At 31.9% G+C, this 57,671-nt stretch carries 54 protein-coding genes and 1 other RNA gene (1 of these 55 running past the window's edge); 4 read left to right on the top strand and 51 right to left on the bottom strand.

Annotation, left to right across the window (positions count from 1 at the left end):
* The 6 genes from FYJ33_RS00275 to helD all read right to left on the bottom strand — a co-directional run.
* Nucleotides 1-27: the 5' end (the start) of a DUF896 domain-containing protein gene (locus FYJ33_RS00275; RefSeq protein WP_235900733.1), read on the bottom strand. The gene continues 162 nt to the left of window position 1, outside the view; the window shows 27 of its 189 coding nt (coding positions 1-27); the start codon lies at nucleotides 25-27; the stop codon falls past the left edge of the window.
* A gap of 563 nt (nucleotides 28-590) precedes the next feature.
* Nucleotides 591-851 (bottom strand): hypothetical protein, encoded by a 261-nt coding sequence (locus tag FYJ33_RS00270; protein WP_154529771.1) that lies wholly within the window; start codon nucleotides 849-851, stop codon nucleotides 591-593.
* 184 nt (nucleotides 852-1,035) lie between these two features.
* Nucleotides 1,036-1,227: non-coding RNA, 6S RNA (gene ssrS / locus FYJ33_RS00265), on the bottom strand.
* Between the two features lie 56 nt (nucleotides 1,228-1,283).
* Complete coding sequence (locus FYJ33_RS00260) at nucleotides 1,284-1,667, bottom strand: hypothetical protein (RefSeq protein WP_154529770.1); 384 nt, start codon at nucleotides 1,665-1,667, stop codon at nucleotides 1,284-1,286.
* A 14-nt stretch (nucleotides 1,668-1,681) separates the two neighbouring features.
* On the bottom strand, nucleotides 1,682-1,936 hold the full coding sequence (locus FYJ33_RS00255) for a DUF1292 domain-containing protein (RefSeq protein WP_154529769.1): 255 nt from the start codon (nucleotides 1,934-1,936) through the stop codon (nucleotides 1,682-1,684).
* Between the two features lie 142 nt (nucleotides 1,937-2,078).
* Nucleotides 2,079-4,367 carry an RNA polymerase recycling motor HelD gene (helD, locus tag FYJ33_RS00250; RefSeq protein WP_154529768.1) on the bottom strand — a complete coding sequence of 763 codons (2,289 nt, stop codon included), beginning with the start codon at nucleotides 4,365-4,367 and terminating at the stop codon, nucleotides 2,079-2,081.
* A gap of 465 nt (nucleotides 4,368-4,832) precedes the next feature.
* Between helD and FYJ33_RS00245 the strand changes: the two genes are divergently transcribed.
* Both FYJ33_RS00245 and FYJ33_RS00240 read left to right on the top strand, forming a co-directional pair.
* Nucleotides 4,833-5,675 carry an SDR family oxidoreductase gene (locus FYJ33_RS00245; RefSeq protein WP_154529767.1) on the top strand — a complete coding sequence of 281 codons (843 nt, stop codon included), beginning with the start codon at nucleotides 4,833-4,835 and terminating at the stop codon, nucleotides 5,673-5,675.
* A gap of 374 nt (nucleotides 5,676-6,049) precedes the next feature.
* Entirely contained in the window at nucleotides 6,050-6,499 is a 450-nt protein-coding gene (locus FYJ33_RS00240; protein WP_206046570.1) for a DUF2383 domain-containing protein, read from the top strand.
* An 85-nt stretch (nucleotides 6,500-6,584) separates the two neighbouring features.
* On the opposite strand, the gene def is transcribed toward FYJ33_RS00240, so the two are convergent.
* The 18 genes from def to FYJ33_RS00150 all read right to left on the bottom strand — a co-directional run bounded on the left by def (nucleotide 6,585) and on the right by FYJ33_RS00150 (nucleotide 26,621).
* A complete protein-coding gene (def, locus tag FYJ33_RS00235; protein WP_154529765.1) occupies nucleotides 6,585-7,064 on the bottom strand; it encodes a peptide deformylase in 480 nt (159 codons plus the stop codon).
* A gap of 374 nt (nucleotides 7,065-7,438) precedes the next feature.
* Complete coding sequence (locus FYJ33_RS00230; protein WP_154529764.1) at nucleotides 7,439-8,275, bottom strand: hypothetical protein; 837 nt, start codon at nucleotides 8,273-8,275, stop codon at nucleotides 7,439-7,441.
* Between the two features lie 75 nt (nucleotides 8,276-8,350).
* A complete protein-coding gene (locus FYJ33_RS00225) occupies nucleotides 8,351-10,732 on the bottom strand; it encodes a homocysteine S-methyltransferase family protein (RefSeq protein WP_277643402.1) in 2,382 nt (793 codons plus the stop codon).
* Nucleotides 10,719-11,405, bottom strand: a complete 687-nt coding sequence (locus FYJ33_RS00220) for a methionine synthase (RefSeq protein ID WP_206046569.1) — start codon at nucleotides 11,403-11,405, stop codon at nucleotides 10,719-10,721. Before FYJ33_RS00220 ends, FYJ33_RS00225 begins: the two co-directional genes overlap by 14 nt.
* A gap of 7 nt (nucleotides 11,406-11,412) precedes the next feature.
* Nucleotides 11,413-12,297, bottom strand: coding sequence for a methylenetetrahydrofolate reductase [NAD(P)H] (gene metF / locus FYJ33_RS00215; protein WP_154529763.1), 885 nt, complete (start codon nucleotides 12,295-12,297; stop codon nucleotides 11,413-11,415).
* A 419-nt stretch (nucleotides 12,298-12,716) separates the two neighbouring features.
* A complete protein-coding gene (locus FYJ33_RS00210; protein ID WP_154529762.1) occupies nucleotides 12,717-13,676 on the bottom strand; it encodes an MraY family glycosyltransferase in 960 nt (319 codons plus the stop codon).
* 442 nt (nucleotides 13,677-14,118) lie between these two features.
* Nucleotides 14,119-14,760, bottom strand: coding sequence for a V-type ATP synthase subunit D (locus tag FYJ33_RS00205; RefSeq protein ID WP_154529761.1), 642 nt, complete (start codon nucleotides 14,758-14,760; stop codon nucleotides 14,119-14,121).
* A gap of 3 nt (nucleotides 14,761-14,763) precedes the next feature.
* Nucleotides 14,764-16,146, bottom strand: a complete 1,383-nt coding sequence (locus FYJ33_RS00200; protein WP_154529760.1) for a V-type ATP synthase subunit B — start codon at nucleotides 16,144-16,146, stop codon at nucleotides 14,764-14,766.
* Nucleotides 16,139-17,914 carry a V-type ATP synthase subunit A gene (locus tag FYJ33_RS00195; RefSeq protein WP_154529759.1) on the bottom strand — a complete coding sequence of 592 codons (1,776 nt, stop codon included), beginning with the start codon at nucleotides 17,912-17,914 and terminating at the stop codon, nucleotides 16,139-16,141. The genes FYJ33_RS00200 and FYJ33_RS00195 overlap by 8 nt, the downstream gene beginning before the upstream one ends.
* A gap of 19 nt (nucleotides 17,915-17,933) precedes the next feature.
* On the bottom strand, nucleotides 17,934-18,245 hold the full coding sequence (locus FYJ33_RS00190) for a V-type ATP synthase subunit F (RefSeq protein WP_154529758.1): 312 nt from the start codon (nucleotides 18,243-18,245) through the stop codon (nucleotides 17,934-17,936).
* Entirely contained in the window at nucleotides 18,238-19,239 is a 1,002-nt protein-coding gene (locus FYJ33_RS00185) for a V-type ATP synthase subunit C (RefSeq protein WP_154529757.1), read from the bottom strand. The genes FYJ33_RS00190 and FYJ33_RS00185 overlap by 8 nt, the downstream gene beginning before the upstream one ends.
* 12 nt (nucleotides 19,240-19,251) lie before the next feature.
* On the bottom strand, nucleotides 19,252-19,851 hold the full coding sequence (locus tag FYJ33_RS00180; RefSeq protein WP_154529756.1) for a V-type ATP synthase subunit E: 600 nt from the start codon (nucleotides 19,849-19,851) through the stop codon (nucleotides 19,252-19,254).
* Nucleotides 19,852-19,867: 16 nt separating this feature from the next.
* Complete coding sequence (locus tag FYJ33_RS00175) at nucleotides 19,868-20,359, bottom strand: V-type ATP synthase subunit K (RefSeq protein ID WP_154529755.1); 492 nt, start codon at nucleotides 20,357-20,359, stop codon at nucleotides 19,868-19,870.
* Between the two features lie 56 nt (nucleotides 20,360-20,415).
* Nucleotides 20,416-22,416, bottom strand: a complete 2,001-nt coding sequence (locus tag FYJ33_RS00170; protein WP_154529754.1) for a V-type ATP synthase subunit I — start codon at nucleotides 22,414-22,416, stop codon at nucleotides 20,416-20,418.
* Nucleotides 22,403-22,729 carry an ATPase gene (locus FYJ33_RS00165; RefSeq protein WP_154529753.1) on the bottom strand — a complete coding sequence of 109 codons (327 nt, stop codon included), beginning with the start codon at nucleotides 22,727-22,729 and terminating at the stop codon, nucleotides 22,403-22,405. Before FYJ33_RS00165 ends, FYJ33_RS00170 begins: the two co-directional genes overlap by 14 nt.
* 171 nt (nucleotides 22,730-22,900) lie before the next feature.
* On the bottom strand, nucleotides 22,901-24,577 hold the full coding sequence (locus tag FYJ33_RS00160) for a B12-binding domain-containing radical SAM protein (RefSeq protein ID WP_154529752.1): 1,677 nt from the start codon (nucleotides 24,575-24,577) through the stop codon (nucleotides 22,901-22,903).
* Entirely contained in the window at nucleotides 24,577-25,074 is a 498-nt protein-coding gene (locus FYJ33_RS00155) for a hypothetical protein (protein WP_154529751.1), read from the bottom strand. The genes FYJ33_RS00160 and FYJ33_RS00155 overlap by 1 nt, the downstream gene beginning before the upstream one ends.
* A gap of 257 nt (nucleotides 25,075-25,331) precedes the next feature.
* Complete coding sequence (locus tag FYJ33_RS00150) at nucleotides 25,332-26,621, bottom strand: hypothetical protein (protein WP_154529750.1); 1,290 nt, start codon at nucleotides 26,619-26,621, stop codon at nucleotides 25,332-25,334.
* A 151-nt stretch (nucleotides 26,622-26,772) separates the two neighbouring features.
* On the opposite strand from FYJ33_RS00150, the gene spoVB reads away from it, so the two are divergent.
* On the top strand, nucleotides 26,773-28,281 hold the full coding sequence (gene spoVB, locus FYJ33_RS00145; RefSeq protein ID WP_154529749.1) for a stage V sporulation protein B: 1,509 nt from the start codon (nucleotides 26,773-26,775) through the stop codon (nucleotides 28,279-28,281).
* Nucleotides 28,282-28,402: 121 nt separating this feature from the next.
* Here the strand turns inward: spoVB and FYJ33_RS00140 are convergent, their stop codons facing one another.
* The 4 genes from FYJ33_RS00140 to FYJ33_RS00125 all read right to left on the bottom strand — a co-directional run bounded on the left by FYJ33_RS00140 (nucleotide 28,403) and on the right by FYJ33_RS00125 (nucleotide 34,300).
* Complete coding sequence (locus FYJ33_RS00140) at nucleotides 28,403-30,010, bottom strand: putative polysaccharide biosynthesis protein (protein WP_154529748.1); 1,608 nt, start codon at nucleotides 30,008-30,010, stop codon at nucleotides 28,403-28,405.
* A gap of 17 nt (nucleotides 30,011-30,027) precedes the next feature.
* Nucleotides 30,028-30,999, bottom strand: coding sequence for an RluA family pseudouridine synthase (locus tag FYJ33_RS00135; RefSeq protein ID WP_154529747.1), 972 nt, complete (start codon nucleotides 30,997-30,999; stop codon nucleotides 30,028-30,030).
* Between the two features lie 87 nt (nucleotides 31,000-31,086).
* On the bottom strand, nucleotides 31,087-32,268 hold the full coding sequence (locus FYJ33_RS00130) for a M20 metallopeptidase family protein (RefSeq protein WP_154529746.1): 1,182 nt from the start codon (nucleotides 32,266-32,268) through the stop codon (nucleotides 31,087-31,089).
* Nucleotides 32,269-32,278: 10 nt separating this feature from the next.
* A complete protein-coding gene (locus tag FYJ33_RS00125) occupies nucleotides 32,279-34,300 on the bottom strand; it encodes a cell division protein FtsA (protein WP_154529745.1) in 2,022 nt (673 codons plus the stop codon).
* A 223-nt stretch (nucleotides 34,301-34,523) separates the two neighbouring features.
* On the opposite strand from FYJ33_RS00125, the gene FYJ33_RS00120 reads away from it, so the two are divergent.
* Nucleotides 34,524-34,835, top strand: coding sequence for a hypothetical protein (locus FYJ33_RS00120; RefSeq protein WP_154529744.1), 312 nt, complete (start codon nucleotides 34,524-34,526; stop codon nucleotides 34,833-34,835).
* Nucleotides 34,836-34,945: 110 nt separating this feature from the next.
* Here FYJ33_RS00120 and FYJ33_RS00115 read toward each other — a convergent pair whose 3' ends face one another.
* The 23 genes from FYJ33_RS00115 to FYJ33_RS00005 all read right to left on the bottom strand — a co-directional run.
* Nucleotides 34,946-35,212 carry a metal-sensitive transcriptional regulator gene (locus FYJ33_RS00115; protein ID WP_154529743.1) on the bottom strand — a complete coding sequence of 89 codons (267 nt, stop codon included), beginning with the start codon at nucleotides 35,210-35,212 and terminating at the stop codon, nucleotides 34,946-34,948.
* A gap of 2 nt (nucleotides 35,213-35,214) precedes the next feature.
* Nucleotides 35,215-37,002, bottom strand: coding sequence for an aspartate--tRNA ligase (gene aspS / locus FYJ33_RS00110; RefSeq protein ID WP_154529742.1), 1,788 nt, complete (start codon nucleotides 37,000-37,002; stop codon nucleotides 35,215-35,217).
* 13 nt (nucleotides 37,003-37,015) lie between these two features.
* The gene (gene hisS, locus FYJ33_RS00105; RefSeq protein ID WP_154529741.1) at nucleotides 37,016-38,275 is read right to left on the bottom strand and encodes a histidine--tRNA ligase; all 1,260 of its coding nucleotides are present in this window, start codon (nucleotides 38,273-38,275) and stop codon (nucleotides 37,016-37,018) included.
* A gap of 15 nt (nucleotides 38,276-38,290) precedes the next feature.
* Nucleotides 38,291-39,712, bottom strand: a complete 1,422-nt coding sequence (locus tag FYJ33_RS00100; RefSeq protein ID WP_154529740.1) for a coproporphyrinogen III oxidase — start codon at nucleotides 39,710-39,712, stop codon at nucleotides 38,291-38,293.
* Between the two features lie 387 nt (nucleotides 39,713-40,099).
* The gene (locus tag FYJ33_RS00095) at nucleotides 40,100-40,702 is read right to left on the bottom strand and encodes an MBL fold metallo-hydrolase (RefSeq protein ID WP_154529739.1); all 603 of its coding nucleotides are present in this window, start codon (nucleotides 40,700-40,702) and stop codon (nucleotides 40,100-40,102) included.
* Nucleotides 40,703-40,715: 13 nt separating this feature from the next.
* Nucleotides 40,716-41,165, bottom strand: a complete 450-nt coding sequence (gene dtd / locus FYJ33_RS00090) for a D-aminoacyl-tRNA deacylase (RefSeq protein WP_154529738.1) — start codon at nucleotides 41,163-41,165, stop codon at nucleotides 40,716-40,718.
* A 9-nt stretch (nucleotides 41,166-41,174) separates the two neighbouring features.
* Nucleotides 41,175-43,358, bottom strand: a complete 2,184-nt coding sequence (locus FYJ33_RS00085) for a RelA/SpoT family protein (protein WP_154529737.1) — start codon at nucleotides 43,356-43,358, stop codon at nucleotides 41,175-41,177.
* A 111-nt stretch (nucleotides 43,359-43,469) separates the two neighbouring features.
* Complete coding sequence (locus FYJ33_RS00080) at nucleotides 43,470-43,988, bottom strand: adenine phosphoribosyltransferase (RefSeq protein WP_154529736.1); 519 nt, start codon at nucleotides 43,986-43,988, stop codon at nucleotides 43,470-43,472.
* Between the two features lie 154 nt (nucleotides 43,989-44,142).
* Nucleotides 44,143-45,000, bottom strand: coding sequence for a DHH family phosphoesterase (locus FYJ33_RS00075; RefSeq protein WP_154529735.1), 858 nt, complete (start codon nucleotides 44,998-45,000; stop codon nucleotides 44,143-44,145).
* A 244-nt stretch (nucleotides 45,001-45,244) separates the two neighbouring features.
* Nucleotides 45,245-46,114: a protein translocase subunit SecF gene (gene secF, locus FYJ33_RS00070; protein WP_154529734.1), complete on the bottom strand. Its 870-nt coding sequence runs from the start codon at nucleotides 46,112-46,114 to the stop codon at nucleotides 45,245-45,247.
* Between the two features lie 9 nt (nucleotides 46,115-46,123).
* The gene (gene secD / locus FYJ33_RS00065; RefSeq protein WP_154529733.1) at nucleotides 46,124-47,377 is read right to left on the bottom strand and encodes a protein translocase subunit SecD; all 1,254 of its coding nucleotides are present in this window, start codon (nucleotides 47,375-47,377) and stop codon (nucleotides 46,124-46,126) included.
* 132 nt (nucleotides 47,378-47,509) lie between these two features.
* Complete coding sequence (scfB, locus tag FYJ33_RS00060) at nucleotides 47,510-48,883, bottom strand: thioether cross-link-forming SCIFF peptide maturase (RefSeq protein ID WP_154529732.1); 1,374 nt, start codon at nucleotides 48,881-48,883, stop codon at nucleotides 47,510-47,512.
* 81 nt (nucleotides 48,884-48,964) lie between these two features.
* Nucleotides 48,965-49,102, bottom strand: a complete 138-nt coding sequence (gene scfA / locus FYJ33_RS00055; RefSeq protein WP_021801337.1) for a six-cysteine ranthipeptide SCIFF — start codon at nucleotides 49,100-49,102, stop codon at nucleotides 48,965-48,967.
* Between the two features lie 70 nt (nucleotides 49,103-49,172).
* The gene (locus FYJ33_RS00050) at nucleotides 49,173-49,541 is read right to left on the bottom strand and encodes a TIGR04086 family membrane protein (protein ID WP_206046568.1); all 369 of its coding nucleotides are present in this window, start codon (nucleotides 49,539-49,541) and stop codon (nucleotides 49,173-49,175) included.
* Between the two features lie 78 nt (nucleotides 49,542-49,619).
* Nucleotides 49,620-49,916, bottom strand: a complete 297-nt coding sequence (gene yajC, locus FYJ33_RS00045; protein WP_154529730.1) for a preprotein translocase subunit YajC — start codon at nucleotides 49,914-49,916, stop codon at nucleotides 49,620-49,622.
* A gap of 31 nt (nucleotides 49,917-49,947) precedes the next feature.
* The gene (gene tgt / locus FYJ33_RS00040) at nucleotides 49,948-51,135 is read right to left on the bottom strand and encodes a tRNA guanosine(34) transglycosylase Tgt (protein ID WP_154529729.1); all 1,188 of its coding nucleotides are present in this window, start codon (nucleotides 51,133-51,135) and stop codon (nucleotides 49,948-49,950) included.
* Entirely contained in the window at nucleotides 51,113-52,141 is a 1,029-nt protein-coding gene (gene queA / locus FYJ33_RS00035) for a tRNA preQ1(34) S-adenosylmethionine ribosyltransferase-isomerase QueA (protein ID WP_154529728.1), read from the bottom strand. Before queA ends, tgt begins: the two co-directional genes overlap by 23 nt.
* Before the next feature lie 13 nt (nucleotides 52,142-52,154).
* Nucleotides 52,155-53,192 carry a Holliday junction branch migration DNA helicase RuvB gene (ruvB, locus tag FYJ33_RS00030; protein WP_154529727.1) on the bottom strand — a complete coding sequence of 346 codons (1,038 nt, stop codon included), beginning with the start codon at nucleotides 53,190-53,192 and terminating at the stop codon, nucleotides 52,155-52,157.
* 15 nt (nucleotides 53,193-53,207) lie between these two features.
* Nucleotides 53,208-53,813 (bottom strand): Holliday junction branch migration protein RuvA, encoded by a 606-nt coding sequence (gene ruvA / locus FYJ33_RS00025; RefSeq protein ID WP_154529726.1) that lies wholly within the window; start codon nucleotides 53,811-53,813, stop codon nucleotides 53,208-53,210.
* A 395-nt stretch (nucleotides 53,814-54,208) separates the two neighbouring features.
* The gene (locus FYJ33_RS00020) at nucleotides 54,209-55,426 is read right to left on the bottom strand and encodes a hypothetical protein (protein ID WP_154529725.1); all 1,218 of its coding nucleotides are present in this window, start codon (nucleotides 55,424-55,426) and stop codon (nucleotides 54,209-54,211) included.
* Nucleotides 55,427-55,561: 135 nt separating this feature from the next.
* Nucleotides 55,562-56,143: a hypothetical protein gene (locus FYJ33_RS00015; protein ID WP_154529724.1), complete on the bottom strand. Its 582-nt coding sequence runs from the start codon at nucleotides 56,141-56,143 to the stop codon at nucleotides 55,562-55,564.
* A 331-nt stretch (nucleotides 56,144-56,474) separates the two neighbouring features.
* The gene (locus tag FYJ33_RS00010; RefSeq protein WP_154529723.1) at nucleotides 56,475-57,452 is read right to left on the bottom strand and encodes a hypothetical protein; all 978 of its coding nucleotides are present in this window, start codon (nucleotides 57,450-57,452) and stop codon (nucleotides 56,475-56,477) included.
* A partial coding sequence (locus FYJ33_RS00005) for a transposase domain-containing protein (protein WP_206046567.1) occupies nucleotides 57,394-57,671 on the bottom strand: 278 nt, incomplete at its 5' end. The genes FYJ33_RS00010 and FYJ33_RS00005, both read right to left, overlap by 59 nt.

Raw genomic sequence — 57,671 nt, 5'->3', positions numbered from 1 at the left:
TATTAATTCCATTTCGCTTAAACTCATCGTATATCTCCTTATCTTATGCATTAAATTCACTTTAATTTTACATTCAATTCCAATATTAATCAACTATTATTATTCATATTTGTCTCAATATTTATTCCTTTTCGACTTTTCCATTTTTTACAAAATGAGGTCTTTCTACATTTCGGTGTTATTTACATTATATGTAAATAAACTCACCATAGCTTATACTAGCTCTTTTTACCATTATTTAGACATTTTTGTCATATATTGTAGATGAAAAAAATTTCCTTTTTATCTTCATTCTGCTATAATGAAAGAGTAATAACTTAATAAATATCGGAGGTGTTTTTATGAGCAAAAAAATATTGTTCCTAAAAATTTGTTACACAAAGTGGCTGCTAAATTCGCTTTTAAAATTTTTATCTCCACGCAATAGACTTGTCATATATGTGAGCCAGTACCTTGATAAGTCCATTGTTATTTATCAATCATTACTATATAAAAAATATAAAATAAAAAGAAGTAGTAATAAAATATCCCTAAGAAAATTAATAGCAGCCTAGCAAAAAGGTGTCCAAGCTTTTGGACACCTTTTTAATTCATATTTTGAAACTCGCGTAAGCGTGAGTTTCTTCATCTTTGATCTTTTCTTCTATCCTCTTTTTCATTTCTTCCTCAAGCTTTTTAAGTTTTTCATTTTTCTGTTTATCAGCTTTTTTCTGTGCAGCAATTCTTATATTTTCTGCCGCAATCCTTTTTTGTTTTTCGTTCTGCTCATATACACCCAGTGATACAATAGTAATTAACACAACTGATAATCCTGAAATAAAAGCCACCTTGTAGCACCTAAATTTATCCATAATCACCTTCACACATCCCCTCACTATAATTTAGCATTATTTATAAAATATGTGCATATACCAAAATACGCCAAAATGAATATAGGATTCTATCTGGGGAATGCTCAAGAATAATAATTACTTTTCTTATCTATAAAACAAAATGGACTTTACAATACAATTGTAAAGTCCATATTAACTCAAACTATGTCCCAACATGCCGTCACACCTATAAATTCATACCTGCCTCTCGCAGGTGGGTTTCCCTCATTCTACTTTTGACATCTCCCGCCACATAAAGTGAATTACTGGAGTCCGTCATCCATAGAAGTATTGCGAATCCCGAAAATCTAATGTAGGTTGAATACTATAAGCTTCGCGCACATCTCAGGATTTATAATTTAATTATAGCATATTTTATTATAAAATCAATGTATATTAATGGTGCAATTATTAAAAATAATCCTGCGAATCTGTATCAAGTTCTTCATCGCTCAATGCCACATAGAATTTCATAGAATCATAACCTGATGCATCTAAGCTTTCCTGTTTCATATCAAATTCACAAGAAAATTCATCAGCTAAATCTCCTAATATATCAGAAACATTATCTGTTGCTATATCAGTAAGATATGGCAGAAAGAATTCACTATACCACTCAATGCTGCTCTCATCATAATCGCCTTCTTCAGTAGCATAAGAACGTGCTGCATCTATCTCATCCTTATCAAAATCGTAAAAGAATGACATAGTAACATAGTTTTCTCCTTCTTTTACAATATCAACATCAGATAACCCATTTTCCAATAAAAATTCAGTAATCGCATCTTTATCCATAATACACTATCCTCCTATTTATTATAAAGTAGCTTCTTATATTCTTTCTTTACAGTATCAAACTCCTTATCTTCTTCTACAAGGTTAAGTTCTTCGCTTCCATCTACATTATCAACTCTGAATATGCATGCATCATCTTCATTAGTATTCTCTCCAACTTGAGAAAGAATAAGATATTCTTTCTCTTCAACATAAATCTTAGCTACAGCTTCCATTTCAATTTTATTTCCATCTTCATCTCTAAAACACATTATTTCTTTTTCTTCCATCTTCGAGTCTCACCTTTCTTCTCTTGCTATTATAATATATACCAAATGTATATCAACTTATAACCTTTTCATTAATTTTTCTTTATAATTTATTGCAATAATAATATATGTGTACCCTTCATATATTATCTTATTTTATTTATTATTCAAGAAGTTTTGTAAATTTATCTTTATAAAAAACAAATTCATAATGAAGTGCTCTTGTAAGCACTACATATAACAGCTTCTTATCAAATTCACTTTCAGTATAATTTACATTACTGCAATCATAAACAATAACACAGTCAAACTCAAGTCCCTTTGTAAGATGTGAAGGTATTATGATAAAATCATCCTTGATAGATTTATCATTTTCTTTTATTAACTTCCACTTAAATTTACTGTTTTTCTTTTTCAGAACAGAAGCAGCTTTTTTACATTCATCATAAGTTCTGCATACAATGGCAATACTCTTTTTACCATCACCTAATACCTTATCTGCTGCACTGTTAACTTTTTCTATAAGTTCATCATCTGAAATATAGCTTTCTACCTGTGGCTTCATGCCATGTCTGATTACTGGTTTTGTAGGCTTCATATCTGCTTTCTGTTTTAAAAGCACCTTGTTTGCAAACTCAATAATCTCTATAGTACTTCTATAACTCTGAGTAAGCATTTTATAACTACACTTGCCTTCGAATACACCATTTATTACATCATTCCAGTCATTAATACCTCTATAGTAATATATACCCTGTCCAATATCACCAACAATTGTCATGGACTTTCCTGAAGCTATAAGTGATGCTGTATATAACTGAAATGGAGAATAATCCTGAGACTCATCAATAACTATATGCTTAATTTCTGCCATCTTAGGAAGACCATGAACCTTCATCTTAAGATATGCCATAGCAGCACAATCATCAGCATCTATAAGACCTTCATCAAGTGTTTTTAATGTATTTTCTCTTATATTATTCCACAATGATTCTTCTACTATTCCATCTGTAAGCTCGCCAAAACGCTCTTCATAACTTAAAAACTTCCTGTATAAATCTCTGCTGTCTTTATTAAGCCATTTATTAAAATAATCATCAAGTACAACCTTGCTGTGTTTAACTATATCTTTTTTAATTCCATCTCTCTCATCATAAATAGCTATAAGTGCTTTTCTTCTTTCCGGCCCATCTTCCATTTCTTTCTTACACTTATTTATTTTAAACTCATAGAAGAGTTCTATCTTGCTGCATGTCTTGCCTACAGTTTCCTTAAGTTTCTTTGAAAAATATCTTTTTATTTCTTCTTTTCTCTTGTTTATAGATAGGTTTGACATATCATTCATGAATAATCTTTTAATCTCATCTGCTTTAAACAGAATCCACTGGTCAATCTTTATATCCTCAACTTTTGCCTCCTGAACTTCAAGAATCTTAATATATCTGTCAATCATATTCTTGTAAAGCAGTGAACCTTTAAAACCACATTCCTCTATAATATCTTTTCTCTCTTTTTCATCAGCTTTTTGAAGTCTTGAAAGCTTGTCATCTTTTGATATAATCTTTCCTTTGCTTCCCATAATCTTAAGCAAAAATTCCTCAATAGTACTCTGCATAACCTTCTCAACACCAAGGCTTGGAAGCACATCAGATATATAATCAAGGAATATACTGTTAGGTGCAAGCACAAGTATGTTTTCTCCACCTATATTTTCCTTATATCTGTAAAGAAGATATGCCAACCTATGTAATGCCACTGTAGTTTTTCCTGAACCAGCTGCACCCTGCACAATAATAGGAGTATTTTTATCCAATCTTATAATCTCATTCTGTTCCTTCTGAATTGTTGCAACAATATCCTTGAGCTTGTTTCCGCTGCTCTTTTCAAGGTTGATCTTAAGGAATTCATCCACTAGTTCGCTTCCTTCTTCGTTAAGATTATTGATTATTATTTCATTTATACTTTCATCAAAAATATCTTTTATTTCACCATCTTCAAAAAGGAATTTTCTCTTTAATGAAAGTTCACCATCTATTACTCCGCATGGTGCTTTATAGTACACTTTTCCTTCAGTGCCACTGTAGTATAGATCAGCAATTGGAGAACGCCAGTCAATAACCTTTTCATCACCTGTATCTACATCACCAAGTGAATTCTTACCTATATATAGGCTTTCCTTTTCTCTCTTATACTCTCTAAAATCTATTCTTGCAAAATACGGCTGCACTTTAGATTCAGTATATTTCGATACATTCTTCTTTACAAGATTATAAAGCTGCTCATTAGTTTCAAGTTCATAGCTGTAACTTCCCTTAGAAGCCTTCTTCATAACTGCAATTCTGTTCTCAAGCTCCTCTTGCTCCATCATCTTCTTACTAATGTAATCCTTAAGCCATTCTTTCACTTCACGCAAATGCTCCTTTTCAAATGCAAGTGACTGCTCTTTGTTCATAAAAAACCACCTCCTTAAAACATAACTTATTTATTGTAATTTAACTAACTTTTATTGTCAATATTTCACTACTATATATCATATAAATATCATATAAGTATTTTTTCAAGATATGAGATAAGAACGAAGAGATATGAACATTAGATAAGCGAACATGCCAAATCAGAGATTTGGAATGCCTGCTTGGTCAAGACGTAAGCGAACATGCCAAATCAGAGATTTGGAATGCCTGCTTGGTCAAGACGTAAGCGAACATGCCAAATCAAAGATTTGGAATGCCTGCTTAAATAAGAGGACAAATCCTCTTAAAAACTCTTTAATTATACAATTTAAGAGGTTTGGAGGTGAAACCTCCATTAAGATTTAGAAATTTATGAGAGTAACGAATAAATTCCATCCAGTTCTCTTATCTCTACTCTTATATCTCAAATCTATTTTATAAACTAAAGTTATGAGGTGAGGATTTTGAAAATTTTAATATTGGGCTCTAGTGGAAACATTGGTGGTTTTCTTACTAAAAGCCTCAATAAATATTACGAAGTAATCGAGACAGGTAGAAAAGATATTGATATAACAAATAAAAATGAGGTAATAGACTTTATCTCAAACAATTCTCCTGATTTTGTTATAGATTCAGCTGGCATAGCGGATGTTGATTTTTGCGAAAAAAATGAAGACATATCATATTCAATTAATACTCTAGGTACTATGAATGTTGCTATTGCCTGTTCAAAAAAAAATATACCTTTAATTTATATTTCAAGTGCTCAGGTTTACGGAAGCAGCGAAAATTCTTCACATTTCGAACAAGACATATGCGACCCTGTAAATATATTTGGCAAATCAAAACTTGCTGGCGAAAACCTTATAAGAACACTATGCAAAAAATATTATATAATACGCACATCCTGGTGTTTTGGTGGAGAAAAATGTTTTGTCAAAAAAATAATCGACAAAAAAAATATACCTATATTCATGGTTGCTGATATGAAAGTCAACCTAACTTATTTAGGAGATCTTGCGAAAGTAGTTTTATCAATGATAAATAGTGAATCATATGGAATATATAACTGTACAAATAAAGGATCGGAATTAAAATCAAATATAGTAAAGTATATCTTCTCCCAGATAGGCTGCAGTAAAGAAGTCTTTCCGCTTCCAGCATCAACATTAAAAGCACTAGCTCCAAGACCAAAAGACTGCCTCTTAAATACAGACCTAATGGAATCATCTTTTAATATTGAATTGCCATCATGGAAAGATAGAATGATTGAATATATAGACACTATTATGTCTTTGCAGAAATAAGCTTTCTATATACTCCAATTATAAGTACTAAATAAAGTATAGATTTAGTAATCAATGTATACTGTATAATTTCGGATTGAACTCCTTATGGAGTTCCAAAAAGAGAACAAATTCCTCTTTAAAACTCTTTATAACTCTTTAAATTGCAAACACAGAGATTTCCATTATTTTGGAAATTCATGAAGCTACGCTCATGAATTTAAACCTTAATTATACATTATACAATATAAATAATACATTATAATACTGAATTCAACTTTATTAAGCAGATTAAATTGTTTTGTAAAAAATATCTTAAACCAGCAACTTATTTTGTATAATAATCCTCTCATAGCAGATAATAATACTGAAATTATTATGAGAGGATGATTGTTTTGGTAGAGGTTGATAAAGATATAAAGAATCTTAATAAATATCTAGAAGGAATATATATGGCCATTAATACCTTTGAGCATTATGTTTCTATGGCTAAAGAAGAAAAAAATTTAAGTCTATTAAAGGATATAGAGCTGCAATTTAAATCTTCTGCTGTAGATATAATAAACAGAATCATAGACCTTGGCGGGAAAAGCAAAGATGAAGCTTCCCTTATTGGCAAAGTTTCTGAAACATTTATTAATATCAAAGATAAAATTATGGTCCAGAATGATGATCAGCTTCTCACAGAAGCATACAAATACATTGAAACTGGACTTAAGATGGGTAATAAGTTTTTAAATGAAAATGAGCTAACAACAAAAAGCAGGGAAATAGTCGTACAGGACTTAAAAAAACAAAATGCTTTATTAGATACATTTCCTTCAAAAATACCTCTAAAAAAATAGAAACAGCATTTAACCGCTGTTTCTATTTTTTATGTATATTGAACATTTTACAGTTAATTTTTAATTTTCAATTGTTAATTCTGAACTATTCCTCATCGTCCTCTTCAACAAGTTCATACATTTCCTTAGCTCTATCAACGTACATTATTCCCTGAAGATGATCTATTTCATGACAGAAGCATCTTGCTAAAAGACCTTCACCTTTATATTTTCTCTTCTTGCCTGTTTCATCTAAAGCTTCAACTTCTACATAAGTTGGTCTTTCTACTAAACCTTCATAGTCAACGTAGCTAAGACATCCTTCATATCCTTCTTCATTTCCTGTTGCTTTAGTTATCACTGGATTTATAAGTAATATTGGCTCTGAACCATCTCTTAAATCTATAAACACTACTCTTTTAGTTATACCTATCTGTGGGGCTGCTAGTCCAACTCCATCTACCGAATATAACGTATCTTTTAAATCCTTAAAAAGTTTTTTAGTTTCTTCATCTATTGTATTTATTGGATCGCAGACTTTTCTAAGTCTTTCATCACCAAGCTGAATTATTTCTCTTATTGCCATATGTAATCTCCTTTTCTTTTAGTTATAAGACTAATACCAAAACAATAAAACTAGATTTGAGATATGAGAGCAGAGATAAGAGAACTGGATGGAATTTATTCGTTACACTCATAAATTTCTAAATCTTAATGGAGGTTTCACCTCCAAACCTCCAATACCTAGCATTTTAAAGAGATATTAAGAGGAACTTGTCTTCTTAATATAGAAACTTCCTTCAAGGAGTTTTATCCTTGTCTCTACTCTCTTTGTTCTACTCTCTAAACTAACCTACAAATTATATTTATCAGGTTTGTTAAACTGCTGTTATTGATACCGTCTTTAATACATATTTTTTTATGATATTTATATTATTGCATATACAATAAGATTTTTCATCATAAATTTTCTTCTGATTCCCTGTCTATTTCTTCCTGGTGTTCTTTTTGAATAGTTGCATCTAGTTCTTTTTCTCTTTTTTCTGCAAATCTATATCCTTCTCTGATAAGAACAAAACCTAATACAAGGCCAATAAGAAGATTCATGCTTAAATTAAAAGCATAGTTTATATTGGTTACAATGTCAGTATATCCAATATAAGAAAGAAAATTTGTAATTCCATAAATAATTGTGTATATAACAAGTACAGCACCTGCTCCTATAAAGATATATCTGAATTTATCAGAATAATCTTCTTCTTTTTCCTGCTTATTTACATCAAGAGATATTTTTTCGTTATAAATATCAAGTATACATAAAATAATAAGAATTATAATTCCTATTCTGAACATTTCCATACCAGCAATACTGCTAAGTAGATATAAGAGTATAAAAATCATAAGATAATTTTTGCCTTTTATGCTTTTACCAAGAAGGAAATGTCCACATCCTGGCAGGATACTTAAAAACATTGATATAAGTCTTCTATTTTCAATCTTTTCTCTTTTCTCATCATTGATATCTATTTTTCCAGCAAAAATTTTGTCATAGCAGATCAAACAGTCCAGTATAGATGCAAAATATGCAAGTCCTGTTAATATATTTACAATTCTATACATGGTAAAGCCATGAAAAAACCCGCCTAAGCTTCCATCATAACCGTATGAAATATGTGAAACTGAAATAAGAAATATAAATCCTAGTATAAATATTGCCCCCCTGCTTTTCAGTCCTATATAAATATGGCCTAAACCAGGAATTAATGAAGATAAAAATGCCTTTTGCTTACTTTTCATTAAAAATCACTCCTACTTTTTTTTACTATGCTTTTATTATAAAAACGAAAGCTTAATAAATTGTTCTTAAATTTCTTAATGTTTTCTTAATACACTTTCTGCGATTTTTACTGACTCTTTAGCATCTCTTGCATAGAAATCTGCATTTATCATCTTTGCATATTCCTCATTAAGCACTGCACCACCAACAAATACTTTACAATCTTGTTTTTTATCTTTAATTTTCTCTATTGTTATAGCCATGTTTTTAACTGTAGTTGTCATCAATGCACTAAGCCCTACAAGTTTCACATCATGTTTTTGCACCATTTCAGCTACATATTCTGGATTAACATCCCTACCTAAATCCATTATATCGTAACCATAATTTTCAAGAATAACCTTGACTATATTTTTGCCTATATCATGTATATCGCCCTTAACAGTTGCCATAATAATTTTTCCTTTAGATAAAGAACCACTCTCTTTACTTTTAAGACTTTGTTTCAATACTTCAAATGATTTTTTAACTGTTTCTGCAGAACCAATAAGCTGCGGTAAAAATATTATACCTTTTTCATACCTTTCTCCTACAATGTCTAATGCTGGTATTAGATACTCATTTACAACTTCCAGTTCTTTTTTTTCCTGCAAAAGGCTTTCTGTTGCTTTAGCCGCTTCATCTTTAAGTCCTTCAATAACTATTTCTTTAAGGTCTGCTGTATCTCTTTCCTTAGTTGTAGTTTTTTCATCTTGATTAACTGCAAAATGTTTCACGTAATTTTCTTCATTAACATCTTCCATATTAAATACTTTATATGCCATTATAGTATCCATGATTTCACTGCTGCCTGGATTCACTATGGGAAGTGTCAACCCACTGTTTAAACACATTGTAAGAAATGTTCTATTTAATAGATTTCTATTAGGCAGACCAAATGATATATTAGAAACTCCAAGTATTGTTTTAAGCTTTAATACATCAGTTATATATTTTACTGCCTTAACTGTTTCCTTAGCCTGATTCTGCTGTGCTGAAACTGTTAATGTCAAGGCATCTATAATAATATCCTCTCTGCTTATACCTATTTCTTCCGCTCTTTTAACAATTCTTGCTGCAATAGCAATTCTTTCTTCTGCACTCTTTGGCAGTCCATTATCATCTAATGCAAGTGCCACAACTGCTGCACCATACTTTTTCACAATTGGTAATACATTATTTAATGATTCTTCTGTCCCGTTAACAGAATTTACAATAGCCTTTCCGTTATATACTCTAAGAGCTTCTTCTATAACTTTACAATCAGTAGAATCTATCTGTAGAGGCACATCAGTTACACTTTGTATTTCTTTCACAACATTAACCATACACTTTTTTTCATCTATTTCTGGTAGGCCTACATTAACATCAAGGATATCTGCACCATTTTTAACTTGAGTTATTGCTTCTCTCACAACATAGTCTAAATCATTATTTCTAAGAGCTTCTTTAAATAACTTTTTACCTGTAGGATTTATCCTTTCACCAACAACTTTTACGCCTTCAATATTTACAAATCTTGTAGCTGTACATACTCTTGAAATTTGTTTATTGCTTCTCTGTGCTTTACTTTCACCCTTAAGCTTGGATTTTAAATACTGAATATACTCATCAGTAGTCCCACAGCATCCACCTACTAAACTCGCACCTTTTTTTACAAAGTCTATAACATATTCTGCAAACTCTTCTTTTTTAACATTATAAACTACTTTTCCATTAACACTTACAGGAAGACCGGCATTCGGTTGAATTATTACAGGACATTTTGAAAACTCAAGTATTTTATCTACAACGGGTACCATCTCCTTTGGTCCTAAAGAACAGTTTATTCCTACTGCATCAACATTAAGTGCATTAAGTGCAATACACATTGATTCAGGACATACTCCTGTAAAAGTTCTCCCACTCTCATCAAAAGTCATAGTACAGAATACAGGCTTACTACTATTCTCTTTTACTGCTAATACAGCTGCTCTTGCTTCACTTAAGTCTGTCATTGTCTCTATCAAATATAAATCCACATTATATTTTTCTCCAAGCATAACAACTTCCTTAAATGTTTCATATGCTTCATCAAAACTAAGGGTACCCATAGGTTCCAGTAACTCACCTATAGGACCAATATCTAGCCCAATACTTACATTTTCAAATTCTTTTGCAGCTTCCTTTGCATTATGAACCGCTGCTCTTATTATCTCTTCTAATTCATATTTTGACTTTTCAAGCTTTATTCTGTTTGCTCCAAAGGTATTAGTAGTAATAATATCTGCACCAGCACTTATATACTTCTTATGGATATCTATTACAATTTCTCTGCTTTCTATATTCATTTCTTCTGGAATTTTACCATCCTGCATTCCTGCACTCTGAAGCATTGTTCCCATTGCACCATCAAGTAATATTATTTTATTATTTATATCATTTCTATCTATTGCCACAGACTTTTCCTCCCTTTCTAAAAGCACATGTTTTATTAAGTTTACAATACTCGCACCCTTTAATATTACTTATATCCTTTCCATTATCCACAATACCAATTATCGCTGTAACTGATTTTCTTGGTATTAACAAATTACACCTATTACATGTTAGCCCAATAAATTTATCTGCTCTTAAACTTTCTATAATACTCTTCTGACAATCAAGTGTTAAATCTCCATAGCCAGGACTATACCTAAAAGTTATCCTTCCTTGATTTTTAAACTTATCTCTTATTTCCTCTTCAACATAATCACAGATTTTTTCAATAAATTCAGTTGCACATGCATCAAGTATAATTGCTTTCTGCATATCTATTTTTTCATAGTATCTTATTTTAGCATCGACTATATTTCCTAAAGTTGCTGACATTACAACGGCTATTGTGCTATTCTTTAAATGCTTATTAATACTATTTCCACTCAATGAAATTGAACTATTCTCAAAAGTAATAATACCATCAGTTTTTCCCAAGCTATAATCTTTATAAATGTATTTAGGATTACTAATTTCTTTTATCTCTTCTATTGCTGAATCTATAGTTTTATCAAGAATATCATCTATTTTCTGTCCTTTATATCCCATATATCTTAATACTTCAGATTTATCCATAATAATATTATCTTTATTCATATATCATCTAATTCTCACTTCTATTTAGAGCATCTAGAATAGGTTTTATTGATTCAACAATCTTCTTTGCTACATGAGGTTTGTTCATAGTATATAAATGTATACCTCGAATACCTGATGACACTAAATCTATTATCTGCTCTGTTGCATATGATATGCCAGCCTGCTCAAGTGCTTCTGGAGAATTCTCATATTTGTCTATGATCTTCAAAAACTTATATGGGAAACTTGCTCCTGATAGTTGTACCATTCTTTCAATCTGTTTTCTATTGGTTACAGGCATTATTCCTGCTTCGATTGGTGACTTTATATTATTTCTATAAATTCGGTTCATAAAATCATAATATGCATCATTAGAAAAGAACATTTGAGAAATGAAGTGTTCTGCACCCATATCTTCCTTCATCTTAATTATTTTTATAGACTCATCTAAATTTTTATTTTCAATATGCCCTTCAGGATAACATGCTGATGAAATACCTAAATCACTAATATCCTTTACATATTTTATAAGGTCTGTGGCATAATTAAAACTTCCTCCTGAAACTTTATCTATTGGTACATCTCCTCTTAAAGCTAAAATATTTTCAATGTTCTTTGCTTTAAGTTCATCTATTGTCTTCTTAATATCATCTTGTGTTGAACTTATACATGTCAAATGTGCTATAGTTTCAATATCATATTTTTCTTTTATTAAAGAAGATAATTCAACTGTTCTGTTACTAGTCATAGATCCGCCTGATCCATATGTAACGCTAATAAAATCTGGCTTTAATACTGCTAACTCCTCTATAGTATTATATACAGTATCAATTTTACTTGTTGGCTTTGGTGGAAATATTTCAAATGAAAGCACAACTTTTTTATCTTCAAATAAATTCTTAATCTTCATAATAATTCCCCTTTTTAAAAATTCTTATGTAATATAGTATAAAACACAATCCAGATATTCACAAAACATATAATCTATATACAATAAAGATTTAACAACAATTCTACAGTTTGTTAAAACTTTCATAACAATTTGTTTTTATAATAAAATCATAGAATTTTTTTTCATCAATTTCCCTACCCATTTTAGTGTTGTATTGATTTCATACAGCACTTTTTTTATATTTAAAAAACTAGTTAATTTTTAAGAGGTTTCAAGGTTAACCTCCATCATAATAAAAAAATCAGTTTACTGATTTCATCCTGAATTATACATTATACAATATAAATTATACATTAAAATGTAATATGAAAAAGACGAAATTCATAACCTTGTGTTACGAATTCCGTCTTTCTTCTTATCTATATATTTATAAGTTCCTACTTGTGCAGATTATAATATAAAATCAATAATGAAATCATGCTCAATACACAGCTTATCACACAAATAAATGTAACAACCTGCTTAGTATTCATACCCTTTTCCTCAAGTCTGTAATGTATCTGACTCCTATCAGCAGCATAAACTGGCTTTCCTTCAACAAATCTCTTACCTATTACAAAAAGATTATCAAATATAGGAACACCAAGTGCTAGAATTGGTATAAATATTGATACAACTGTAGCCTGCTTAAATGCTCCGTCGAGCGCAATTATCGCCAGCATAAATCCTAAAAAGTTAGCACCTGAATCACCCATAAATACTTTAGCCGGATAATGATTATATCTTAAAAATCCAAGGATTATACCTACTAAAATAACCGACATCATAGCTGACTCAGTCTGAGCTTTTGCTAAAGCTACTACACATAAAGTACTGCTTGATATTACTGTTATACCTCCAGCAACTCCATCCATACCATCAGACCAGTTGATAACTGTAGTAACACCAAAAATCCATGTAATTGTAAGTATAAATTGTAATGCTTTTGGAAGTATAAGATATGTACCATCAAATGGATTTGTAATACCTTCAAAAACAATTCCTGACATATAAACTATAATCGCAGCTAGCACCTGTACAATTACTCTTGGATATATTCTAAATTCCTTACCTCTTGTCTTATAATAATCATCTATAAGTCCTATTGCAGTTACTAATGTAGCAGCAATAACAACATATACCTTTTCACGATTATGTAGTCCAAATATATACACATATACAACTATAAAGGCAATATACATTACAACTCCACCACATAATGGAGTTGGCTTGTCATGTTTCTTTCGTTTTGTAGGTCTATCCATAAATCCAATCTTGTTAAATAACTTTATAAAATAAGGCATTAAAATCAACACTATAATTAATGCAGAAATTAATGGATATAAATACTTTATCATAATTTCCTCCTAACAGGACAAATACAATTTTTTCATAAATTCAAGTTAATATTTCTGATTATATATCTTTTTAAATTATAGCATCATTTTAAGAGAATGCCAAATGCCAAGTTCCAAAAAGAGGACAAATTCCTCTTTAAAACTCTTTCTAATTATTAAATTGTATTTACTTGTTATGAAATACAAAACAATATAATTTTCGATTTAGACAAGCAGCACACTTTTTTCATGAGCAAAAATATAAATCACCTCTTCCCCCAATGCAGTCGCAGGTGGAATTGCGTTCAGCAATTTCACAGAAGGTTTGGAGGATCACCCTCCATTATGTTTAGAAATGGCATAGCAAAGCATAGGCCATTTCCTCCTTCATTTGGCATCTGGCATTTGGCTCTTGGCATTAAAAAAAGCTGTGCCCCACAGGACACAGCTTTTTTAGGCTCTCTTAGCCTCTTTCTGCAATCATTGACTTAACTTTCATAAGTCTTGTTAATGAACTTCTTTCATTTTCATCAAGCTTCATTCTGATGTATCTTATAGTCTCCTGAAGCTGTGGTATAGTCATGTATTCAAGTGCATTAACTCTTCTTCTAGTCTTTTCGATTTCATCAGCCATTAGCTGGCATGATTTTTCAACTTCTGCAAGTTCTAGAAGTTTTGGAAGTATACTATATAATTTTGCTATTGCATCATCTAATTCAGCTGATGTATTTGCGTAGCCATAAGGATATATACTTCCTTCATCTCCTTCAAGCTGTCTTTTGAAATTCATAACGGGCACAGAAACGCTCATTACGTTTTTCTCACCAACTTCAACAGAGATACTTTCCTTTGGCATAGAAATAGCTTCTTCAAGGAATTCAGAACTCATTACAGCTCTAGCCATAACGAAGTCTTTAAGTGATCCCTGAAGTTCTCCTTCTACTTCTTTTCTAAGGTCATTGTTATATTTAACAAGATTTATAAACTGTCTCATAAGCTCATCTTGCTTATCTTTAAGAAGTTTATGTCCTCTAGTAGCAGTAGTAAGTCTCTTCTTTAGCTTAGAAAGTTCCATTCTAGTTGGGTTAACATTCAACCTAGCCATATATTATTCTTCCTCTCCAGCAGGCATATACTTTTCAAGGTATTCGTCTCTAATTCTCTTAAGTTCTGTTCTTGGAAGGATCTTCAATAGCTTCCATCCAATAGTTAATGTTTCTTCAATAGTTCTGTTTGTTTCAAATCCTTGAGAAACATATTCCTTTTCGAATTTTTCAGCGAACTGAGCAAATTTCTTATCTGTATCTGATAGAGCTGATTCTCCTAGGATAGCTGATAATTCTTTTGCCTGTTTACCTTGAGCATATGCAGCAAATAACTGGTTCATAGTATCTGCATGGTCTTCTCTAGTCTTTCCTTTACCAATACCCTTATCTTTAAGTCTTGATAATGAAGGTAAAACATCTATTGGAGGCATAACACCTTTCTTGTAAAGTTCTCTTGAAAGGATAATCTGTCCTTCAGTGATATATCCAGTTAAGTCTGGAATTGGGTGAGTTTTATCTTCTTCTGGCATTGTTAATATAGGAATTTGTGTTATGGAACCTTCTTTTCCTTTAATTCTACCTGCTCTTTCATATAATGTAGAAAGGTCAGTATATAGATATCCTGGATATCCTCTTCTTCCTGGAACTTCCTTTCTAGCAGCAGAAACTTCTCTTAATGCTTCGCAGTAGTTTGTGATATCAGTCATGATAACAAGTACGTGCATTCCCTTTTCGTAAGCTAAGTATTCAGCAGTAGTAAGCGCCATTCTAGGAGTGGCAATTCTTTCGATTGCTGGGTCTGAAGCTAAGTTCATGAATAGAACTGATCTATCAATAGCTCCAGTTCTTTCGAATTCTTCAACGAAGAATTCAGCTTCTTCAAATGTAATACCGATAGCAGCAAATACAACGGCAAACTTTGAATCAGAGTTTAAAACTTTTGCCTGTCTAGCTATCTGAGCAGCAAGTTCCTTGTGAGGAAGACCTGATGCTGAGAAAACAGGAAGCTTCTGTCCTCTAACTAGAGTGTTAAGTCCGTCAATAGCAGATATTCCTGTCTGAATGAATTCTGATGGGAAATCTCTAGCCATTGGGTTTATAGCTTCACCATTAATATCTCTTCTTTCTTCTGGAATAATCTTTGGGCCATTGTCCTTAGGCTTACCCATACCATCGAAGACTCTTCCTAGCATATCTTCAGAAACACCAATTTCAAGTGGTCTTCCTAAGAATTTAGCCTTTGTTCCTTTAAGGTTGATACCTGATGATCCTTCAAATAACTGAACCATGGCTTTGTCGCCATTAACTTCAAGTACTTTACCTCTTCTTTTTTCTCCAGTTTGTATTTCAATTTCAACTAGTTCGTCATACTTAACGCCTTCAACGCCTTCAACAACCATCAAAGGTCCTACAACTTCTGTAACTGTTTTATATTCCTTAAGCATCTAGAACCCCTCCTTCGCTGATAAGCTGATCGATATCTTTCTTAAGATCTGCCATTGTCTGGTCAATCTTTTCAAGTTCGCTTTCAGTAACGTACTTGCTTCTTGCTATTCTATCTCTTATTGGAAGTTCAAGAATCTTATTTAGGTAAACACCTGCTTTAAGAGCTCTTTCACCTTCAGATAAGAACATAAGAATTACCTTTAACATCTTAAACTGCTTATCTAATGATGTATAAGTATCTATTTCGTGGAAACCATTCTGTTGTAAGTAATCTTCTCTGATTGACTTAGCAACTTCAAGTTTTAATCTATCTTTTTCAGATAAAGCATCAATACCTACAAGTCTTACGATTTCTTCAAGGTTTGATTCTTCCTGTAATATTGTCATAGCCTGTAATCTTAATTCAGACCATTCATTATTAACATTCTTGTCCATCCACTTATCTATTGTATCAGCATATAATGAATATGATGATAACCAGTTAATTGATGGGAAATGTCTCTTATATGCAAGCTGAGCATCTAGTCCCCAGAAAACCTTAACTATTCTTAGAGTTGACTGAGTAACTGGTTCAGAAATATCTCCTCCTGGAGGTGATACGGCACCGATTGCTGTAATAGCTCCCTGTCTGCCATCTTTACCTAAACATATAACTTTACCAGCTCTTTCATAGTAATCAGCAAGTCTTGATCCAAGATATGCTGGGTAACCTTCATCACCAGGCATTTCTTCAAGTCTACCAGACATTTCTCTTAGAGCTTCTGCCCATCTTGAAGTAGAGTCAGCCATGATTGAAACTGAGTATCCCATATCTCTGAAGTATTCAGCTATTGTGATACCTGTATATATAGAAGCTTCTCTGGCTGCAACTGGCATGTTTGAAGTATTAGCTATAAGAACTGTTCTCTTCATGATACTTTCGCCAGTCTTTGGATCCTTTAGTTCTGGGAATTCGTTGATAACATCTGTCATTTCGTTACCACGTTCACCACAACCAACGTAAACAACTATTTCAGAGTCACCCCATTTAGCAATCTGGTGCTGAACAACTGTCTTACCAGCTCCGAAAGGTCCTGGTACTGCAGCAGCTCCACCTTTAGCTACTGGGAAGAATGTATCGATAACTCTTTGTCCTGTAGTCATTGGATCTGTAGGATTTAACTTGCTTGCAAATGGTCTACCTTTTCTTACAGGCCATTTCTGCATTAAAGTAATTTCCTTGTCACCTTTTTCAGTTGCTATAACTGCTACAGTTTCATCTACTGTAAATTCCCCACTCTTTATTTCTTTAATAGTTCCTTCTACTCCGTAAGGTACCATTATCTTATGAAGTACAACAGCTGTTTCCTGAACTGTTCCAACTACATCTCCAGCTGAAACAATATCTCCAGCTTTAGCAACAGGAGTGAATTCCCATTTCTTAGTTCTGTTAAGTGCTTTAACACTAACACCCTTAATTAAGAATGGGCTCTTTGCTGCCTCTAAGAATGCATCTAGAGGTCTCTGAATACCATCAAACATTGATTCAATTAGTCCTGGTCCAAGTTCAACACTTAGTGGTTCTCCTGTTGTTATAACAGGGTCCCCAGGTCCAATACCTGATGTTTCTTCGTATACCTGGATTGAAGCTTTATCGCCTCTCATTTCAATGATTTCACCGATAAGGCCTTTTTCTCCAACTTTAACAACGTCATATATATTAGCTTCATCCATACCTTCAGCAACAACTAAAGGTCCTGAAACTTTAATTATTTTACCAGTTTTCAAGTCTTACCAACCTACCTTCCTATAAAATGTTGACACCAACTGCTTTTTCTACATTATCACTAATTCTTTGCATACCTATATTCAATGTTCCTTGATTGCTTGGAATCAATATTACAGCAGGAAGTACTTGTTTTGTATATCTATCAATAGTTTCCTCTATTGTACTTGCAACTTGTTCAGTTACAAATATGACTGCGTAATCTGTCGCTGCCAGTCTATCAACAGTTTTTCTAGCTTCTTCTGCTTCAACTACTGGAAACACATCGATTCCTAGAGCTTTGAATGCTAGAACTGAATCCTTATCTCCAACAACTCCAATCTTCTTATACATAACTATCACGCAACCTTTCTCTAATTACTTCCGCAGAAATATTATTAAGTTTGCCAACCATTATAATTCTTATTAGTTTAATTTCATTTTCTTTAGCATAGATATATGCGATTATTGGTTCTACTCCAGAAGTCATAATCTTTGCGCCTTTTAAAAGACTCATAATAAAATTATCACTAAGCTTTTCAAAAAGACTTACTGAACCTGTTTTAGCATAAGATTCAATACCTTCTTTTAAAATTGCTCCATATCTTGTATATGATAGCTTGCTTGCAATATTCTCAGCTGAGTCATTTAGCATTAAAACAAGCATATCAGTAGAAACTTCTCCACCCTTTATTAATACAGACTGTAAGAATTCTCTTGATTTATCCTGTTTCTTAACTCTTAGTAGAGTTTTTATATTAGCTAAATCTATCTGGCTCTTAACATACTTTAACACGAAGTTCTCATTAATCTTCTTTGCTAAATAAACCATTTCCTCAAACATGTATTTATCTATTATAAGATCTATATTCTGAGGATCATTGTTAGCATTGAAATCTTCTATTGATTCTTCAACACTTTTTTTCTTAAAAGAATCTAATTCTCTATAAGCTTCATTATCTATTGCAAACTTTAGTTTTTCAGTATCTGTGCTTCCTAAGTTGATAAGCATGTTTGAAAAATCTTTCTTTGCAACTTTGCCTTTAACTAATACTTTAATGTTGTGATACTCATATCTTAATGACATGATTTCAATTAAAGTAGTATCAGGACAGATTCTATATAGATTATCGTAAACTCTAGTAAGTTCACTGCTAAGAATTTCTTCGTAATCTTCGGCTCTCTTCACATCGCCCATTACATTGGCATACTCAGTTTCCTGAAGCACTTTCAAAGCCTCCTGAGCTGTATCTGATTCGATCATTCTCTCAAATTTGGCTTTATCAAGGAGTTTGGTTTCATATACCTTAACCCTTGGAATTACTGGTATAAATTGTTCTTTATCCATGTATTCCCCTCCTTAATTAAATAGTACATTAGCTACTTCATACTCTAAATCTTCTTTTAAAGAATTAACAAGAGCTTCAAAAGTATTGTTAACCTCTATACCATTTTTCTCTAGAATGAAACCACCTTTAATATCTCTAGTTTCATTGCTTAATTTAAGTTCACCTTTTTTACCTGCTTTTGATAATTCAGCATTTATTTCTGATACAAAAGCATTAGTTATCATATTCTTAGTTTTTTCATTAACTATAATGCTTTCATCGCCTTCAATATTCATTGAAAGAATGGCATTTTTAAAATATGTTAACACTATTTCTGAATCTAACTGAGTTAAGTTTTCTACAGCTTTATCAAAAACTGTTGATATAACTTTTCCTTTAGATTCAAGTTTCTTGTTTCTTACCTGTAGATGAGCATTTGAAATTATTCTTTCTTTTCTAGTTGCTGCTTCAGATTTAGCTTTTTCTAGTCCAGATGTAGCAATTTCATTAGCTTCTGCTATTCTTTTGCTAATTATCTTAGCTTTTTCATTTTCTGCATTTTGAACAAGTTCTTCACTTTGCATTTTTGCATCGTGAAGAATTTTACTTGTTAAATTTTCTAAATTTGCCATTACGCTTCACTCCAAACTATTTTATGAATAGTACCATGAATAATGATGCAACGAATCCTAATAATGCATAAGTTTCAACCATGATTGCAAAAGTTACACCCTTCATTACGTCATCTGGTTTCTTAGCTAAAACCTGGATACCAGCAGCTGCTGCTTTACCCTGTGCTATAGCTGATTTCCATCCAGCGATTGCTATTGGAAGACAAGCCATGAAGTAAGATAATCCCTTAGCGAATTCTGGAGCTTCTCCACCGATTATACCAACTTTAGTGAAAAGAATAAGTGCAATAACGAATCCGTATAGACCCTGTGTACCTGGTAGTGCAACTAAGATGATTGATTTACCAAACTTTTCTGGTTCTTCTGACATTAATCCTGATGCAGCTTCTCCTGCAATACCTATACCTTTTGCTGATCCTATACCAGCTAAACCTACTGCTAATGCAGCTCCTAGTAGTGCGAAAATTAATCCACCGTTTTTAACGAAAAATTCAATCCAAGTATTCATTAATAATTTCCTCCTTAAATATGACAGTTATGTCTATAAATATATTTCTAATAAGCTTATCTGCTTACTGAATCATTATTATCAGTTACTTTTACAAACTTACTTGAAAGCTTGAACGGATTAAATTTGTTTCCGCCGCCTTCATAGAATTTGTTAAAGAACTCTAGATATTGTAATCTTGCTGTATGAACATATGAACCTAAAGCATTTATTGCTAAGTTAAATCCATGAAGTGCAATAAATAAAACTGGTCCTATTATCCATCTAAATGGTACTGGGAATAAGTTTATTATTAAGTTTAATGCATTAGCAATAAATCCAGTTGCAAGTCCAAGTCCCATAAGTCTTGAGTAAGAAATTATATCTCCAAGGTAACTTGTAAGTCCGTAAACTCCGTTAAGTCCTCCAATAGCTTTTCCTACGATTGACTTAGATTCTCTACCAGCTGTAAGAACAAGTATTACTATTCCTGCGATTAATAATATTTTTCCTACTGGTTCAAGACTTGTCATGCCAGCCATCATTCCAGCTAGAAGCATTACTGCACCGATTATTATAAAGTATATTGATACTACATCAAATACTATTGCAGCATACTGTTTTTCTCTTGCATATAAATAAGCCTTTATTCCAAGACCTACAAATATATGAATTATACCAAATGCTAATGACATAATAAACATAGTCATTATATCTGTAGTTGGGTTTATTAATATTGGAATATTTAATCCCAAGTACTTAGATAATAAATCTCCAAACCATCCGCCATATATAGCTCCCCATAATATTGTAGAAAGTCCACAGAAGAAAAATAACTTATAAGTGTTCTTCTTTTCTCTGTCTTTAGTCTTCATCATTACGAATCCACATACTAAAGCCATCATTAAACCATATCCTGCGTCTGATAACATCATTCCAAAGAATAAGAAATAGAATACAGAAAGTATTGGTGTTGGGTCAACTTCCTTATATTGAGGCAATCCATACATCGCAACTATACTTTCAAATGGACCTGCAAAGCCGCCATTTTTAAGTTTTATAGGAACTTTATTATTTTCCCTTTCTTCTTCCTTTACTTCTTCAAAAGTTAAATAGTATTCATCTCCAACTATGTTCTTTATTCTTTCTTCAAGCTTCTTGTTATTGTCTACCTCATTCCAGCCTATTATAGCTGTTACTTTATCAGTCTTAACGAAGTTTTCTTTAACATTCTGTCTTTCAACTAAAGAAGTAAAGTATTCATAAGCCAATTGTAAAACTTCTACCTTGTCAGCAAACTTAGCCATTTCAGCCTTGATTGCATCCTCCTCAGCATTAATTTCAGCAATTCTTTCTTTGCAAGATTCTATTATCTTGCTTGGAGATTCATCATATGATAAGTGTAATGAATTAAAACCATATTTCTTTATAGCATCTGATACTAATTCTTCATGTTCTTTTGAACATAAAATCATGAAATAAATATCCTTACTTGTTTTGTTAATATGTTCAACAAAGTATGGAACATTTAATTCTTCAAGATCTTTTGCTATACTCTGTTCATATTGAACAGCACAGCTTCCAACAAAATATGATGTTTCCTTTAATTCTTTAAGCATGCTTAAAGGCGCATCAAAATTCTGCCATGGCTTAAATCCTTCAATGTCTGTTTCATTTTTGCTCTTTTCATTGTTAAGCTCACTTATCTTGTCATCTTTTTCTTTTAAAGAATGGTAAATATTCTTCCATTCACCTTGCTCAACAGACTCTTTAAGATCTTTATAAGATATAACCTTTTTATCATTTAGAACTGAACTAAGCATTCCTTCCTTTGGTACATATCCTTTTAGAAGATCTAAAGAAAATTTAACCTTTGATAATGAATCTTCATATTCTGATAAGTCTTTACCAGCCTTACCTTTATCAAGAGTTTCAAAAATTTCATTTTCCTTTATTACTTCTGGATCCTGAAGGTCGATAAATTGTACTCCTTCAAAGCCTTGTAATTCCTCTAGAATCTTATCTTGATTTGATTCAAAAGAAAGCAAAGTGAATTTATTCATTTTAACTATTGCCATGAATGTTCACTATCCTCTCAACAACTAATTTGACTGCGCTATTAATCTTATCTTCTGATACTTCCAAGATATTTCTAGCTTCGACTTCGCCTTTTTCTAAAATAGGCTTAGCTTCCTGATTTCCTTCATTAACTGCTTCATCCATCATCTTTTTAGATTCTGCTTTGAAGTTATTAATGATAGAGACGTATTGTTCCTCTGCTTCAGTATGAGCTGTAGAAACTATTTCTTTGCTCTTATCCTTAGCACTTTGAATCATGCTTTCAGCTTCAGCTTCAGACTTTTTAATTTCCTTTAACGCTTCTATTGACAAGTTATCACCACCTTTAACCCATTTATCATATATACATTAATACTTTATATAGTATTAATTACTTTATTTTATTATACTACTTTTTATGATTTTTTCAATAGTACAAGTATAAATAAATTCATATAAATTATCGCATAATATCACAGGAAGTTTAATGTTATTTAAAAAACATTAAATATTTTTCTTGTATTCGACTTTTTCTGCTGTATCCTCATCATAAATCAAGTAGTAATATTCATTTTTAATACTGCCTTTTTCAAGATATTCCTTCATATTTATGGAGTATTTTTCAATGTGCATTCTCTTAAATGGTTCGTTTCCTCGTAAGTCTTCCTTTATTTCTCTTTCTTCTTCTTTTTCTAGATGCCTTTTAAGGAATGGAGGCAACCATCTCTTTTTATTAAACATAAGATAATCATACTTTATTATCTCATCAAATATATCCTGATATTCACCATTTAGTTCGGACATGTTGAATTCATGGAATACATTATAATATTCCACATTTCCTATACTTTTATTAAAATATCCTTTTTCATCATAGAATCTTGCAAGCGAAAGATAAAAATCAAAAGGTGTCTCAAACTTTGGCAACAAATAATTCACTATATTCTTGAATTTGCCAGAATTATAATATTTATCGACCATTTCATCAACTTTCTTTAATTCAACTATTTCATCATATGAGACACAGTTAGTTCTTAGTACTTCATATGGAGCATAAGGTGAATATTTCATCCCCCACAGTTTAGCCTCATCTCTCATTGCTGCACCTTTAAGCAGTTTAAGAAATCCTATTTGAACTACTTCAGGTCTTAATGAATACACATCATTAAAAGAATTCCTAAATGACTTATAATCCTCTCCAGGAAGTCCAACTATGAGATCAAGATGTTGGTCTATATTTTTGCCACGTTCAATACCGAGAACTTTTGATTTTAAGTGGTCAAACTTAACATATCTATGTATATTCTTAAGCACCTGTTCATTTGTTGTCTGAACACCAATTTCAAACTGAAACCTGTTCTTAGGTGCTGTATTAAGAAGTGCTATTTCATCATCACTTAAAAGATCCGCTGAAAGTTCAAAATGAAATTTAGTTTCTGTATCCTTATCAATAAGAAACTTCCATATTGCCATTGAAAAATCATGTCTGCAGTTGAATGTTCTATCAACGAACTTAACAAGTTTAACCTTTTTGTTGATGAAATACATAAGTTCCTTTTTTACTCTCTCTATATCAAGGAATCTTACTCTATGTTCTGTTGAACTCAAGCAATATTTGCATCCAAAGGGACATCCTCTTGATGCTTCATAATATACTATCTTGTTATCAAGATTTTCATCTTCTTCATAAGGGAATATTAGATTTTCCATATTCATATTTTCCCTTATTCCATTATTTATTATTTCTCCATCCTTATTCCTATAAGTCAGTCCCTTTATTTTATTAATTTCCTTTTGATTTAATTTGTAAAGGACAAAATCCCTGAATGTTTCTTCTCCTTCACCACTGATTACATATTCACCTGGGTTTTCTTCAAGCACAGCTGTACTATCAAAGCTTACTTCAGGACCTCCGTAAAGTATTTCTATGTTTTCATCCACAAGTTTAATAAGTTTTGAAAGCTGATTAACATATTCCATATTCCATATATAACATGAGAATGCAACAACATCAGCTTTCTCCTTGATTATAGACTCTAGAATATTTTCTATCCTATCGTTTATTGTATATTCCCTTATTATGCATTCTGCATCAAGATCTTTTGTATAAGCTTTCAAATATCTGATAGCAAGATTACTATGAATATACCTTGAATTTATACCTGTCAGTAAAATTTTCATTATACGTTTATTCCCTTCATTTTAGCTTTTATAAATATAATCCTGTCGCTTGTTTTCACCTCTTCTATATTAAAGTACTTACTTATCATAGATTTGAGGTCTCTTTCATTATTCTCAGAAAACAAGTTTTTATTCTCATATTTAATAACTTTTATTTTATCATCAGGCATCAATATCTTCAAATTTAAATCCAATCTTTCGCGCTTAACCTTCATTATATCCCACAGATATAGCGTGCCATTATTCTTCAAGAAATTTATACCTTTTTTTATCATCATTTCTCTTCCTCTTTTAGTAACCAGCTTTCCGAGAGTAAGAAAATAAACACAACTATCATATTTCCTATCCTCAATCATTTCCTCATCCTCAACATAATCAATGCTTATCTCATCATCACTACACTTGATTGTATTATAAATTACATTATAACTACCCTCACCAATATCAATAACATCACCATTAAAAACATACTTTGACATATCAACAACCATATTCATAAAACACACCCCTTTTTTAAATTATTTATACCTAAAATTCAACACTTATTAATGTATATTCTTTGTTTTGCAATATATTCCTGTAAAAGATATGAGATATAAGAGCGGTAACCTTATTTGTCTTCACCAATATAGTTTTATGTAATTCAAATTCTTAATATCTTATGAAGGAGTTTTAAAGAGGAGTTTCACTCCTCTTTTAAGAACTCCCCCTAAGGGAGTTCAATCCTTTTCTCTTATCTCATAACTCTTATCTCCTATCTCTCCTGTTTCTTTCCCAGGCTGAAGATGATATAGATCAGCCCAATCATAAATAATCCTATAGTAAAATAAAGAAGAATATTTTTATCTTTATTGTTTACAGCCTGTTTTTCAAATATTTTATAGATGACTCCTTTTTTACCGTCCAACATATAGATTACATTGTCTTTCTGCTTGATGCTGATAATTTCGCAATTTCTCCCAGCATCTATTAACTTACAAGGAATAATTCCCCGCTTAAAAAACTTGAGCTGATTATCTTTTTTATCATAAAATATTATGCCGCTATCTTTACAGATTGTTTTGGGTGCTGATGCCATACAGGAAATACTGTTGAGCTTATCACATTGATATAACGGTGCTTTCGGATTTTCAGAAATATGTTTATCGAGCACAAAGGATACCTTTTCATCATTAACCCTAAACCTTGGAGATGTTACAGGATCCCCTCCGCTAAAATCAGGCCATCCAAGCCACTCACCTTCATTTATTTCATATATATAATCAGTATCATTAGCAACTGGCCTTAACCCCTTTTCTTCCATGCCACCAACAGCAGCATAAAGTTTGTTATCATCTGTAATGCACCATCCTTCAACCTTTTTTATTCCGCTTGCATATATCTTAACATTATTATTCTGATCAATACTGAGAATACAAGCATTGGCAGGAATAACTCCCTTGATTACTTCATCTTTATTATTAGACTTTCCTTTAGGACAGAAAACTCCGGTTTCATCTTTATCAAATTTACTCCCCATTGAATAGACGTCAATTGGAGTTCTGTCATACACCTCATTACCAAAAGAAACCTGTCCATCCTCCATAATGCCTGAATTTGTAACTGAACTGATTGATAGAAGCACCTTATCTTTATAAGGAAGAAGCCTGCATTCATCATTTTTACCTATAATCGGAATATTATTTATTACTTCCTTTTTTTCATTGCTATCGATTTTAAATGATATAAGTTTATTATTTTCCACCATAAATATTGTGCGATTCACAAGTGCCATGGCAGTTATCCTTCCCTCTTCGCAGGTATAAAGAGTCTTTATGGCACCATCCTCTTTCTTAAGCAAAATACAGTTGTTTTTAGCAATCAAAAACTGGTTATCATCATAAATATCAAAATCCACTACGTTGCTTATTCCTTTTATATCAATTGAATAATCTACTTTTTCATCATTAATATTAAGACCACTATAACTCACAAAATTATATAACATGAAAGCTGCTCCAAGTGATAACGCTATAATGCAGATATATTTTAAAAATGATTTCATATTTCCCTCCTTTAAATACAAGTTATCAACCTACAATATAATATTAAAATTTCTTAAAAATAATAACTTTTACTCTCAAATAATTTTAAAGAATATTTTTACATTATCTGAATATGAATTTAATATTGAATGTTTAATTGGAGGATGGCAAATGAACGAAGAGAACTCTTTTTACAAAAATACATTTTTGCTTACAGCTGCTAACATAACTGTAGGAATGTTAGGGTTTATTTTCTCGATATACCTTTCTAAAATCTTAGGAGCTGAAGGTGTAGGTCTTTACAATCTAGTAATGCCAATTTACAACTTATTCATTGGTCTTATGACAGCAGGAATAATTGCAGCTATCTCAAAAATAGCTGCAGTATACTCAAGCAGACATGACTACAGTAGTCTGTTTAAAAGTTTAAAATCATTTGCTGTCTTTAATTTCATTTGGGCTATTATTATCGGTATCATGGTATTTTTCGCAGCTCCTGCAATAGGTATGATGTGGGTAAAAGATTCAAGGACAATATTGGCTATTAAAATAACATGTCCTGCAATGATATGTATTGCTTTATCTAATATATTAAAGGGATATTTTTACGGCATCTCTAAAATAACAATGCCTGCAATTGTAGATATATTTGAAAAAGCAATGAGAATCGTTGTCTTTTTAATGATTGTAGTAGCTTTGTCAACAGATAACTTATCAACACTCGTATGTGCTGCATATATCGCTTTAACTTATGGCGAATTTCAAAGTCTTTTTCTTTTGTATTTATATTTCAGATATACGAAAAGAAAAATACAGTACGTGCCATCAAAAACAGAAAACTCGTTTCAGCTTGTTTTTGATATAATTATAGTTTCACTACCTTTATGTTTAAATGCTTTTTTAAATAATGGTTTTTATACCTTATCAGCACTTGTTGTTCCAAGAAGACTGGTTAGTGCGGGTTTTTCATACTCATCTGCCCTTGAGATGATAGGAAAATATTCAGGTATGGCCATAGTTATCTCAAACTTTCCTATAGTCATCATAAATTCACTTAATACAGTTCTCGTTCCTGACTTATCTCAGACAATGGAACAAAAAGATTACTTTTTAGCTAAATCCAGAATTAAAGAAGTACTCGCTATATCATTCTTACTAGGACTAGCTACTATAATAGTCTGCAACACAGTTCCTGACTCTTTAGGCTATATGTTCTTCAGCAAAAAGGACATAGGCTTATATATAAGAGCGGCCTCTATAGTTTGCCCAATTTCTTTTTCAGCTATGTCTATGTTTGGAATACTAAATGGTCTATCAAGACAGAAAATCATCTTAAGAAATGCAATTATTACAGAAACACTAGAAGTAACATGTCTATATTTTCTAACAGGTATATATAGAATAAACGTCTATGGCTATGCAATTACAGCATTGATCATAAATTCATTAAGCCTTTTCTTAAATCTGCATGAAGTTAAGAAAAATGTTGATCTTGATATATCACTCTGTAATATAGTTATATTCATTTTGGCAGCAATACTTATTTACTTTATGATAAAGTTATGTCTGCCATTTATGTCATCATTCAATCCAATCGTTAAAAATACTATCGTAATGATAGCAGGATATGGAGCAATGGCACTATTTGCTCTAAGATATCAAAGTAGAGTGAATAGCTAATAATGAATTTTAACCTAAACTATTCGCTATTCTCTTCTGCGTTATTCACTAAATAGAATATTTTTCTCTAAGAAAAAGCAGCCTGAAAAAATCAGACTGCTCTTATATTTAAATTTATCTATTATGTCTTTATTCTTTTCTTAAAGAATTTAGGTATTATTCTATATAACTTTGGTGACATTGCATCGATATCAAGCTTAGTTATTCCCCTTAATTCAACTATAGCGTAGAAATATGCTGCAACACCAGCTATGATAACTATCACTAAAGGAAATGCTGCTATTACTCCTCTTATATGCATTTTTCTTGCAATCCAGTATACTGGTATTCTTACAACAAAAATAACCATACTCATAAATATACTGCTTATTAAAGGTTTGAGACTCATCTTTACTAATGAAAGCTTCATATTTAAATGCTTGTTGATTCTGCGTTGATTAATTATCATTGGAAATACAAAACAAACATATCCGCCAATAATGGCCCCATATATATTTATGCCTTTTATACCGACAAGCGTATAGTTACATACTATCTTTAATACTATACCAATCATTAATGATTTTACAACAGAGTAAAATTCATTAGTTCCCTGAAGGATAGCCGACTGTGTCTGCACAATAGCCATGAATATTGTTACAAAGGCACCCGTAACCATAAGTGATGCTCCTTGATAATGAAGAACTTCATATATCTCATTACATAGTACTGAAAGGCCAAAACCACATGGTATTATTACAAGCATCGTAACTCTTAGCGAAAGCCTTACATTTGATTTTACTGCTTTTCTGTCCTTCAACACATAATTTCTTGATATTGCTGGAATCACAGTAGTTACAAGGGCTGTTATAATAACAAGTGGCACATAATATAACTGCTTATAAAGTCCAAGCTGTGCATATAGTATAGTAGCTGCTTTACGATCAAAACCTGCACTAAACTGCAATCTTCTACTGATAAGAGTTGCATCAATTAATGCACCAAGATTTTGCATTCCGTTGCTTAAAATAATAGGAAATGCATATGATAGAAGGACTGTAAGATGTTCTTTTCTGCTTACAGTTATACCTGCAATATCTCTGCTTCTTGCCTGTCTATCTAATCTATTTTTTATAAATGAAAAAAGAAGTAATGCAGTAGCAACAAGAGCACCAGCTCCAGTTCCTATAGTACCTCCAGCAGCACCAAATGCAGAACCATATTTTATAAGTAATGCTGCAAATATAAGACTAACAGCAACATTAAAGAATTGCTCAACAACCTGTGAAATACCTATTGATGTCATTCTGTTCTGTCCTTGATAATATCCTCTATATGTACTAAGCATTGCAGTAATAGCGATTGAAGGAGCAAGTGCAATAAGTCCATATGTTATATTTGGATTAGCAATTAATTCAGATATAGGTTTAGAAAGTATCATAAGAATAAGAGTAACTGTAACCCCTATTAAAAATAAATATTTTCGCGCCAGATTAAAGGCTCTTAATGCATCTTTTTCTTGTCCTTGTGCTGATAGTTCAGATATATATTTTGCAATTGCTGTCTGTATTCCTGTACCTGTCAATGCATATACAAAAGTAAATACTTCATATACCTGTTGGTAAGTACCTACTCCTTCCATGCCTATAATACTGTTTAAGAACGGCATATATAAAACACTCAGTAATTTTGATAGTATACCCGCTATTGTCAGCATTAAAAATCCATTTTTACTTGATTGCTCTCCCATTTTTTTCTCCTATCATTCTAAAAGGTAAATTTAAAAACATCCTTCTTAATCTTCTTAAATATTGGTGGAAGACTCTCTGCAATGGTCTTATTCTTTAGATATCCTAATTTTTCAGGAACATCTCTGAAAATAAGCTTATATGCATAAAGGAATTGATAATTTAGACCATATTTATTATCATAGAAAGAATTTAACTTTCTATCTCCATACTTAGGATCACCAACTATCGGATTACCTAAAAAAGCTAAGTGAGCTCTTAGCTGATGACTTTTTCCTGTTAATAGCTCTAATTCAACAAGTGAATAAGCTCCATTTGTCTGAACAACATTAACCTTCATCTGAATCTTGTTTGTATTAGGTTTTTTATCATGATATACTTTTGAAATGTTTTTTTCTTCATCTTTACTTATGTATGCTGTATATAAACCATTTTCTATTCTGCCTTTAACTAAAGCCATATAGTATTTATCTATCTTTCTTTCCCTTATCATTTCATTTAGACATTTAAGAGATTCAAAGTTTTTACCGAAAATAACAATACCCGATGTGTTCATATCAAGTCTATTACAAGAAGCTGGTGTAAATGTGACTTCTGTTTCTGGAGTATAATCTCCTCTTTCATTAAGATATGACAACACATAATCAGTAAGTGTAGGGGCACCATTCTTTTTATCAGAATGAACAAGTACTCCTGGCCACTTCTCAATCAGTAGCATATTTTCATCTTCATATGTTATTTTTAATTTTCCAGTATTAACTTTATTGAATTTTTTAACTTTGCTTTTTGCATCATCAACATTCATGTATTTAATCTCAAGAACATCATCAAGTTCTAGAACATACTTTTCTTTTTCTTTTTTTCCGTTTACTCTAATATCACCTTTTCTTATTCCTTTAAATATTCTGCTTAAAGGAACTTCCTTAAGGTACTTTCTTAAAAACTTATCAAGTCTCTGTCCAGCCTCATTTGGCCCTATATAAATCTGCAAAAAAGATCAACTCCTAAATATATTTTCATTTGTTGTTATTTTTCTTATTGTATAAAGTCAACAATATCTTACATTAAGCCTTTTTAGCTATTTTGTCAAATAATTAAGAACTGCTTTTGTCTGTATAGCGACTCCAACTGCAAGGGCTCTTTCATCAATATCGAATAAGGAATTGTGTAGAGGATGTATAATATTTTTCTCCTTATTTGCAATTCCCAAGAAATAAAATGCTGAATCACGCTGTTCTGCAAAATATGCAAAGCTTTCAACACCCATCTTTGGGTTCTTCTGATTAAGCACATGTTCTTCTCCTATTTCGGTACATGCCGCTGTCTTTACAACATCAACCATTGAATCTTCATTATATAAACATGGATAACTTTCTTCTATTTCTATGTCAGCTTCAGCTCTCATTGTCACACATATGCCATTTACCACTTCTCTAAGTCTCTTCTTAGCATACTCCCTGTCTTCTTTAGTCATTGTTCTTATTATTCCCTTAAGACATACTTCATCAGGAATTATATTCTGGGCAGTTCCCCCCTGTATGCTTCCAATAGTAATAAGCGATGGATTAACTGGTGCAATCTCTCTACTTACTATTGTCTGAAGTGATAAAACCACCTGAGATGCTATTACTATTGGATCAACAGTAGTATGTGGCTGCGCACCATGTCCTCCTTTTCCTTTAATCTTGATAGTAAAAGGATTTGATGCTGCATTAACTACTCCATACTTAATCTTAATATTGCCGTATTCCATGCTTTCATCAACATGAAGACCTATTATTGCATCAACATGAGGATTTTCAAGAACACCTTCTTTAATCATTACTGGTGCTCCTCCAGTAGTTTCCTCTGCAGGTTCAAAAATAAGTTTGACTATACCTGAAAATTCACTTTTATGATCATTCAGCAGTTTGGCAGTACCTAAAAGAATAGTTGTGTGTGCATCATGTCCACAGGCATGCATTCTTCCTTCGTTAAGCGATTTATATTCACAAGTATTTTTCTCCTGCATCGGAAGCGCATCTATATCGGCCCTTAATGCAATAACTCTTGTTTCATCACTCTTCTTTTCTCCTGTGATTATGCCACATACGCCGGTACCTGCATAAGTTTCATAAGGTATGTTTAATGAATCAAGAAATTCTTTAATTTTACCACTTGTTCTATGCTCTTCAAACCCAAGTTCAGGATGCATATGGAAATCTCTTCTTAAGCTTATTAAAATATCTTCTATGTCTAAAGCTTCTTTATATATATCCATTTCGTCCTCCTTATTCCCAAAATATTCTTATTTCATCATCTTTTTTAAGAACATCTGTATATGCTGCTTCTTTACCATTAAGCAGCAATTTAATACTTCCTTTTATAAGAGTTGTATCAAAATCAATAAAGTTAAATATATCTACAAAAATATACTGCTTTTTATTCTTTAATATACACTTTTCACCATTAACTTTTACTTCAAGTTCAATGTTTTCATCATTATATGATTTCACACTTTCACTTTTTTCATCCTTTGATTCAGCTGAAACAGTTTCATCAATTTTTTCTTCTGCTTTTAGAGAATTTAGTCTTTCTCCATCTGTAACTTCGTAATCATCAGGAATCTCACATTCATCAATAATTATTTTTACAGACTCGTCCTTTAAAACGTACTTTTTAATATCACTTATTGTCTTAGGAACTATTATCTCAACATCATCACCATTTTTTATTACTGCTTCAGCATCACATTCCTCGCCATTTATCTTTATAAGTGGTTCAAGATTGATAATCTTATCATTATAGTATATAAATTTTTCATCTACAATGCCCATAAACTCAAGTACCTTTGGAGCGGCATCTTTGCCATTTACAGCATACTGAATCTTTATTTCATCACCATTAGTAACTTCAGTTTCTAATGTTGCTTCCTTATCATTAAGCGTAATTACTGAATTTCTTCCTAACTCACCAAAGGCAAGCCTTTTAGAGCCATTAACAGTGAATCTTACCGTCTTCCCATTTCTAGCCATAAGTATTTTAGGATTAATTTCTGCATGTATAAGCACATCCATTATTGTATGCTTATGAGAATTAAACAGACTAATAATGTTATCATTAAGAGTAACATCAATAAAATCTTTTCCCATATTCTTAATAGCTACTAGCGCTATACCAAGAACTGTTACACCTGTTGAACCAATATCAAGATTTTCACATACACAGTCTGTAACAGCATCTCTTCCTTTTATTGCAATTCTCTGAGGCTGAATATTGAGTTTTTCTGCAAGCCTTTCTCTAATAAAAGGTGTATGCGAGCCGCCACCTACAAGAAATACAGCACTAGGAGATTTTCCTCCATTAAGCTCGACTATTTTTGTACCTACTTCTTCTGCCATCTTTGTTATAAGTGGATCAATAACTTTTAAAATGTCACTGCTTTTCATTGTATTTTCAAGTCCAAGCACATCTGTATAAGTAACTTCTTCATTTTCAGTGCACTGTTTTTTAATTGATTCTGCAGTATTAAAATCAACAAGACAGTTCTGGGCAATTGCTTCAGTAATTTCATCGCCAGCAAGAGGCACCATGCCATAGGCAGATACAGAATCATCGCTACAAATTGCTATATCCGAAGTTCCTGCTCCAATATCAATAAGCGCAAGATTTAATAATCTTAACTTATTAGGTATTACTGCTTCCATAGCAGCTATAGGCTCCAGTGTAAGATTAACTACTTTAAGGTTAACCTTGTTCATTACTGAATAAAGGCTGTCCACAACAGATCTTGGAAGAAAAGTTGCAATTATCTCTGTCTTTACAGTAGCACCTTTATGTCCGATAAGATTAGAAATTATGTATGAATTCAAGTAATAATTCTTCACTGAATAGCCTACACAGTATAGTTTACCTTCAGTTGTTTTATTTATTTCAGTTTCGGCATTTTTTACTGCACTCATCTCTAAGCTTCTAACTAATGTCGAATCAATTTCAGCCTCTTCATCTATTTCAGTTTCATATTCAGCTTCAACCGTCTTTAAGAATCTTCCCGCTGCAGCAATGGCTACATCCTTTAAGGTACATCCTATCTCATCTTCAAGCTCCTTCTTTATCTGTCTTACAGTGGAAGATACAAGATTAATATCATGTATCTGTCCATCAACCATAGCTCTTTCTTTATGCTCTATAAACTTTTCAGCTATAACAGCAAACTTCTTGTCCCTTACGATACCCACTGTTGCATTTATGCTTCTAGTACCTATATCAAGAGAAAATATTAAATCATTCTCATTTATCTTTTTTAATTCCATAAATACCTCATCTTTTTATATTATATACATTATCTTAAATACAATTCGTCATTAAATTCTAAAACATAATTTAAATTCAAAAAATGTATCTACATCATTAACTAAATTATATCCGATTAAATGCTAATATTCAACAAATCGCAATTATGAATAAAACATTTCTCCTATTTATTCCTCTATATTTTTATTACTCTTTGGGCACAATTATATAGAGGTGATTAAAATGTATAACAGTATCGGCATTAATCTGCAGAAAGAACTAAACTATCTTGGAAAACGTGTAAAAATCCCCAAAATAACTGCTAAATCAAATTGTTGCTGTGACCATGACCATTTTAGTAAAACTCATTATTATACTTACACTTCACAACCTGAAGACAGCAATAACGAAGGATCTGATTTTAAAGAAGATATGAATAAAATGTTGTGCCCAGTAAGAGATTTCATGAATAATAATAAAAAATTTATTACTATGACAGCAGGAATATTATTGATTACTCTTGCAGGAATAAAAATACTCAAAGAACTTTCTTAAAAGCAAAAGAAACCCGTAAGGCTTAATACTACTCACGAATTTCTTTTCTTATATTCATCTTATTTTATATAAAAAGCCGACACATTTTGCTGTGTCGGCTATATTTATTATCATTTTACAAATTTATTTATGGTACTAATAAGATTTTTAAGTTTTTCCTGTTCTTCATCAGTTGATCCAATCTCAAGACAGTTTTTAGCATAATTCTCAAGTATAAGCCCGCCTACTCTATTTATAGCAGCACGAATTGCTGCTATCTGCACTAGTACATCATCACAGCATGTATTTTTATCAATCATACCTTGAATACCCTTGACCTGACCTTCGATTTTTCTGAGTCTTAAAAGAATATCTTTTTTTAACTTTTCATCTTCCATAATTATTTGTTTTCCTTTGGTAACACACCTATTCCTAATTCATTAAGCTGTTTTTCATCAACTATGTTTGGCGCTTCAGTTAAGTAGCAGAATGCATTCTGATTCTTAGGGAATGCTATAACATCCTTAATATTTTCAGTTCCTGCAAGGAACATTATCATTCTGTCTAGACCAAAAGCAAGTCCGCCGTGTGGTGGTGGTCCAAATTTAAATGCCTGTAATAGGAATCCAAACTTCTTCCATGCATCTTCTTCATTAAAACCTAAAGCTCTTAGCATTCTTTCCTGAAGTTCCATGTTGTGAATTCTTATTGATCCACCGCCTAGTTCTTCACCATTTAATACTAAATCGTAAGCCTTAGCTCTTGCATGTTCTTTATCGCTTTCAATTATATCAATATCTTCATCCATTGGTGCTGTAAATGGGTGATGGCATGCCATATATCTATTTTCTTCATCGCTCCATTCAAATACTGGGAATTCAGTAATCCAAGTGAAGTTGAATTCATTCTTGTCTTTGATTAAATCGAACTTCTTAGCAAGATCAAGTCTTAAAGCTCCCAGACTCTGGAATACAACCTTGTTTTTATCTGCAACGATTAAGATTAAATCGCCAGTTTCAGCATTCATAGTGCTTACTATAGCGTTCATTTCATCTTCACTTAAGAACTTAGCAATTGGAGATTTGATTCCTTCTTCCTTAAGTTGAATCCATGCAAGACCCTTAGCTTTATAAGTCTTAACAAATTCACCTAATCTGTCGATATCCTTTCTTCCCATTGTAGCTCCGCCTTTTAAGCATAAAGCTCTTACAGAACCGCCATCTTCGATTGCGCCCTTAAATACCTTAAAGTCTGAAGTCTTAACAGCTTCTGTAATATCTGTGATTTCCATACCGAATCTAAGATCTGGCTTATCTGAACCGTACTTTTCCATAGCTTCTTTGAATGTCATTCTCTTTATTGGAAGCTTAACATCAACACCAGCTACTTCTTTGAATACATGAGCAATTAACCCTTCACTTAAAGCCATAACATCATCCTGTTCAACGAATGACATTTCAAGATCGACCTGAGTGAATTCAGGCTGTCTGTTAGCTCTTAAATCTTCATCTCTGAAACACTTAACTATCTGGAAGTACTTATCAAATCCAGAAACCATTAATAACTGTTTGAACAGCTGTGGTGACTGAGGAAGTGCATAGAACATTCCTGGATAGTTTCTTGATGGAACAAGATAATCTCTTGCACCTTCTGGTGTTGATTTTGTAAGCATTGGAGTTTCAACTTCAAGGAATCCAGTGCTTTCTAAGTAATCTCTGATTGCTTTGCTTACCTTGCTTCTTATTTTGAATATATTCTGCATATCTGGTCTTCTTAAGTCTAAGTATCTATACTTTAATCTTAAGTTTTCTGCAGTTTCTGCATTTTCTTTTATATCTATAGGTGGAGTATCTGATTCAGAAAGTATCTTTAATGATTCACCCTTAACTTCTACCATACCAGTAGGCATATTAGGATTTACAGATTCTCTCTTAACTACTTCTCCAGTAACTGCAACGCAGTATTCAGGTTTTATTTTAGATGCCTTTTCAAAAGCTTCTGCATTAATTTTATCCCCAAATACTATTTGAAGGATTCCTTCTCTATCTCTTAAGTCTACGAATTCAAGACCACCAAGATTTCTTCTTCTCTGAACCCAACCCATTACGGTTATTTTTTTGCCTATGTGCTCTTCTCTCACATCACCGCACATTATTGAACGCTTTAAGCCGTTTAATGCTTCGCCCATTTTCTACTTCCTCCTAACTATTTAAAACCATATTTGCTATTTCATCTAAATTATTTAAGTCAATTTCGAACTGCTCACCATCGCTCATTCTCTTCATCTTAGCTTTACAAGATGCAAGTTCGTCATCTCCAAGAATAATAGTAAATCTCGAATCTATCTTATTTGCATACTTCATCTGAGCCTTAACGCTCTTTGCCATATGATCGCATTCGCATTTTAAACCTCTTTCTCTAAGAAGATTTACATACTTAAATGCATTAAGATGTGCATTTTCACCAATTGAGCCAATATATAAATCATTATAAACAGGCTTAGGTATTTCTATACCTTCTGATTCCAATACTAATAACAATCTTTCAAGGCCAAGACCAAATCCTATTGCTGGCATCTGTGGCCCGTTAAGTTCTTCTATTAATTTGTCGTATCTTCCACCACCACAAATAGCAAGACCATTATTAAGTACCTCAAATACAGTTCTAGTATAATAATCAAGTCCTCTTACAATATAAGGATCTAATTTATATTGAATGCCCATTATCTCAAGGTATTGTTTTACCTTTTCAAGATGTGCATTACAATCATCACAAAGATAATCTAATATTATTGGTGCACCCTTACCTATTTCCTGACATTTCTTTTCCTTACAGTCAAGAATTCTCATAGGGTTTCTGTCAAATCTTGATTTACATGTTTCACATAAATCATCATAATTAGATTTGAAATATTCTTTCAGTGCTTCGTTATATTTCTTTCTGCATTCAGGGCATCCAAGACTATTTATATTAATGCTTAAATCTTTAAGCCCAAATTCCTTAAGCGCTCTTACAGCAAGAGTTATTACTTCGGCATCTATTGATGGCTCACTTGAACCGAAAAATTCAATTCCATACTGATGAAATTGTCTAAGTCTTCCCTTCTGAACATTTTCATATCTGAATGCATCAGTAAAGTAATACATTTTTGTTGGTTGTGCATCTGCATAAAGACTGTTTTGTATAAACGCTCTTACTGCTGGTGCTGTACCTTCAGGTTTTAATGTAATACTTCTTCCACCTTTGTCTTCGAAAGTATACATTTCCTTCTGAACAACATCAGTTGTTTCACCAACACCTCTCTTAAACAGATCAGTGCTTTCAAACATAGGTGTTCTTATTTCTCTTACTCCAAATTCATCAGACAGCTTTCTAAGCTTATCTTCTATGTAATGCCATTTGTATGCATCACTTGGCAGCATATCCTTAGTACCCTTAGGTGCCTGCATTTTGTTACCCATACTCAACTCTCCAATCTAATATATTGTATCTAAAAGATTAATCTTCTTTTCAATCATTTCATCTATTCTGTCGGCATACTCACGTACATCCTTCACATTGCCAAATCTTTTAATCTTGCCTGTTTCAAGATTTACTACTTTTGAAACAGCATCTGCTCCCAATGCAATAATAGTCTGTCTTTCCTCTATCATTTCAATATTGTAGATACACTCTTTTCCTGGTTTTGAGAAACCTAAGTTTTCCATGTTACCAACCATGTTCTTCTGTCTGTACATGTAATATGGTTCAAGCCCGATTGATAATGCAAGATTATTAGTCGCCTTATACATTTTAACAAGTTCATCCTGTTTTGCAATACTTACTTCATGTTTTAATACTATATTTTCATGAAGTCTCGATGCTCTTTTTATACTTAATCCATGAATTGTAAGACTATCAGGAGAAAGATCCTTTATCTGTCTCACTGTATTCTCAACTTCACCAATTCCTTCATTTGGAAGCCCTATGATAATATCCATATTAATATTATCAAATCCAAGTTTTCTTGCAAGATTGAACTTTTCCTTAACGCTTTCAACAGTATGATGTCTGCCAATAACTTTAAGTGTATCATCATTCATACTCTGAGGATTAATGCTTATCCTTGTAACATCATACTCTTTCATTGACTTAAGTTTTTCTTCAGTTATACTGTCTGGCCTTCCACATTCAACTGTAAATTCTTTGACATTTCGACATTTAACAAAACTATTATACACCAATTTTATAGTTTCATGAAACTGTTCATTGTTAATTGAAGTCGGTGTTCCTCCACCAAAATAAACTGATTCAACATAAAGCTGCTTTTCATCTATATAACTACAGATAGCTTTTATTTCCTTATAAAGACTTTCTAAGTATAGTTCAACAAGACTTTTACATCCTGCAATAGGATTCGCTGCAAAAGAACAATAAAGACATCTTGTAGGACAAAATGGCATTCCTATGTATACTGCAATGCTGTTTTCTTTTTTATTTACAAAACTTTTTTCTTTTTCTGCAACATCAATACACAACTGTGTTTTTTCTACTGAAGCTAAATACTTATCACTAAAATACTTTAGTACTTCTTCATTGCTTTTTCCTTCACTAAGAAGCTTTAAGGCAATCTTACTTGGTCTTATACCAATAAGAGTACCCCATGGATAATTATCTCCTGTAACTTCCTCAAGAAACTTAAAGACTGCTCTCTTTATGCATTCCTTATTTCTTTCTTCATCGAAATCATAAACTCTTTCAATTTTATCATTCTTAAGTTTGATTTTTTCATCTATTTCAACTTCAAACTGTGCTGATTCTTCTACAAATTTAATATCATCAAATGTATAGAAAATGTTGAATATATGATAAACAGCATATCTGTGAGACATATCATTTAATTTAATTGTAATTTCCATCTATTCACCCCCAGCACTATTAAATTATTGCTTCATTTAGTTATTCATTAATATAAATTTATATATTTCAACTATAGCGAAATTATTTAGTAATTTATAATTTAAAATGTATAATTTCAGATTGAACTCCCCAATGGGAGTTCTAGCCAAGGCATAAGCGAACATGCCAAATCAAAGATTTGGAATGTCTGCTTAAGCAGAGGACAAGTCCTCTTTAAAACTCGCCTAAGCCTTAATCTTTTGCAAAAGTTTGGAGATGTGCTCCATCAAATTCAGAAATTCATGAGCGATAGTCTCATGAATTTCATCCTGAATTATACAATATAAATCATACATTGGCTTTTTCGTCTATACCAATAATAAACTGTAGATAAAAAGCTCTAAATATTACATAAAGAATGGATTATTTGCCTTTTCAAATCCAATTGATGTGCTCTGTCCATGTCCCGGAAGGACTACTGTATTATCTGGAAGTGTAAAAAGCTTATTTTTCACACTTCTTAATATTTCTTCGTAATTGCCTCCATACATATCTGTACGACCTACTGCTGTATAGAACAAAGTATCTCCACTGAATATAATATCATCAATAGCGAAACATACTCCCCCCATTGAATGACCTGGAGTTGATATAACTTTAATGTCCTTATCGCCAAACTTTATTATATCACCATCATTTATATACTGAACATCACTCACTATTGTACCGAATATAGTTCTTCCTTCTCTTACTGCCGTCATATCCTTCTCGGCAATATAAACAGGAATACCGAATTCATTTACCATTGCATCAACAGCATTAACATGGTCAAGATGTCCATGAGTAATAAGTATAAACTCAGGCTTAATGTTATGCTTCTTTAATCCATCTAATATTCTTTCATGTTCTGAACCAGGGTCAACTATAAAGCTTCTTAAGCTTTGTTTATCATGAACTGCATAGCAGTTTTCACCATATTCTCCAACCACCATTGAAAAAATCTTAAGCATATTAAAATCACTCCTAAAAAGTTTTTTTACTATCAATAAGCAGTGTTACAGGTCCATCATTAATAATGCAAACTTCCATATCAGCGCCAAAAACACCTGTTTCAACTACAATATTTTCTTGCCTTATCATTCCAAGAAATTCTTCATATAATTTTTCTGCCTCATCACCAGATAAAGCATTCATGAAATTTGGTCTTCTCCCTTTTCTGCAGTCACCATATAAAGTGAACTGAGAAACTATTAAAAGTTCACCATTAACATCCTTAATGGAAAGATTCATCTTATTATTTTCATCTTCAAAAACTCTTAAGTTCATGATTTTATCTTTAATATATTTTAAATCATCAATAGTATCATCTTTTGATATACCAATAAGTACATTAAACCCTTTATTTATTTTTCCAACAATGCTGCCATCTATCTTTACACTTGATTCTTTAACTCTTTGTACAACTGCTCTCATAATCTCTCCCTAACTATTCATTCTATATACTTCAATAACTCCTCTTATTGCTTTTATTTTCTTCATAAGAGTATTAAGCTTTTCCTTGTTGTCAACTGTCACCATAACATTCATCACGGCCACACCATTCTTTAAAGACTTGGCATTAAGTGATGTCAGCTGAAGATTATCATTAGTTATAAGCTGCATTATATCTGCAAGAAGTCCAGTTCTGTCTTCAGCTTCAACTTGGAATTCAGCTGAATATCCCTTGCCTTTTTCTTCTCCCCAGCTTACTTCAACTAGTCTCTCCTTTTCTTCATCAGACATTGACTTTAAGTTAGTACAATCTTTTCTATGTATTGAAACGCCTCTCCCTTTTGTTATAAATCCAACTATCTCATCACCAGGTACAGGGCTGCAGCACTTTGAAAATCTAACCATAATATTTTCAACACCCTTAACAGTTATGCCATAACTACCTTTTGAAGCTCTGTCTTTCTTTTCATTCTTCTGAGCCTGTTCTTCTGTCATTTTTAAAATCTGTTCATTACTAATGTGATGATCAGTAGTTTCTTCTTTTAATCTTAAAACAAGGGATGAAGCAAGAAGCATACCTGCTCCTACTGCAGCATATACATCATCTATGCTGTTGAAATTGTATTTCTTAAATATCTTAGCAAATAGCTCTGATTTACTAAAATCAGAGAAATTAACAAGTTGCTTTTTACATTCCTTTTCAAGCAGTTCTTTACCTTTATCAAGATTTTCTACTCTCCTAGTCTTTCTGAACCACTGCTTTATCTTTGTCTTGGCCTGATTGCTTGTAACAAAAGTCAGCCAGTCCATGTTAGGTCCTTTTGCAACAGCTGATGTAAGTATCTCAATTATTTCTCCAGTCTTAAGCTTATGGTCAAGAGTAACCATCTTACCGTTTATCTTAGCACCAACACACCTATTTCCTATATCAGTATGAATTTTATATGCGAAGTCAACAGGTGTTGCATCCTTAGGAAGATTGATTACTACCCCTTTAGGCGTAAAAACAAATATTTCGTCCGTGAACAGATCCATCTTGAAACCTTCCATAAATTCTTCAGCATCAGATGTTTCCTTCTGCCATTCAAGCATATCTCTCAGCCACGAAAGCTTAGTTTCAAAAGAATCAGTATGAGTAACCTCTGAGCCTACTTCTTTGTACTTCCAGTGAGCAGCAATACCATACTCAGCAGTTTTATGCATTTCAAATGTTCTTATCTGAATTTCAAATGTTTTTCCTTGAGGTCCTATAACAGTCGTATGAAGCGATTGATACATATTAGGTTTAGGCATAGCTATATAATCCTTAAATCTTCCTGGAATAGGCTTATATATTGTATGTACAATACCAAGCACAGCATAGCAATCCTTAACCGTACCAACAAGCACACGTATAGCTGTAAGATCGAAAATCTGGTCAAGTGTTTTATTCTTATTAACCATCTTTCTATAGATACTATAAAAATGCTTTGGTCTTCCATCAATATCCGCCTGGATTCCTGCATCATCAAGATTATTCCCAAGATCTTCCATTACCTTTTTAATATAAGTTTCTCTTTCAACTCTTTTTTCAGCAATTTGCTTAACAAGGTCATAATATTCATCTGGATGAAGATATCTGAAAGCTAAATCTTCTAGTTCCCATTTAATTTTAGAAATACCTAATCTGTGTGCTAGAGGAGCATAAATATCAAAAGTTTCCTTTGCTTTTTCTTTCTGTTTTTCAGGGCTTTTAAATTTTAAAGTCCTTAAATTATATAATCTATCTGCCAGTTTAATTATTATTACTCTTATGTCTTTAGCCATAGCAAGCAACATTTTTCTTACGTTCTCTGCCTGCTGTTCTTCTTTTGTCATATACTTTATTTTTCCAAGTTTAGTAACACCATCGACAAGATTAGCAACTTCATCGTTAAATAAATTTTTTATATCATCGTAAGTATATGGAGTATCCTCTATAACATCATGAAGAAGACCTGCAATAATTGTATTGGTATCCATCCCAAGATCAACAAGTATCTCCGAAACGCAAATAGGATGGATTATGTATGGTTCACCAGATTCCCTCTTCTGGTCCTTGTGTGCATCAAAAGCAAAATTATAAGCCTTTGTTATTAAGTCTATATCAACATTTAACTTATTTTCTTTTATTTTTTGTAGTATACTATCTAACATTAGCTTTTTATCTCCTCACAACAACATAATTATTCTAAAATCAAAGGCTGGTTAAGTAACCAGCCATATATTATCACTATTATATTACATTTTTTCCTTACAATCAATAAGTTATACGTTGTACTGAACTAAAGACATAACGTCATACTTGCTAAGTTTTTCTCTGCCATTTAAATCTGTAAGTTCAATTGCAAAATCCATAGAAACAACTTCTCCTCCAGCTTGCTCAACAAGCTTAGCAACTGCTTCTATTGTACCACCTGTAGCAAGAAGATCATCTACTATTGCAACTCTCTGTCCTTTTTTAATAGCATCTTTATGCATTTCAAGTTTATCTGTACCATATTCAAGAGAATATTCAACTCCTATAGTTTCAGCTGGAAGTTTACCTGGTTTTCTAACTGGAACGAAACCAATTCCCATAGCATATGCTACTGGAACACCAAAAATAAATCCTCTTGCTTCTGGTCCTACAATTACATCAACATTTTTATCCTTTAAATATTGAGCAATTTTGTCTATTGATTCTTTAAAAGCTTCACCATCAGCTACTAAAGTAGTAATATCCTTAAAGCTTATACCTTCTTTTGGGAAACCATCAATAACTCTAATCTTTTCTTTTAATTCCATAATTACTCCTCCATATTCTTACTTGATTTTTGTAAATGGCATGACTTAAATTAATATTATATGAACAGATAAAAACTATATATTCAATTTTATATATAGCATTAACTCTTCCTGCAATTATGTTGTTTATAAAACTGCCTATATTAATTATGTACTAAATCTGAACAAGCCTTCCTTTTTTTAAGTATTTAACAATCTGTTTAGCCCTATCTTTATCATCGGTAGTCAGAAGCTCAACAACTATTCTGGCATTATCTCTTCTGCTTACAACCCCAGATATAGGAGTTAATATTCTTATTATATCCCAAATACTATTCTTATTAATCTCATTTATCTTATAGCTACTCATTATAGCTTTAAGGCCATAATTATCAGTAGCCTTTAGATATTTTTCTCCTACTTTTAAGAAGATCCTATTTTCACCCTGCGTATTTATTTCCTTACACATAGTACCTAGCAGTATAAGATCAAGATATCTATTAATTCTATTCATATTATAGTAAATCGCTATAGCCTGCATAAGCTTAAAAGTGATTCCACTTGTAGATAAATCCTTGTATCTATATGTGCAATCTCTTTCACTTGGATTAATATATATTATTTCTTTATCATTAACTGTCTTTTTATTTTCTACAACAATACTATCAATATTAAGTTGTTTGCATAATTCAACTTCATCATTCGAAGCGAAGTTCACTCCCACAGATATCAATAACTGAGCCCCTAAAAAATCAATAGAATTTTTTATTGTACTACTATCTATAACATTATTATTCCCGGATATATCATCAATTAAATATTCAACATCTGCATTAAGATATTTTAATATCAATAATAATGACGCAATACCACAAAGACTATCCACATCACATCCACCATAAATCACTATTTTCTCCCTATGATTTATAGCTGCAACCATTCTATCTACTGCTCTATTCATATTCTTTATTATAAACGGATTATATCCAGTAATATAATCGGGGTGGTAAATACTCTCCCACAAATTAGACATATGTAACTCCTCCATAGATTAAAAAACAATTATAATTATAATTGTTTTTTTCTCTATTTACAATAGATAAGACACTTATATATAAAAAAACGAACTATAATGAGTTTTTATACTATATATTTCACACAAATTAGAAAATTAAATTCTCACTAAGTGAACAGTTAACAGAGAACTACCAATAGCATTTTTATTTTAAAAAAGCAAAAAGGACTGAACATTCAATTTGTTCAGTCCTATAAAAAACTTATTTATTGTTTTTCTTTGCTTCCCATTCTTTAAGCATAACCCATATTGGTGATGCTATAAAGATTGAAGAAAATGCTCCTGAGAATATACCTACCATTAATGGGAAAGTAAAATCTCTTATTGATGGAACAAGTACATATACTGATGCGATAGCAATAAGTGTTGTTAACGAAGTATTGATAGATCTTGACATAGTTGCAGCAATTGAAATGTTCGCAACTTCTGCTGGAGATGAACCTCTCTTGCTCTTTAGGTTTTCTCTTATTCTATCAAATATAACAACTGTATCATTCATTGAATAACCTATAATAGTAAGTATAGCAGCTATGAATGAACTGTTTACTGAAATATTAAAAATAGTGTACATACTTAATGTGATAAGCACATCATGTAAAAGTGCTATTATTGCAGCTATACCAAAATCCCATTTAAATCTAACTGCAACATACACAAGCATACCCAATATTGCAAGTGTAAGAGCTATAAGAGCGTTTTTAGTAAGTTCCTTACCAACTGATGCTCCAATTTCATTTTGTGAAACAAGGGCTTTATCGTCAACTTTATACTTATCCTTTACATCTGTCATTATATCCTTGACTTTTGCTGAATTTAATTCTTCCGCTTTGTCTCTTATCTGAATCTGATTATTGTTTACTGTGTTTGTAACAGCATTAGGCGCATGCTTTTTAATTAACTGATCTGCATCTTCTTTTTTAAATGATTTATCAATCTGAATTATAACTTCAGTTCCGCCTTTAAAATCTATTCCTAAATTAAGGCCGCCTCTATAAATAAAGAAGCCGATTCCAATTAGAATTATTAGTCCTGAAATAGAAAACCATAATTTCTTTTTCTCTACTATTTTCATAACTGCTTCTTACCCCCTTTTAACCCTAAAATATGATGGTTTCTTTAGGATTCCCATATTTAGAGCTAAATACATAAAGAACTTTGTAATAAATATAGCTGTTACCATACTTAAAACAACACCAACTAAAAGAGTAAGTGCAAATCCCTTAACTGAACCTGATCCAAAGAAGTAAAGAATCAATGCTGCAATTATAGTTGTAAGATTTGAATCTATTATTGATGACATAGCATTATCTATACCAAGTTTTATAGATGAAGCTATAGACCTTCCAAGTCTTAGTTCTTCTCTTGTTCTTTCAAATATAAGTACATTAGCATCTATTGCCATACCAATTGTAAGGATAAATGCTGCAATACCTGGTAATGTCAACACAACTCCGATTTCTTTAAATGCCCAAAGAACCATTACTGTATATAATGATAATGACATACATGAAATAAAGCCTGGAACCCTGTAATAAACAATCATAAATACAAATATTATTGCAAGTGCAATAGCTCCTGCTTTCATAGCATTTGGAAGTGAATCATTTCCAAGCTGAGCTCCAACAGTTCTAACTGAAGCTGTTTTTATTGGATGTGGGAATGCACCGGCACTAATGATGTTTGCTTTTTCTTTTGCATCATCAAGTGACTTACTTCCTTCAATTCTTGCATTACCATCAATAATTGCAGTATTTACTGTTGCATCTGATATTGTTTCGCCATCCATTGTTATTTTAATGTTCTTTCCTATAAATTTTGATGTTGCTTCTGCAAACTTTTTCTTTCCTGCATCATTAAACTCAAGACCTATCTGCGGCTGAGAGCTTTCATCAAGATAAGCAGTTGCTTTCTTAACATCTTTTCCTGTAAGAATTGTCTTTCCTTCTGGATCAACAAACTTTAAATCTCCAGTTTTACTAAGACTATCAACTATCTTTTTTGAATCATACTGTCCTGGTATATCAACCCTGATTCTTTTTTGTCCTTCTTCTGTTATTACAGTTTCACCAACTCCACTTCCATTAACTCTTAATGAAATAAGCTGCTTTATACTGTCAAGTTCTTCTTTTGAAACGTTATCTGCCTGGACTTCCATAAGTACAGATACACCACCCTGTAAATCAAGGCCTTTTGTAATCTGCTGCTCAAAAGGTATTACTTCTACTTCATTTTCACCAGAAAAAAGTTTAAATCCTTTAAATCCTGCAAAAGCGACTATACATATTGCTATAAAGCAGAGAATAAATACAATTGTGCTTGTTACTTTTTTCTTCATCTTTATCCCCCTCTGTTAAAATTCTCATATTTTAATTAACAAATAGACTATATAAATTATATAGCCTATTTGTTGATAAGTCAATTATTGTAAAATTTAATTATAATAACACTATTTTTCTATAATGAGAAATTATTTCTCATTTATTTCTGATAATTTCGACTTAAGTGCAATTGCACATTCTATTCTCTTCTTCTGAAGCTCACATCCTATTTCATAAGGTATGTGAATATCTCCATTGAAATTAAAGTTATTAGCCTGACATCCACCACTGCAGTAGAATCTTGCCCAGCAGTTTCTACACTTAGGCTTGTTGTAAATATGGGCCTTTTTAAAATCATCTATAATATCTTCTCTTAAGTCATCATCAAAAATAGTTCCAAGTAAGAAATCTTTATTTCCTACAAACTGATGACAAGGATATATTTCCCCGTCTGGTGTTACAGCAACATACTCATGACCTGCACCACATCCAGATATTCTCTTATATACACATGGTCCTCCATTTAAATCTATATTAAAATGATAGAACTTAAATGGGTTTCCTTCTTTATTTCTTTTAACCATTTCATAATATAACTTATCATACTGTTCACAAATCATTGGTATATCTTCTTTTCTTAATGAAAGAGGACTTTCATCTGGAAGTACAACTGGCTCTACTGATATTTCAGTAAATCCTTCATTAGCTAGAGATAAAACATCTTCAAAAAAGTCTGTATTATTTCTTGTAAATGTTCCTCTTACATAGTATTGCTTAGACTTATCTCTTCTTGCAATCATTGACTTTATATTTGGAAGTATTCTGTCATATGATCCCGTTCCGTCTGCTCTTACTCTTACTGCATCATTGACTTCTTTTCGTCCATCAAGTGACATTACTATATTACCCATATTTTTATCAAGATATTCCATTCTCTCTTCGTTCAGTAATGTACAGTTAGTTGTCATTGTAAATCTGATATTCTTATTATGGATCTTTTCTTGAACTCTTGCATAATCTACGATTTCTTTTATAGTATCGAATACCATCATTGGTTCTCCACCGAATAAATCGACTTCGATATTATGTCTTGGGCCTGACTTTCTTATAACGTAATCAATAGCTTTCTTTCCAATTTCAGCTGACATTGGCTTTCTGCATCCATGGTATTCTCCTTCATCTGCAAAACAGTATTTGCATCTTAAGTTACAGTCATGTACTACATTCAGACATAATGCTTTTATGTAGTTTTCAGAATCATCGTTTAACGCTATATCTTCATATAAATCTTTTGAATAAAGCATTCCTTGTTCTTTAAGTTCTGCAAGTTCTAAATATGCCTCTTCAAGTTCTTCAGTAGGATACTTGTTCTTCAATTTATTAATAATATCATTTTTATCCTGAAGCTTATCAGCATCTCCTAACATATCATAGATCATTTCATCTACAACATGAAGACTTCCTGAGTTAACATCTATAACATAATAACTATCATCAAGATAAAACTTGTGAATAAGTGCCATTAAAAATTCCTCCTAATTTAAAGCGTGGCAGCAACAAATCGTCACTGCCACTCGTTTCATACTTATGTCTAATATATGTTTTTAGTTTTCGCATGCTAAGTTTGCAACTGTACAAGAAGTCTTGCAAGCTGATTGGCATGAGTTAGCACATTCTTTACATCCTGGTTTACAAAGGCTATTCTTTAAAGATGACTTATTTATAGTTTTTATATGCTTCATTTGGTACGCCTCCATTCTATTAATGTACCCACATAGTATATCATACTTCTTGTCCGTAATAAAGATTTTTTTACGCATTAATCCCTAGCATTCCAGAAAACAGACCCACTGCCAACGATATTACCATCCTGTAAAAATCATACACGCCAAAGTTCGGTTTTTCCTTCATTGCAAGAGTTAATATAAGAAGAAGAATATAATAAATAAGCCCAACCATAAGACCTACAAGCCATCCTTTTTCACCATTCTTTCTTGCACTATAGATGGCACCCACAAAAATACTTATACATGTAATAATTACCCATGTCACACCTAGTACCTTAAGATTTATGTCAGTAACCATCATAATAAGACTTAGAATAAAAACACCAATTAATGTCACAAAAACAGCTCTTAAAATTCCTTTAAATACATTTACAGCAATTTTACCTTGTTCCATAAAAGCAAAACACCCCCTATACAAATAATTTATGTGCATAGGAGGTATTTTATAACTACTTAAAATACTGTTATTAAATTACTTTTCAGAATTTTGTTCTTCTTTTGGCGTAACTGTTGAAACAGCTCTCTTTGACATTTTTATTCTCACTCTGTCCGGACCTGATTCAAGTACCATGTATTCATCATCAACTTTGATGACTTTACCAACGATTCCACCTCTAGTTAGTACCTGATCATTAACTTTAAGATCATCTAACATCTGAGCATATTTCTTTTTTCTCTTTTTTTCTGGAACAAGTAATACTGCATAAAATATTACGAAAAATACTACTATCACTCCAAGCTGCATTAACAATGCTGAATTTTGTGACATATCAACTACTTCCTTTCGTTATAGATTAATTTTATTTTGAAGGTTCAACTCCCCATTCTTCAAGCTTTTGAGCTTTGAAGTCCTGGAAATATCCACCATCTATAGCATTTCTAATATCTTCCATAAGTTTATTATAGAAGTATAGATTATGTAATACACAAAGTCTCATTGCAAGCATTTCCTTAGCCTTAAATAAATGTCTTATATAAGCTCTTGTATAATTCTTGCATGCAGGACACTGACATCCTTCATCTATAGGACTTGTATCCAGTTCATATTTTGCATTCATAAGATTAATCTTACCATGCTTAGTGAATACATGACCATGTCTTCCATTTCTTGCTGGTAGTACACAGTCAAAGAAGTCTACTCCTCTTGATACTGCTTCAAGTATATTAGCAGGTGTACCAACTCCCATTAAATATATAGGCTTATCTTGTGGAAGATGTGGTACTACAGCTTCTATGATATCATACATTTCCTGGTGGGTTTCACCAACTGCAAGACCTCCGATAGCGTATCCATCTAGATCCATCTTACTTATTGTCTTTGCATGTTCAATTCTTATATCTTTGAATGTCGCTCCCTGATTAATTCCAAAAAGCATTTGCTGTTTGTTGATAGTTCCTGGAAGTGAATTAAGTCTATCCATTTCCTTTTTGCATCTTTCAAGCCATCTTGTTGTTCTGGCAACTGATCTTTCAACATACTCTCTTGGTGAAGGTATCTTTATGCATTCATCAAAAGCCATAGCAATAGTTGATGCTAAATTACTTTGAATCTGCATACTTTCTTCTGGTCCCATAAAGATTCTTCTTCCATCTATATGAGAATTGAAGTAAACTCCTTCCTCTTTAATTTTTCTCATCTGTGCTAGCGAGAAAACCTGGAATCCACCTGAATCAGTAAGTATTGGTCTATCCCAATTCATAAACTGATGAAGTCCTCCCATCTTATAAACAACATCATCTGTAGGTCTTAAATGAAGATGATATGTATTAGATAATTCAACCTGACATCCAATTTCATGTAAATCAGTTGTTGAAACTGCCCCCTTAATTGCAGCTAAAGTTCCAACATTCATAAATACAGGAGTCTGAATAACACCATGAGGTGTTTTGAATTCTCCTCTTCTCGCTTCTCCATCTTTTTTCAAAAGTGTGTAATTCTTAGACAAAAACTCACGTCCTTTTCTCTTATTCTGTGATAAACATTGCATCCCCAAATGAGAAGAATCTATATTTTTCTTCAACTGCAATCTTATATGCGTTTAATACATGATCTCTTCCTGCTAATGCACTAACAAGCATTATTAGTGTTGATTCTGGAAGATGGAAATTAGTTATTAAGTTATCTACGACTTTATATTTATATCCTGGATAAATAAAGATATCTGTCCATCCGCTTGCTTCTCTTACCATACCATTTTCGTCACCGATAGTTTCAAGAGTTCTTGTTGAAGTTGTTCCAACTGCGATAACTCTTCCACCATTTTCTTTAGTTGCATTGATTATATCAGCTGCTTCCTTTGTTAAATGATAATATTCAGAATGCATATGATGCTCTTCTATCTTATCAACCTTAACAGGTCTAAATGTACCAAGACCAACATGAAGTGTAAGATATACGATGTTTATGCCTTTTTCCTTAATCTTTTCAAGAAGATCTTTTGTAAAATGAAGTCCTGCTGTTGGTGCAGCTGCTGATCCTTCTTCCTTTGAATAAACTGTCTGATATCTTTCTCTATCTTCAAGTTTTTCGTGGATATATGGAGGAAGAGGCATTTCTCCAAGTCTATCTAATATTTCTTCAAAGATTCCTTCATATGTAAATCTTACAATTCTGTTTCCTTCATCGCCTATTTCAACAACTTCAGCTTCTAAGATTCCATCGCCAAAAGTAAACTTAGCACCAACCTTTGCTCTCTTTCCAGGTTTAGCAAGACATTCCCAAGTATCCTTGTCAATTCTTCTAAGAAGAAGGAATTCTATCTTTCCTTTTGTTTCTGCCTTTTCACCGATTAGTCTTGCTGGAAGCACTCTAGTATTGTTAAGTACAAGTGTATCTCCCTTCTTTAAATAATCAATAATATCATGAAATACTTTATGCTGTATTTCACCTGTTTTCTTATTTAGAACCATAAGTCTTGAAGAATCTCTTTCTAAAAGCGGATGCTGAGCGATAAGTTCTTCAGGCAAATAAAAATCAAAGTCAGTAACGTTCATTATATATTATCTCCTATTCTTTATCAAATAATTTTATCTGTTCTATTTTATTGTCTTTTTTAATATAATCTCTTTTAAGATGTTTATAAGCTTTTTCAGTTGCAATTCTTCCCCTAGGTGTCCTTACAATGAAACCTCTCTGCAGCAGATAAGGTTCATACACATCTTCTATAGTATCGAGTTCTTCACCAATAAAATAAGAAAGTGTTTCTATTCCTACCGGTCCGCCTTTAAAGCTGTCAATGATAGCTTCAAGAATCTTGTTATCAATTCTGTCGAATCCTTCAGAATCGACCTCCATAAGTTTAAGTGCATAATCAGCATCGCTGCTATTTATTACATCTTCGCCCTTAACTAGTGAGTAATCTCTAACTCTCTTCAGCAGCCTGTTGGCAATTCTTGGTGTACCTCTTGATCTTCTTGCAATTTGAAGCGCTGCTTCTTCTGTTATTCTCGTTCCAAGAACACTGCTCGATCTAACTATTATTTCCTTTAATTCCTCATCAGTGTAGTATTCCATTGAGCATAGTACTCCAAATCTATCTCTAAGTGGAGCGCTAAGCATACCAATCCTAGTGGTAGCCCCTATAAGAGTGAATTTAGGCAGATCAAGCCTTATTGACTTTGCAGCAGCTCCTTTACCTATAACTATATCAAGCACATAATCTTCCATAGCCGGATAAAGAATTTCCTCAACATTTCTATTTAGTCTGTGAATTTCATCAATAAACAGTACATCATAATCATTAAGTGATGTTAGTATTGCTGCAAGATCACCGGCTCTTTCAATTGCAGGACCTGATGTAATCTTAAGATTTCCGCCCATCTCATTTGCAATTATATTTGCAAGTGTAGTCTTACCAAGGCCTGGAGGTCCATATAGTATTACATGGTCAAGAGCTTCTTCACGCATCTTTGCTGCACTTATAAAGATATTCATACGTTCTTTAACTTTTGACTGTCCAATATACTCACTTAATCTCTGAGGTCTTAAACTATATTCATTACTGCTGTCCTCATTTAGTTCAGCTGGTGTAACTATCCTCTCCAAGTAATAATCACCTCACTATCTCATAAGCACTTTTAAACTTTCCTTTATCATACTTTCTACTGTGCCAGTTTTATCTATTGCACTTAGAGCACCATCGATCTCTTTTTCTGAATATCCAAGAGAAATAAGTGCACTTGTAACTTCTGCTGTCTTTTCTATATGTATATCATCTATTCCAGCATCAATTGTAATACCCGCACCAGAATCAAGAACTTCATCATTTTTAAACTTATCCTTAAGTTCAAGAATAACCCTCTGTGCTGTCTTCTTTCCTATTCCAGGTGCTCTTGTAATATGCTTTTCATCACCAGTAAGTATCGCATATTTAAGATTTGTAACACTGCTGATTGAAAGAAGAGACAATGCTGCTTTTGCTCCTACTCCATTTATTGTTATAAGAAGATTGAACATATCAAGTTCCTCATCAGTTAAAAAACCATAAAGTCCGATAAAATCTTCTCTGACAATCTGGACTAAATTAATCATTACTTCTTCACCTATTGGAGGCATATGTGCAATTGTACTTCCTGAAGTATATATTTTATAGCCTATTTTATTATTTTCAATTATAATACAATCTTTTTTTATTCCTTTATATGTACCAATTATATAATCAAACATACTTACCTCCGTGCATAATGGTCTATTAATTACTTTACCATTTTATGAACAGTTTTTCAATGCACAGTTCAAACATAAGATTTTAAAAATATATTAAATCACAAAAAAGCACCAAGACAAAAGAGAACTAGAGGCTTATGTATATTGTATATTGTATAATTAAGTATTAAATTCATGAGACTAACGCTCATGAATTTCTATTTTAATGGAGCACATCTCCAACTTCTAAACTTAATATCTCAAAGAGATTATAGGAGAAACTTGTCCTCTTATTTTGCAACTCTTTTAGGAGTTTCATCAGTATCTCTTCTTTCTTCATTCTGATCTCTAATCTAGTAAAAAAATTCTCATTTATCAAAGTACTTATATCAATACAAAACCAACTCAAATTGTAACTAATTTATATCAGCATAATAGCCTGCATTAAACTTTTCATCATCGCTTCCGTCTACGTATATAAATATTCTTGAACCAGTGCTGTTCCATGAAGCACTCCATGTCCAGTGATATTTTAGTGCATTGCTTGGCAAACCATCAAGAACTAATTCTTTTGTTCTCGCTATCTTTCCATCTCTGATTTCACCAGCATAAAGGAAATACAATCCATTTTTCTTGTTTTTCTCACAATAAACTATCTTTCCACAGCTGCCATTCTGGTTACCAACAAAGGTATCAGTATTTAGTGAATCAAAAACAGAAATATCCTTTAATTGAGTAAATTGCTTAGTATCTTTATTTATAGTATAGTAACAAAGCCCATCAGTATTATCTGGACAGTTAAGTTCAGTAATCATAATATTGCTGTTACGTACATTTCTTAAAAAAACTGCATTAACAGCGTTTGAAGGAAAATCAGCAAATTTCTCACTCTTTTCAGAAGTATCAAGATTACTAACTCTTATTTCTTTATTCTTTGTAAAGTAAAACTTCTTATGGTCATCACTCATAGTCACAGCAGGATAACCTGTAACCATATTAGGTGCTTCATAATCAGCTATCTTTGCATCTATAGGAAATAATTTTCCACTATCAGCTTCAACTATAAAGTATTTTCTATCCTTATCTATAAGAATATATTTCCCATCACCATCTATAAACTTAGGCAACTGCTCAGAGCCTATATCATTAATATTAATTTTTGTATTCTTATAACTATCATAAATGATAAATCCATTATTTGAGTCAACGAGAAACTTCTTATCAGCATAATCAATGATGTTATTATCAACTTTTATTATTTTTTTTGTATCATCATTTAAATTTTTAATATGGACTTCTCTTGACGTTATATCTTCAGATGTAGCTATACAGTCGTCACCATACCATCCCATTATAAAGTTATACTTTGCAAAATCAACTTTCTTCAGGAATGATATAGAAAGCTGCTTCTGAATATCACCCTTTACATTATTTTCTTTCTTTTTAACACCTTTGTTATTTACATCATCAGTCGATGAAACAATGTGATTTTTTTTATAATAAGGCGCATGTATAACAGATTTATGAATACTATCCGTTGTAATTTGTGACTTCCCAATATACTCATTTGACAGGTACACTCCTATTCCTGCCAATAATAATACACATATTATGAAACAGATTTTTTTGATCATATAAGCATTCCCCTTAAAAACTATTACATATCTATTATATATTATAATTTCAAGTTGTTATCAAAATATTAACATTTTTTAAATTATATAAAATCAAGCCGTTACATAATAATATATTATGCAGCAGCTTGTTTCTTATAGATATTCTGTTATTTCTTCTTCAGCTTCATCTTTTGTATCATAATATTTTTCAAAATTTTTTATTTTACGTTTTGAAATATCATCAAGAGTATCTACTTTCTTCTGATTCACATAAATATCTGAAGACTCATTTTCAATAAAAAGTTCTCCTTTATCATTGCTCTTGTAAATTGCAAGATAACCATTCTTTTCTCCTATATAATATTTATTAGGAATAAATGAATTACTATTCTTATTGAATACAAGCCTTACCTGTGTATTTTCACTAATATTATAATCCTGCTTCCCAAATAGATTTTTAAGATCATCTTCTGTTATATTACTTTTAAGTTTATATATATTTTTAAGTTCTTTTACTGTATATATCTTATCAGTAATATATCCAGAATCCTTCTTTGATTTAAGTACTACTACTGTATCATCACTTAGATTAATCTTTTCTACTTTAGAAGATGCCGTATTTTTATTGTTCTTGGTTACTATTCTATAACTTACTTCATATGAAATCACAAAGGTGAAAAGAAAAGCAACTGCAATAAGTGAAATCACAAATAATTTCTTTTTATTAGTAATCATAACATCACCTCTGTTATGATTATTGCCACATTTCCAAACCTTATACAAAAAAAGACTTCAAATATTCTGGGGTTATTTGAAGTCTTTTTTAGGGTAATATTATGTTTAATTAAATTGGGATAACTCTCACAACAAAGTTATCCAGTATTAGCTTTTAAATTGGTATTAAAAAATCAACTTACTTGTAAAATATAAAAACATATAAATATTTTTTTATTTCCTCCTTTCAATGATTAAATAATACATCCTGAATATTGCCAATATAGAGTCCGTTTTATTGCCAAATTGTTAACACAATTGACATTTTGGTTACAATTTTTTGATTTTAGTGTCAATTTATATTAACTAGATAGTCAGTTCTATTTTCACTAGAAGTATTGTACATTGAAAGATATAACCTTGTAGCATCATCATTCCAGTATGCTGACCACGTCAAGTCCCTGCTATCATCATAATTAAGTTTTACAACATCTGTTGTTTTAATCAAATTTCCCTTTTTAATTTCACCAATACATATTCTAAATTCATTATTTTTCGTTTTCTCTTCATATACTATTCTGTTAACAGTACAACCTTTATTGGATTTGATTTTGTAATGAGGTGATCCCTTATCAATGGAATTTAATAGTTCCTTAACTTCATGTGTAGAAAAATTCACATATCTGCATGTTATTTTATCTTCTCTATCAATACATGTTACTACAACTGCATTCTCTCCTATAATCTTAACCATGGATAATATATCTCTGCAATACTTTGAAATATCTATAACTTCATTGAAATCAGTACTGTCAAATATATTACATTTATATATTTTTGCAGCATTATTATAATATATACTGTTTCTGTTATCAGAAGAAGTAACACAAGGTTCATGATTAATCTTATCATTTCTTTTATCACATTTTATAAATAATTTATATACCCTATTAGTATTTCTATCAACAATACAATAATACTCTCCATCATTACATAAAATCAAATTACCCTCAGAGTCAATAAAAGTTGGATTAAGCATCTTTCCTGACGGAATACATTCTATCTTGCTTTGCGCTAAATTATATATACCATATCCTATACTATCACTTGACAGCACTGTACCGTCTGAATAATCAATAATCTTATCAGGAAAAGCACTTGTTCGTGTATTGCCACTTATAATATTAGTTATCCTTATCTTATTTGAATTATGTAAACGGTAAATAATGCGTACCTGTACAAAAAAATAAAGCTGCCAGCGATGGCTGCTTTTATCGGTTAGTTTTTCTACATTCTTGTGGCAGTTTATCTGACCATGGTAGAAGATCATCTAAAAATTCTAGGTTTTTATCTTCCATATGTTTTGGTATTTCAGTAAGAAGATATTCAAAATAATTATATGGTTTTAAATTGTTTGCTTTTGCTGTTTCGGCAATACTATAGATGATTGCACTTGCTTTAGCTCCATCAATTGTATCTATGATGTGCCAGTTATGCTTACCGACGCAGAAGCTACGAATGCTTCCTTCAGCTGCATTATTATCCATTG

This window comes from Inconstantimicrobium porci (genome assembly GCF_009696465.1).
Classification (GTDB): Bacteria; Bacillota; Clostridia; order Clostridiales; family Clostridiaceae; genus Inconstantimicrobium; species Inconstantimicrobium porci.
The sequence above is the reverse complement of the archived record's forward strand: the minus strand, read 5'-3'. Positions and strand labels throughout refer to the sequence as shown.

Excerpts from the sequence above, each read along its gene's own strand:
- metF (WP_154529763.1), bottom strand. The coding sequence starts at position 12,297 with ATGAAGATTAAGAATTTATTTGAAGATAAAAAAGTTGTGCTTTCATTT.
- def (WP_154529765.1), bottom strand. The coding sequence starts at position 7,064 with ATGGCAATAAGAGAAATAATTCAGCTTGGTGATGAAAGACTTAGAAAA.
- hisS (WP_154529741.1), bottom strand. The coding sequence starts at position 38,275 with ATGGGTAACAAAATGCAGGCACCTAAGGGTACTAAGGATATGCTGCCA.
- aspS (WP_154529742.1), bottom strand. The coding sequence starts at position 37,002 with ATGGGCGAAGCATTAAACGGCTTAAAGCGTTCAATAATGTGCGGTGAT.
- FYJ33_RS00150 (WP_154529750.1), bottom strand. The coding sequence starts at position 26,621 with ATGAAATCATTTTTAAAATATATCTGCATTATAGCGTTATCACTTGGA.
- FYJ33_RS00220 (WP_206046569.1), bottom strand. The coding sequence starts at position 11,405 with ATGAATAAAGATAATATTATTATGGATAAATCTGAAGTATTAAGATAT.
- ruvA (WP_154529726.1), bottom strand. The coding sequence starts at position 53,813 with ATGTTTGATTATATAATTGGTACATATAAAGGAATAAAAAAAGATTGT.
- FYJ33_RS00255 (WP_154529769.1), bottom strand. The coding sequence starts at position 1,936 with ATGGAAGAAAAAGAAATAATGTGTTTTAGAGATGAAGATGGAAATAAA.
- FYJ33_RS00010 (WP_154529723.1), bottom strand. The coding sequence starts at position 57,452 with ATGATCTTCTACCATGGTCAGATAAACTGCCACAAGAATGTAGAAAAA.
- FYJ33_RS00190 (WP_154529758.1), bottom strand. The coding sequence starts at position 18,245 with ATGTATAAGAAGATTGGAGTTGTTGGAGATAAGGATTCAGTTCTAGCA.
- scfB (WP_154529732.1), bottom strand. The coding sequence starts at position 48,883 with ATGGCACTTATTCACAAGTTTTATCTTGATGATAGTTATTATGTTATA.
- FYJ33_RS00125 (WP_154529745.1), bottom strand. The coding sequence starts at position 34,300 with ATGGAATTAAAAAAGATAAATGAGAATGATTTAATATTTTCTCTTGAT.
- FYJ33_RS00155 (WP_154529751.1), bottom strand. The coding sequence starts at position 25,074 with ATGAATATGGTTGTTGATATGTCAAAGTATGTTTTTAATGGTGATGTT.
- FYJ33_RS00020 (WP_154529725.1), bottom strand. The coding sequence starts at position 55,426 with ATGATCAAAAAAATCTGTTTCATAATATGTGTATTATTATTGGCAGGA.
- tgt (WP_154529729.1), bottom strand. The coding sequence starts at position 51,135 with ATGCAATGTTTATCACAGAATAAGAGAAAAGGACGTGAGTTTTTGTCT.
- helD (WP_154529768.1), bottom strand. The coding sequence starts at position 4,367 with ATGAACAAAGAGCAGTCACTTGCATTTGAAAAGGAGCATTTGCGTGAA.
- dtd (WP_154529738.1), bottom strand. The coding sequence starts at position 41,165 with ATGAGAGCAGTTGTACAAAGAGTTAAAGAATCAAGTGTAAAGATAGAT.
- FYJ33_RS00205 (WP_154529761.1), bottom strand. The coding sequence starts at position 14,760 with ATGGCTAGGTTGAATGTTAACCCAACTAGAATGGAACTTTCTAAGCTA.
- FYJ33_RS00015 (WP_154529724.1), bottom strand. The coding sequence starts at position 56,143 with ATGATTACTAATAAAAAGAAATTATTTGTGATTTCACTTATTGCAGTT.
- FYJ33_RS00200 (WP_154529760.1), bottom strand. The coding sequence starts at position 16,146 with ATGCTTAAGGAATATAAAACAGTTACAGAAGTTGTAGGACCTTTGATG.
- FYJ33_RS00080 (WP_154529736.1), bottom strand. The coding sequence starts at position 43,988 with ATGGAATTAAAAGAAAAGATTAGAGTTATTGATGGTTTCCCAAAAGAA.
- FYJ33_RS00175 (WP_154529755.1), bottom strand. The coding sequence starts at position 20,359 with ATGAATACTTGGATTGAATTTTTCGTTAAAAACGGTGGATTAATTTTC.
- FYJ33_RS00160 (WP_154529752.1), bottom strand. The coding sequence starts at position 24,577 with ATGAAAATTTTACTGACAGGTATAAATTCAAGGTATATTCATAGTAAT.
- FYJ33_RS00230 (WP_154529764.1), bottom strand. The coding sequence starts at position 8,275 with ATGAAAAGTAAGCAAAAGGCATTTTTATCTTCATTAATTCCTGGTTTA.
- FYJ33_RS00075 (WP_154529735.1), bottom strand. The coding sequence starts at position 45,000 with ATGTCTAATTTGTGGGAGAGTATTTACCACCCCGATTATATTACTGGA.
- FYJ33_RS00140 (WP_154529748.1), bottom strand. The coding sequence starts at position 30,010 with ATGGGAGAGCAATCAAGTAAAAATGGATTTTTAATGCTGACAATAGCG.
- FYJ33_RS00130 (WP_154529746.1), bottom strand. The coding sequence starts at position 32,268 with ATGGATATATATAAAGAAGCTTTAGACATAGAAGATATTTTAATAAGC.
- FYJ33_RS00210 (WP_154529762.1), bottom strand. The coding sequence starts at position 13,676 with ATGATAAAGTATTTATATCCATTAATTTCTGCATTAATTATAGTGTTG.
- FYJ33_RS00270 (WP_154529771.1), bottom strand. The coding sequence starts at position 851 with ATGGATAAATTTAGGTGCTACAAGGTGGCTTTTATTTCAGGATTATCA.
- FYJ33_RS00260 (WP_154529770.1), bottom strand. The coding sequence starts at position 1,667 with ATGGATAAAGATGCGATTACTGAATTTTTATTGGAAAATGGGTTATCT.
- spoVB (WP_154529749.1), top strand. The coding sequence starts at position 26,773 with ATGAACGAAGAGAACTCTTTTTACAAAAATACATTTTTGCTTACAGCT.
- FYJ33_RS00100 (WP_154529740.1), bottom strand. The coding sequence starts at position 39,712 with ATGGAAATTACAATTAAATTAAATGATATGTCTCACAGATATGCTGTT.
- yajC (WP_154529730.1), bottom strand. The coding sequence starts at position 49,916 with ATGTCACAAAATTCAGCATTGTTAATGCAGCTTGGAGTGATAGTAGTA.
- FYJ33_RS00120 (WP_154529744.1), top strand. The coding sequence starts at position 34,524 with ATGTATAACAGTATCGGCATTAATCTGCAGAAAGAACTAAACTATCTT.
- FYJ33_RS00180 (WP_154529756.1), bottom strand. The coding sequence starts at position 19,851 with ATGGCAAATTTAGAAAATTTAACAAGTAAAATTCTTCACGATGCAAAA.
- secD (WP_154529733.1), bottom strand. The coding sequence starts at position 47,377 with ATGAAGAAAAAAGTAACAAGCACAATTGTATTTATTCTCTGCTTTATA.
- secF (WP_154529734.1), bottom strand. The coding sequence starts at position 46,114 with ATGAAAATAGTAGAGAAAAAGAAATTATGGTTTTCTATTTCAGGACTA.
- FYJ33_RS00085 (WP_154529737.1), bottom strand. The coding sequence starts at position 43,358 with ATGTTAGATAGTATACTACAAAAAATAAAAGAAAATAAGTTAAATGTT.
- FYJ33_RS00050 (WP_206046568.1), bottom strand. The coding sequence starts at position 49,541 with ATGGAACAAGGTAAAATTGCTGTAAATGTATTTAAAGGAATTTTAAGA.
- FYJ33_RS00095 (WP_154529739.1), bottom strand. The coding sequence starts at position 40,702 with ATGCTTAAGATTTTTTCAATGGTGGTTGGAGAATATGGTGAAAACTGC.
- queA (WP_154529728.1), bottom strand. The coding sequence starts at position 52,141 with ATGAACGTTACTGACTTTGATTTTTATTTGCCTGAAGAACTTATCGCT.
- FYJ33_RS00170 (WP_154529754.1), bottom strand. The coding sequence starts at position 22,416 with ATGGCAATAGTTAAAATGAATAAATTCACTTTGCTTTCTTTTGAATCA.
- scfA (WP_021801337.1), bottom strand. The coding sequence starts at position 49,102 with ATGAAGCATATAAAAACTATAAATAAGTCATCTTTAAAGAATAGCCTT.
- FYJ33_RS00115 (WP_154529743.1), bottom strand. The coding sequence starts at position 35,212 with ATGGAAGATGAAAAGTTAAAAAAAGATATTCTTTTAAGACTCAGAAAA.
- FYJ33_RS00185 (WP_154529757.1), bottom strand. The coding sequence starts at position 19,239 with ATGGATAAAGAACAATTTATACCAGTAATTCCAAGGGTTAAGGTATAT.